This window comes from Aeromonas sp. (assembly GCF_051657805.1).
Lineage (GTDB): Bacteria > Pseudomonadota > Gammaproteobacteria > Enterobacterales > Aeromonadaceae > Aeromonas.
Genome location: NZ_JBOFLJ010000036.1, coordinates 1 through 56,207, shown reverse-complemented (window position 1 = coordinate 56,207; position 56,207 = coordinate 1). Strand labels below are relative to the sequence as shown.

Sequence of the window (56,207 nt, the reverse complement as noted above, 5' to 3'; positions counted from 1 at the left end):
AACGGTGATGAGCAGGCGGTGCGCGAGCTGCTGGCCGCGGTCGCGGGGACCCTGGGGGGCATAGTCACCATAGTGACCCTGCTCGGGGTGCTGGGCTCGGGGGTCTTGACCGCCCTGTTCGGCTGGGGCTGGTTCTGGGACTGGCTGCACGGCGGACCGGCGGCGGAGAAGTTCGAGCTGGCCAGCCTGATGCTCAAGATAACCTTCCCTTACCTCTGGTTCATCACCTTCACCGCCATGGCGGGGGCCATCCTCAACACCTTCGGCCGCTTCGCCGTCTCCTCCTTCACGCCGGTGTTTCTCAACATCACCATGATAGCGGCGGCCTGGTGGATTGCCCCTCTGATGGAGCGCCCGGAGATCTCCCTGGCCATCGGCGTCTTCCTCGGCGGCCTGGTGCAGTTTTTGTTCCAGTACCCCTTCCTGCGCCAGATCAACATGCTGGTGTGGCCCAAATGGGGTTGGCATCACCCCGGGGTGGTGAAGATCCGCACCCTGATGATCCCGGCCCTGTTCGGTGTCTCGGTCAGCCAGATCAACCTGCTGATCAACACCATGCTCGCCTCCTTCCTGGCCACCGGCGCCATCAGCTACCTCTATTATTCGGACCGGCTGCTGGAGTTTCCCCTCGGCCTGTTTGCGGTGGCCATCAGCACGGTGATCCTGCCGGCGCTCGCCAAGAAGCATGTGGACGCGGATCCGGTGGACTTCTCCCGCACCATGGACTGGGGGGTACGCATGGTGATTCTGCTCGGCCTGCCCGCCATGGTGGGGATCGCCGTGCTGCGCGAACCCATCTTGCGGGTGCTGTTCATGCGCGGGGAGTTCGGTCTGCACGAGGTGAGCATGTCGAGCGCCAGCCTGCTGGCCTCTACTACCGGGCTGCTCTCCCTGATGCTGATCAAGGTGCTGGCCCCCGGCTACTACGCCCGCCAGGACACCAAGACCCCGGTGCGGATCGGCATCATTGCCATGGTGGCGAACATGGTGTGCAACCTCATCTTCATCTATCCCCTGGGCTACGTGGGACTGGCGCTCGCCACCGCCTGCTCCGGTACCCTGAATGCGGCCCTGCTGTTCAAGGGGCTCTATGTGCAGAACGTCTATCGCCCCTCCCGCCAGACCGGGGTGTTCTGCCTCAAGCTGCTGGCGGCGACCCTGCTGATGGGCGGCCTGCTCGCCTACCTGTCGCCGGATCTCGCCCAGTGGGGTGCCTGGAGCATGGGCAAGGCCAGCCTGGAGCTGACCCTGCTGCTCTGTGCAGGAGGCGCCGTGTACGGCGTAGTGCTGCTGGCGCTCGGCGTTCGACCAAGACACTTGAAATCGGGTCAGCAGTAAGGCTCTTCGGGTGGCTCTGCATCGGGCAGGGCCATGTCGAGGGTGGGGGGAACGGACCCCTGGCCGCTGAAATCGGGCCAGGAGGGCTGATCCTGCTGGCCGCCTGATATATAATCCGCCGATTTCCATGGCAGCAACGCACAAGGCACTGATGGAGCTTATTCGCGGTATTCACAATATCAAGCCCCGTCACCGGGGCTGTGTATTGACCATAGGCAACTTCGATGGGGTTCATCAGGGACACCATGCGGTGTTGGCCAGGTTGCAGGAGAAAGCCGCCCAGCTGGGCTTGCCCGCCTGCGTCATGCTGTTCGAACCCCAGCCCCTCGAGCTGTTTGCGGGCAGTGCCGCGCCGGCGCGCCTCAGCCGCTGGCGGGAGAAGTACGAAGCCCTCAAGGCCATGCGGATCGACCGCATGCTCTGCGTGCGTTTCACCCACCGCTTCGCCGAGCAGGCGGCCTGCACCTTCATCGAGCAACTGCTGGTGGAAAAACTCGGCGTGCACTACCTGGTGGTGGGGGATGATTTTCGCTTCGGCCGCGGGCGGGAGGGGGACTTCCACCTGCTGGAGGCGGCGGGGCGACGCTTCGGGTTCGAGGTGATCAGCACCCAGAGCTTCCAGCTGTCCCGTCAGCGGGTCAGCAGCACCCTGGTGCGCGAGGCCCTCGCGGCCGGCCGCATGGCGGAGGTGGAGCTGATGCTGGGACGTCCCTACGCCATCAGCGGCCGGGTGGCCCACGGTGACAAGCTGGGGCGCACCATAGGATTTCCCACTGCCAATCTCGCCCTGAAACGGCAGGTGATCCCGGTCGGTGGCGTGTTCGCGGTGGAAGTGTTATGTTCCGGCAAGACCTTCCCCGGTGTCGCCAATGTGGGTGTACGGCCGACCTTGAGCGGTACACAAGCCAGATTGGAAGTACATCTATTTGATTTTTCTGGTGATCTATATGGTCAGCAGGTCAAGGTGCTGCTTCGCCACAAGCTGCGCGAAGAGCAGAAATTTGACTCTTTCACCGCCTTGAAAGAGCAGATCGAACGAGATGCCCTGGCGGCCCGAGCCTGGTTCGGGCTGCCATCATTCAATTTACCCAGCACTCTTTTAGAAAAGAAGGGAACCCAGGACTGATGAGCGACTATAAACACACCCTGAATCTGCCGGAAACCGAGTTTCCGATGCGTGGCGATCTGGCCAAGCGTGAACCCAACATGCTCAAGCGTTGGTACGATCAGGATCTTTACGGCGCCATTCGCCGCGCCAAAGCGGGCAAGCCTTCTTTCATTCTGCATGACGGCCCCCCCTATGCGAACGGCAGCATTCACATCGGTCACTCGGTCAACAAGATCCTCAAAGACATCATCATCAAGTCCAAGGGCATGTCGGGCTTCGACTCCCCCTATGTGCCGGGTTGGGATTGCCACGGTCTGCCCATCGAGCTGAAGGTAGAAGGCATGGTCGGCAAGCCGGGGGAGAAGGTCTCCGCCGCCGAGTTCCGCGCCGAGTGCCGCAAATACGCCAAGACCCAGATCGAGGCGCAGAAGACCGACTTCATCCGCCTGGGTGTGCTGGGTGACTGGGAACACCCCTACCTGACCATGGACTTTGGCACCGAAGCCAACATCATCCGCTCCATGGCCAAGATCGTCGAGAACGGCCATCTGCACAAGGGCTCCAAGCCGGTACACTGGTGTACCGACTGTGGCTCCGCCCTGGCCGAGGCCGAGGTGGAGTACTACGACAAGAACTCCCCCTCCATCGACGTACGCTTCAAGGCCGTCGATGAGGCTGTGGTCGCTGCCAAGTTCGACTGCCCGGAGGGTCACACCGGCCGTGGTCCGCTCTCTGCCGTGATCTGGACCACCACTCCCTGGACCCTGCCGGCCAACCGCGCCATCGCCATGCATGCGGACCTGGACTATGCCTTGGTACAGGTGGAAGGTGACAACCCCGAGCGCCTGATCCTGGCCGCCGAGCTGGTCAAGGACGTGATGGACCGCGCCGGTATCGAGCAGTATCACAACCTGGGTTATGCCAAGGGGCACTCCCTGGATCTGCTGCGCTTCAACCACCCCTTCTATCACTACGATGTGCCCGTGGTGCTGGGTGATCACGTCACCCTGGACGCCGGTACCGGTATCGTCCACACCGCCCCTGGCCACGGTCAGGAAGACTTCGTGGTTGGTCAGAAATACGGTCTGGAAGTGGCAAACCCGGTTGGCAGCAACGGCGTCTACCTGCCGGATACCGAGCTGTTCGCCGGCCAGCATGTATTCAAGGCCAACACCGCCGTGGTGGACGTGCTGACCGAGCGCGGCGCCCTGCTGCATCATCAGGTGTTCAACCACTCCTACCCGCACTGCTGGCGTCACAAGACCCCGATCATCTTCCGTGCCACTCCCCAGTGGTTCATCAGCATGGAGCAGAACGGTCTGCGCAAGCGCGCCCTGGAAGAGATCGAGCGCATCGAGACCCAGGGCATTGCCGAGCACGGCCAGAGCGGCTGGGTGCCGGCATGGGGCAAGAATCGCATCCAGGCCATGGTCGAGAACCGTCCGGACTGGTGCATCTCCCGTCAGCGGACCTGGGGCGTGCCCATCTCCCTGTTCGTCCATAAAGAGACCCAGCAACTGCACCCGGAATCCGTCCGCCTGATGGAAGAAGTGGCCAAGCTGGTTGAACAGAAAGGCATTCAGGCCTGGTGGGATCTGGACAAGGCCGATCTGCTGGGTGCCGACGCCGACACCTACGACAAGGTGCCGGACACCCTGGACGTCTGGTTCGACTCCGGCTCCACCCACTCCTCCGTGGTGGATGCCCGTCCCGAGTTCAACGGCAACCCGGCCGACATGTATCTGGAAGGTTCTGACCAGCACCGTGGCTGGTTCATGTCGTCGCTCATGATCGGCGTCGCGATGAAGGACAAGGCTCCGTACAACCAGGTACTGACCCACGGCTTCACCGTGGATGGCCAGGGCCGCAAGATGTCCAAGTCCATCGGCAACGTGGTCAGCCCCCAGGATGTGATGAACAAGCTGGGTGCCGACATCCTGCGCCTCTGGGTCGCGAGCACCGACTACACCGGCGAGATGACGGTCTCCGACGAGATCCTCAAGCGCTCTGCCGATGCCTATCGCCGGATCCGCAACACCGCCCGCTTCCTGCTGGCGAACCTGAACGGTTTCAACCCGGCCACCGACATGGTCGCCCCCGCTGACATGGTGGTGGTGGATCGCTGGGCCGTGGGTCGTGCCAAGGCCGTACAGGCCGAGATCGTGACCGCGTTCGACGAGTACAACTTCCACGGCGTGACCCAGAAGCTGATGCAGTTCTGCTCCATCGAGATGGGCTCCTTCTATCTGGACGTCATCAAGGACCGTCAGTACACCGCCAAGGCCGACAGCCTGGCCCGTCGCTCCTGCCAGACCGCCCTGTACCACATCGCCGAGGCCATGGTGCGCTGGATGGCGCCCATCATGAGCTTCACCGCGGACGAGATCTGGGCCCTGCTGCCGGGCGATCGCACCGAGTTCGTGTTCACCGAGGAGTGGTATGACGGCCTGTTCGGGCTGGAAGCGGGCGAGCAGATGAGCGATGCCTTCTGGGCCGAGATCCTGACCGTTCGTGGGGAAGTGAACAAGGCGCTGGAAGCGGCTCGCGGCGAGAAGCGCATCGGCGGCTCCCTGCAGGCCGAACTGACCCTGTTCGCCAAGCCGGAACTGGCTGCCCGCCTGAACGCCCTGGCCGATGAGCTGCGCTTCGTGCTGCTCACCTCCAAGGCCAAGGTGGTGGTGGCCGACGCCGCACCGGCAGGCGCCGTCGCGACCGAGCGCGACGACCTCTGGCTAAGCGTGGCCCAGTCTGCCGCCGCCAAGTGCGACCGCTGCTGGCACCATGTGGAAGACGTGGGCACCATCGCTGGTCACGAAGAGATCTGTGGCCGTTGCGTCACCAACGTCGAGGGTGACGGCGAAACGCGTCAATTTGCCTGATGAACATGACTCAAGACACTCAAAAAACCGGCCTGCGTTGGCTGTGGCTGGCGGTGCTGGCCTTCGTACTGGACCAGGGGAGCAAGCTCGCCGTGGTCAAGTTGTTGCCGTTTGGTTATCCGGGGGTGGAGATCACCCCCTTCTTCAACCTGGTACACGTCTACAACAAGGGGGCGGCGTTCAGCTTCCTGGCGGATCAGGGGGGCTGGCAGCGCTGGTTCTTCGCGGTGCTGGCGTTTGCCATCTGCGGCCTGCTGATCCACTGGCTGCGCAAGCAGTCGGTGACCCAGCGCTGGAGCGGCATAGCCTACTCCCTCATCATCGGCGGGGCGCTCGGCAACGTGTTCGATCGCCTGGTGCTGGGCCATGTGGTCGATTTTCTCGACTTCTACTGGCAGCGTGCCCACTGGCCGGCATTCAACCTGGCGGACAGCTTCATCTTCATCGGCGCCGCCATGATAGTGTTGGACGGTTTTCGCAGTGAGAAGAAAAAGGAAGAGGCCGCATGAGCCAACCCATCGGCGTTGACAGCAGCGTGCTGTTCCACTTCTCCATCAAGCTGGAAGACGGCTCGGTGGCCGACAGCACTGCGCTGCACGGCAAACCGGCCCGCCTGCGGATGGGGGATGGCAGCCTGACCGACAGCTTCGAGCAGTGCCTGCTCGGGTTGCAGCAGGGGGAGGCCAAGAGCTTCACTTTGGCACCGGAGCAGGCGTTTGGCCTCTCCAACCCCGACAACATCTACCATCTGGACAGGGCCAAATTCGGCGCCGATATGGAGCCCAAGGTCGGCACCATCATGATCTTCGATCAGCCCAACGGCGGCGAGCTGCCTGGCATCATCCGGGCGGTGGAAGGCATGTCGGTGACCGTCGATTTCAACCATCCCCTGGCGGGTCACACCGTGACCTTCGAGGTGGAGATCCTGGGTGTGGATGATGAGGAGAAAGTTCACTGATGGACATTCTGCTGGCTAACCCACGCGGTTTCTGCGCCGGTGTCGATCGCGCGATCAGCATCGTCGAGAGCGCCCTGGAGAAGTTCGGTGCCCCCATCTATGTGCGTCACGAGGTGGTGCACAACCGCTACGTGGTGAACAAGCTGAAAGAGGCGGGGGCCGTCTTCGTCGAGGAGCTGGACGAGGTGCCGGACGACAGCATCGTCATCTTCTCCGCCCACGGCGTCGCCAAGACGGTGCGCGAGATGGCCAAGTCCCGCGCCCTCAAGGTGTTCGATGCAACCTGCCCCCTGGTGACCAAGGTGCACATGGAGGTCCATCGCGCCAGTCGCAAGGGCTCCGAGGCCGTGCTCATCGGCCACGCCGGTCACCCCGAGGTGATCGGCACCATGGGTCAGTACGAGAACCCCGAGGGGGGCATGTATCTGGTGGAGACGCCGGAAGACGTGGCCAAACTTCGGGTGAAGAACCCGGACGACCTCTGCTTCGTCACCCAGACCACCCTCAGCGTGGATGAGACCTCGGACGTCATCGACGCCTTGCGCCAGCACTTCCCCAAGATCCAGGGGCCGCGCAAGGATGACATCTGCTACGCCACCCAGAACCGCCAGGACGCGGTGCGGGAGATGGCGGGGCTGGTGGACGCCATGCTGGTGGTGGGTTCGCGCAACTCCTCCAACTCCAATCGCCTGCGGGAGCTGGCCGAGAAGGTGGGGGCTCGCGCCTATCTGATCGACGACGCCACTATGATCGAATCGGACTGGCTGGACGGCGTGGAACGCATCGGGGTAACGGCCGGGGCGTCAGCCCCCGACATCCTGGTGCAGAACGTCATCACCCGTCTGCGGGAGCTGGGGGGCAAGATAGTGACCGAACACCCCGGCCGCGAAGAGAACGTGGTGTTCGAGGTGCCGCCCGAGCTGAGGATTCTCTGATTGACATGCCGGCCCAGCGCCGGCATTTTTGTGACTGACGTCTCGTTTTAGAGATATAAAGACAGTAAATATTCTCATTTGGATGCCTTGCTGACATTAACAATACCAGCAACTCTGATTAAACTTTCTTCATCATCTCACCAATACCGCCCCCAACCATGGATGGAATCGAAGGAGGGTTTGGCTGGTGCACAACAGGATGTTTGCGCCTCTCGGCTTCACGCTCATCGAGCTGATGGTCACCGTAGCACTCTTGTCTATCCTGCTCATGCTGGGAGTCCCTTCCTTTAACTCCTTGATCAAAAGCATGAACCTGACGACCCAGGCGAATCAGTTCGTGGCATCAGTCCAACTGGCGCGCAGCGAGGCGGTTCGACGCAACCGGAATGTGCTGCTGTCGGCTCAGGCCGGAAATGCCGCTCTCCACTGGGAGAGGGGATGGCAGGTGTGGATCGACAGTAATGGCAACGGCAGCCTGGATGCAGGGGAGCTGATCCGCCAGTTTGACTCGCTCGATGGGAATACCCTGAGCAGCGACACGGCAGTGTTGCGCTTTACCAACACTGGCTTTCTCGACGGTCGTACCCCTCAGGGACATATCTTCAGCCTGACGCCAACCTCCTGCTCGGGGGAGATGGCGCGGGATATAAGCATCAATGGAACCGGCCATCCGTCGGTTGAGGAGTCTGCATGCCTGTGAGGCGCGAGACCGGTTTTTCGTTGCTGGAGGTGATGATCGCCGTGCTGGTGCTGTCGGTCGGCATCCTCGGCATGGCAACACTCCAGTTGCAGGCTCTCAAGAGCAACCAGTCCGCCCTGAGCAGTACCGAAGCCACCCAGTATGCAAACCTGATCGGCGATCTGATGCGGGCCAATCGCAGCGCCGCCCTGGCTGGCCAGTACGATATTGCACTGGGCGAGCGGGCATCGGGGGCGACGGCCGCCGTGGCGGATCTTCAATACTGGAAACAGACGCTCGGCTCCCTGCCGCAGGGGGATGGCGCCGTGGTCGTCAGCCAGGGGCGGGCCACCATCAGCGTGCAATGGCAGGGAGGGCGTCAGGCGGGCGAACCCGCACGGCGTGTCCTCGTCGTGAGGACTGAGCTGTGAACGGCCCCTCAAGACGCTATCAGGCCGGGGTCGGCCTGGTCGAGGTGATGATAGCCCTGCTGCTCTCCCTGTTCACCGTGGGAGTGATCATCCAGGTATTCCTCGGCAATCACCGTACCTTCCTGATCACCGAAGCGGTTGCCAGGGCACAGGAGGAGAGCCGCTTTGCCCTCAACCTGTTGCAAAAAGAGCTGCGCCAGGCCGGGTATCTGGGGTGTATCAGCAAGCAGGGGGTCACCATCACCAGCACCCTGAGCGCCACGACGACCCCCTACGACTTCAGTATCCGGATCCGTGGCTATGACAATCTGGGCAGTACCCTGCCTTCCGCCATTTCGGGTCTGTTCGGGGCGAGCGAACCCAAACCGCGCAGCGGCAGCGATCTGCTGCTGATCCAGAGCCCGGTCGGCAACGGTGTTCCCGTGATACGCAACAACAGCGCCGCCCAGTTGTTTGCCCAGCTCCTGTCGACCAAGGCCAACTACTGCGCCCCCAACAAGCCGGCTTACAGCGATTTTTGTGAGGGGGACATCGTCATGGTATCCGACTGCCAGAAGGCAAGGGTCTTCCAGATCACCAATGTGCAGGCCGCCGGGGGGGAGCTCAACGTCAACCACTCCAACAGCAACAGCTATGTGCCCGGGAATTCGGTGAGCTCCTGGGGGGGAAGCAGTGCACCGGCCGAGGAGCGGTTCGGACCGGGTTCGCTGCTTCACCGCCTGGAAACGCGACTCTACTACATAGCGCGCCCAGCGGCCGATAGCCCCTGGACCCTCTATCGCAAGAATGGCAGCGCAGCAGGCGTTCCCGTCGTGGACGGGATCACCGATCTACAGCTCACCTACGGCGAGGATCGCAATCGGGATCGTGCTGCCGACACCTATGTCGCCGCAGGTTCCGTGAACAACTGGGACAATGTGATGAGTATCGGGATCGCGTTATTGCTGCGCAGCAGCCAGGGCGGAGTGCTCTCCTCACCCCAGTCGGTCAGCTTCGCCGGTGGAACCTTCCAGAGCCCGGACAACCACTGGTATTGGGCCACCGAGACCACGGTGGCGTTGCGCAACCGGATCCCCTAGGAGGCATGATGAGGCAAAGAGGCATGGTGCTCATTCTGAGCCTCATTTTCCTGGCGGTGGTGAGCCTGTTGGCGATGGCCGCCATGCGTGGCGGCGTGCTGCAGGAGAAAATGGCAGGGAATTATCAGGAGAGCCTGCAGGCATTCCAGGCCGCCGAGGCGGCATTGCGGGGGGCCGAGCGCTATATCGAAGGAGGGACGGCAGGGCCCTTCAACAACAGCGGCGGGCTCTATGAGTTGGTGGATTCGGCCGTGGATCCGCTGGCATCGGCCACCTCGTGGCGCAGCCACAACATCGGTGGTCAGGGGCACTCGCCCGAGTACTTTATCGAACGCCTGCCATATACCCAGAGCAGAACTGAAAATCTGGCTGCGGACGAGCCCCAGGGCGAACGCCGCCTCTATCGCATTACGGCCAGGGGATTCGGCCTGTCCAATGAGAGTTTCGTGCTGTTGCAGTCAACCTACAGTCGTTAGGAGGGGGAGCAAGGATGCGTACATCATCGTGGATGCTGCTGGGGTTGCTGCCGCTCACGGCGCAGGGGGCGCTCGATATCGCCCAGACTCCTCTCTATCTGGGCACCCGTGCCGAGCCCAATATCATGTTCACGCTGGACAACTCGAGTTCGATGCTCTCCGAGGTCATGCCGGAAGAGCTGGTCCCCTCCAGCCTCAGTATTTTCTTCATCTATCCCAGAGCCGACGAGGTTTATGGCACTTATGACTGGAGCAACAGCACGGTCACGTTCACCGCCACGAATGATCTCAACGCCTACAGCCGTTCGAGTCAGAACAACAAGCTCTACTACAACCCCCTGTTGACCTATCGTCCCTGGGCCAATGCGGATGGCACTCTGATGGCGAATGCCAGCACCAGCTGCGCGCCGCACAATCCGACCAACACCACGGCGGGCTGTCGCGACCTGACCAAAAATAACAAGCAGCGGGCCGACTACTACACGAATTTTTCCTCCGGTTACAACAGGAACGCCGAGGAGACATTCTGGCCGGCCGTCTATTTCTCCTACAAGGGAAGCGGTGACCTGAAGAAGGCGGGCAGCTATACCCGGGTCGAGATCAAGTCTGGCAGTACCTATGACAGCCGGCCGAATCGCAGCGATTGCAAGACCGCCCCCGTCTGTACCTATGCGGAGGAGATCCAGAATTTCGCAAACTGGTATACCTATTACCGCTCCAGAATACTGGCTGCCCGGGCCGGGGTAGGGCGGGCCTTCGCCAGTCAGGGGAATACCCTCAGGGTGGGGTTCACCACCATCAATAGTGGCAGCACCATGCTGCGCAGCGTGGCGCCATTTAGCGGCACTCAGCGTACCGGGTTCTTCACGGATCTCTATAATGGCAAATTCAACGGCATAAATTACACCCCGCTGCGAACCAGTCTCCAGGATGTGGGCAACTACTTCTCCCGAACAGACAACAACGGCCCTTGGGCAACCAGCGCAGGCAGCACGGCGGCGCACCTGACCTGTCGCCAGAGTTACAACATCCTGATGACGGACGGGTACTGGAGTGAGGGCCGCTCTTACAACCCGAGTCCGGCGGTCGGCGATGTGGACAAGGATGGGACCGCCGACACCTTGGCCGACGTGGCCCTCAATTACTGGAAGACGGATCTGCGCACGGATCTGGCCAACAAGGTGCCGACCAGCACGGCGGATCCTGCGAATTGGCAGCACCTGGTCAACTTCACGGTAGGACTGGGCGTCAATGGCACGCTCAACCCTGCCAACGGGGTACCGAGCACTTGGCCTGATCCCTATGATTCCGATGCGAAGAAGGTGGATGATCTGTGGCATGCGGCAGTCAACAGCAAGGGGGGCTTCTTCAGTGCCGCAGACCCAGATACCTTTGCCACCGCCCTCAGCAACACCCTGGCCCAGATCGCCTCACGCACCAGCTCGGCCAGTTCGGTGACGGCCAACGCGAGCCGCCTTGACAGCAATACCCACATCTATCAGGCCCGTTACAACAGTGGGGACTGGTCCGGTCAGCTCATCGCCATCCCGCTCGATGATAGCGGGGCTCTGGAGAGTCAGACTTGGGATGCCGCCGCCGTCATGCCGGCTCCTGCTGCTCGCCGGATCTTCACCTTGCAGGGGGGGGCCGGTATCAACTTCACCTGGAGCGACTTCAATGCAACGAACAAGGCATTGTTCGCCATCAGTGGAGACACCCTGGGTGAGGCCAGGGTGAACTACCTGCGTGGCGATCGCAGTCGTGAACAGGGGCGCGGAGGGACCTTCAGGGATCGCAGCTCGGTATTGGGAGACATCATCAACTCGGATCCCGTTTATGTGGGACGCCAGGATTACGGCTATGGTTCAGCAGGTGGTTTGACCCAGACCGAACGGGAGCGTTATGCCGCCTTCCTGAGCTCGACTCTGGTGACCGGACGTCCACCCATGCTCTATGTCGGGGCGAATGACGGCATGTTGCATGGATTCAGGGCCAGCGACGGTGTCGAGACCATGGCTTATGTGCCCGCATCCCTGCTCGGGGATTTGGCACCCTTGACCCAGCTGGGTTATGCCCATCGCTACTATGTGGATGGTTCACCCAGAGTAGGTGATGCCTATCTGAATGGCGGCTGGAAGACGGTGCTGCTGGGCAGCACGGGGGCCGGCGGCAAGACCGTGTTTGCCCTCAACGTGACCAACCCCGCGGATATGGCAGCCAGCAATGTGATGTGGGAGTTCAACAGCAGTAGCAATGCCGAGATGGGAGTAGCCCTCTCTGTGCCGACTCTGGGGAGGGTCAAGGCCGGTGACAAGTGGGTTGCTCTGGTGGCCAACGGCTACAACAGCCAGAGTCAGGTCGCCAGGCTGTTTGTTATCGACTTGGCGGATGGCAGTCTCATCAAGGAGCTGAGTACCGGTGTCGGTTCGAGTTCGGCTCCAAATGGCCTGTCTAGCCCACTGCCGGTAGATGTGGATGGAGACAAGCTGATCGACTACGTCTATGCGGGGGATCTGCAGGGCAACCTGTGGAAATTTGATCTGACCGCCACTAACAGCAATCAATGGAAGTCGGCGCTTACTACTGGGAATGGCAATAACCTGACCGCGGCACCCTTGTATCAGGCTTGTGATGGCACCTGCTCCGCCACGACTCGCCAGCCCATCACGATCCGGCCACTGGCGCTGCGTCACCCCAATGGGGGGGTCATGATCCTGTTTGGCACGGGGAGCTATTTTACCAACGATGACAAGAGCCTGCCGAGCACGCCTCGGGTTGATGCCGTATACGGGATCTGGGATGCCAATGGCCAGACCACGACCATCACGGCCAATCAGCTGCAGAGTCAGTCGATCACCAGTGAGTTGGCGGCCAATGGTACCACTCGAAAGTTCAATGTGCGGGTGGTCTCCAACAGCACTGTGGATTACAGCGCACGCAAGGGGTGGTCTCTTCGGTTGATCTCGCCGGGCATTGCCAAGGGGGTGGGGGAGCGTCAGGTGGCGGAGATGTTGTATCGCCACAAGCGATTGATCTTCAACACCCTCATCCCATCATCCGATGCCTGTGACTTTGGTGGGCGCTCCTGGTTGATGGAGATCGATCCCTTCTCGGGGGCCCGTCTCAGTTATTCGGTATTCGATGTCAACGGCGATAATGCCATCAACGATGACGATTATGTCGATGTGCCCGATGGCAATGGGGGGACCACCAAGGTGCCCGCCAGTGGCAAGCAGTTTGATGAGCTGACGACGACCCCGAGCGTGGTGGAGGATGGTGAGGTGGAGCGCAAGTACATGAGTGGCTCCAGTGGCAATGTGTCGGTGACCCTTGAGGAAGGGGCTGGTGATCAAGGGGGAAGACAATCTTGGATTCAGCTGGACTGAGTAAGGAAGGGGGTTTTTCCCTGCTTGAACTGATGATAGTGGTGGTGGTGGTGGCGATCCTCTCTGCGGTCGCGTATCCCAGCTACCAGAGTCATATCACGGCGTCACGCCGGGCCGAGGCGAAAGCCGCTTTAGTTGAAGCGGCCCAATACATGGAGCGGGAATTCACGCTGACGGGGGGCTATGGCTCGGCCAATCTTGTGTCGGCTGGACTGAGTACCTTGCCGCGAGACGGTGGCTCGACCTATTACCAGTTGGCCGTGAATGCCAGTGGCGCGGCCTTCACCCTGACGGCCACCCCTACTGGGGGCATGGGGGGTGATGAGTGTGGCATCCTGATGCTGGATCAGTTCGGGCGACAAAGTGTTTCAGGAGCCTCTGATACTGCTGCGGACTGTTGGTAATTTATTTCCAGCATTCGGAGGGCGTTTTTTCATCAGCCTTGTTGATGGTCAGAACGGTACAGCCGGTATCACCACCCTGCCCCCCTTTGGCGGTAGCGATCAGGGTGTAAACGGTGGCGCTGGCTCCTGAGATGGTGAAATTGTAGTAATCGCTGCTGGGGCTGCCGACTTGGGATAGCGTGTTGCTGTAACTGGCGTTGGATACCCGAAACTCTTCTTGTTTGAGCTGCATACTGAGCAATCCCTTGAATGCCTCGGCGCGGCGGGATTTATGCAATCCATCGGTAAAGCTTGGATAGGCGATAGCCGCCAGGATGGCGACAACGGCTACCACGATCATCAGTTCTAGGAGAGTAATACCAGATTGTTTGGTTCTCATGGGCTGCAAGCCTCTGGAAACGGGTTGATACTATAGGATAGTACCGACAATGTGCCTTACCGACACGAGCAAAAAGAAAGGAGTCTTGAGCCAAATGGTGCGCACAGATGGACATTATTCCGGTTTCACATTGATCGAGTTGCTCATCGCGCTGACGGTGATCGCCTTGTTGCTGGCCGTGGCTGTCCCCAGCTACCACTCACTGCGGCAGGAGCAGATGGTCAGGGCTGCGACTCAAGCTATCTATACGGATGTCATGCTGCTCAAGTCAGAGGCGGTCAAGCGCAACAGGTCGCTGGATCTTCTCCTCTTCAACAGCGGGACGAGCAACTGGTGCTATCGTGTTCATATCGATGGTAGCTGCGCTAGCTGTGCTGACACCTGTTCCAGCATCGAGGGGAGAAAGGGTGCCGACGCCAGCGATTATCCCGGCATCAGCTTGGTGGTGAGCTACAGCGAGTCGGCAACCAATATCAGACCCCTCAATATATCTCCCCGCCGAGGTTCTCTGACGGCAGGCAATATCGCCATCTCATCAGGAAACTACGCCATGCAGGTTGTGACCAATAGTGTCGGTCGAGTGCGGACCTGTGCCGTCAGCAATGTGAGCGGGGTGCCGACATGTTGAAGAAACATGCGGGCTTCAGCCTGGTGGAGCTGATGGTCGCCATGGTAGCGGGTTTGCTGTTGGTTGCAGCGGTGACGACGCTTTTTGCGACCATTCTCAGAGCAAATAGTACGGCCATGAAGGTGAGTCGGCTCAATCAGGAGATGCAAGCCATCACCGACATGATGGCTCGTGATATAGAACGTGCCGGCTATGATGCCAGTGCGGCCACCGCCACCCGACTGGTTTCGGGGGCAGCGCCTTCCCCTTTCTATTTCGACGCAAGCAGCGATTTGCTGGATGAGACTGCGACGGGCTCCAAGATTTATCGCTGCATCAGAATCCGTTATGACGACAATGCAAATGGGGTGCTCAACAACAGTGCCTCCAGCGGTCTTGAAACTCGCCTGTATAGTTACAGCACTGCCAGCAAAGGGGTCAAGTTGGCGACTGATGCGAGTGCGGTTTGCGATAGCGGAAGCCTCATTTCTACCGACAACACCATAGAGATTACTCAGCTTACCTATAGCTTGCTCGCGAGTAGCCAGGTGAGTGGCGCCAGGGCCATCCAGCTCAATATATCAGGGCAATACAAGGACAATACTGCGCTGACCTTGAATCTGCAGCGCGACATCAAGCTGCGCAACAATGGGTACTGACATGAGAACCCAGACTGGTTTCACTACCTTCACGGTTACCCTGATCCTGGTGCTGATCCTGCTGGCGGTTTCCCTGCTGGTCGGCAAACTGCTGGTGGCCGATCGACGGGTCACTCTGAACGAAACGCTCTATCGGCAGGTGATGGCCCTGGCAGAGCAGGGCCTTTCCTATGGTTTTGGCCGAGTATCCGGTGAGGGCTCTTCTTGCCCTTCATCTCCTGCTTGGTCAGGGAGTTCATGGTCTCCATCAGGGGCTGGTGGGTCCTATACCCTGACGGTGGAATGTGTTACCCCATTCCCTGTGGTGGTCGGGGGGACAGCACTCATCGCCCCGGTGCGTATCCGCTCTGTGGCCAATCTGGATAACAGTCAGGCCCAAGCCGTGGTGGAGGCGCAATATGTTCAGGGCAGTGTCCTGGCTGGAACTCCCGCCGCCCCCCTGACCGTTGCCGGTGGCATGGCCGTCGGCGGGAATTTTACCGTGGTGGCTAATCCCAATGGGGGAGGGCTGGGAGTGCCGCTCTCCATCTGGACCAATGACTATGTAGATCTCAATAACGGCTCGGGCCAGACCTGTAATCAGGGGGATTACTCCGGCAGTTGCAGTGCCAACATCAGTCAGGCGGGCAATAAGCAATCGGATATCAAAGACAGTGATCCCGCTTTTCCGAGCGATCTGGTCTGGTATCTGTTCAATGAGAACAATGACGCAGCTGGCTGGTCGAACATAGAGTCCAAGGCCAATCAGATCGTCAATAACTGCAACGGGCTGGGGCCAACGACGACGGGGCTCATCATCGTCAAGGGTGATTGCAGCCCCGGGGCCAATATCGGCTCTCAAGCTGCCCCCGTCGTGCTTATCATCAAGGATGGCAGCCTGACCATCAATGGCAACCGCCAGCTATATGGGTTGGTATTTGCATACTCTTCCAACCCTGCTACCGCAACCACGGATATCAAGCTCACCGGTGGGGCTATTGTCAACGGGGCGCTGGCAGCGAACTTCAAGCTGGGTCAGTCCAATGGCACCTACGATGCTAAATATGATGAGGCAGTATTGAGCAACATCAAGACTGGTGCCGCCTTCCAGACCCTTAAGCAGGTGCCGGGTAGCTGGCGCGACTGGTAGAGGATGAAAAAGATGAAATGGCAAAAGGGATTTGGCCTGCTCGAGATTCTGGTGACTCTGGTCGTACTGGGGGTGGGTGTAGCCGGTCTGGTGATACTTTCCAAGTCGACGCTGACGGCTTCCCAGGATGGGCGGCGCTATGAAATAGCCATGCGCCTCGCCGAGTCCAAAATAGATGAGTTTCAAAATTTCAACGGCCTGGTAACGGCGACTGCGCCGCTCACGACTTATAACGCCATCGCTAGCGGCAATGCGACCAAGAGCCAATCTGGCGACAGTTATACCTTGGCTTGGACGGTGACCAATCAATATTGGAACGGGGCTACCTCTGCATGGCAGAACATGGCCCCGGCAGGGTATTTGCTCAACTATCCGGGGCGAAAACAGATCGATACGACGGTCAGCTGGACCAACAGTGAAGGTGGAACGGCTTCCGTGGCGCTCACTGGCTATGTTTCTCCCATGGAATCGCTGACGGCCAAGCAGTTGAATGGCGGGTTGGATACAACGCGTGAAGGGCCGAAGATAAGTTATACCCCAGGGGTGGCACCAGATGTCATCTCCATCGATCTTGGCAACGGGAGCAAGCAGGAGACCAGCAAGCCTTCTCCAACCGTGGTGGCCAAGAACAATGTGGTTGGTAAGGAGGTCCAATTTGAAACTGTGACCTACAAGCCGGCCGTACAGGGGAATACCCAGCAGATCCAGCAAGATATGACCTCGGTCAGTTGCGGCTGCAGTTATGGCTCAACTCTCAGTGCCTATCTGCCCGGTCAGGCATACAGCACCACCTCCAATCAGCTGTACTGGAACATTGGTGCACTGCAGAGCAAACAAACCGGGACCGTCAGTGGCAACAACCAGCCCGCGCTCTGTACCAGTTGTTGCAAGGATCATTTTGATGGATCTGGGGGGAGTTTCACCAGCTACTATGCGCCACTTAATACCGGCCGCCAGCGTTACAACAGTTCTCTCAGTCTGGCCGGCAGCGGGAGCTATATCGATGCCTGCCGTTTCGTTCGACTGGATGGATACTATCGCCCTCTGCCGGATTGGAATCTGGTAAAGGTCATCGTCACCACTTCGGATTTCCTGGCCAAGTCGGCGAATCAGGTCAGCTACCAGAATTACATCCAGTATGTGGTCAAGACCTATATTGACTGGCAGAAACAGACTCTGAACTGGACATCAAACCCGACGGCGACAGCGCCGACGATCAGCGATTTTCCGACCTGGCTTCAAACGCCTGCTAATGTCGCAGCTGGCGGGGATAACAGCACGGGGATCACGGTGAGCACGGGGACGCGCCAGCTGATTGCCCGCGGTATCTACATCGATATCCTGAACCCGACCTACCTGACCGGGATCGATACCAGCGTGACCGGTTATCTGGCCAGGGTACCATTTCAGGATATTAACCTGACCATGCTGGCGGAGTGGTCCATGACCCCGCTCAGCGGTCAGCTGACGGGGGCCGTGACTGACTACGCCACCGTCAGCAATGAACCGGTCGATACCATAGTCGATCTCAATAACTATTATTTCGGCAGCTACAGCCGAGGTTATCTGGCGACCAAAAAATCCACCAAGGATGCCAGCCAGAATCTGCAGGAGGTGAAAGTAAAGGCCACCGTCTATCAGGGCAACTCGGGGATCACCGCAACCCTTATCTCTCCGAGGGATCAGAGTCTGGCGCTTGGTACTGAACTGGTCGTCAAGATAGATACCGGCGCGGTGACACAGCCCCCGCTGACGGTGACGGGCAAGATCCAGTGCCTGGAGAAAACCAAGAACAATGACCCAACCCCCACCTCCTGCAAGAAGAATGTCTTCAATAACCTGTCGATGAGTACCTCGACTACTGGTGCAAGTTGCCAGATAGACAAGCCGAGCAGTGATAACCAGACGGCCATATACACCTGTACGGCGGCGCAGAACAGCACCCTGGTGGTGAGTTTCTCCTACTCGGGCAACACCACCTTCCTACTCAAGCCCAGCTCTTTGAGCATCCCCATGACGCCACCGGCCAGCGGTCAGGTCATCAGCGGCCCCTGCACCCTGCTGGTGGACAACGGTGTCACCAATGCAGCAAACCTGACCTGCTCTCCTTAGAGAAGGTCCGCGGGGTCAAGGCGCTGGCACAGCCAGCGCCTTTTCTTTATCATTCCCCATCATTTTCGAATTCAAGACGCATCGCCATGGCAAAAGCCCTCTCTCTGATGCTTGCCCAGTTAAATCTGACGGTAGGCGCCATCGAAGACAACTGTGACAAGGTGCTGGCCGCGGCCGCCGAGGCGGACGCCCAGGGGGCCGACCTGCTGGTCTGCTCCGAGCTGGCGCTGACCGGTTATCCGCCGGAGGACTTGCTGCTGCGGGCCGACCTGATGATCCGGGTCGAGGCTTCGCTGGCTCGCATCTCTGCCTGGGCTGGTCAGTGCGCGATCCTGGTGGGGCACCCCTGGCGTGAGGGGACGGCGCTCTACAATGCCGCCTCTCTCTTCGAGCAGGGCAGGCTGGCGGCCCGCTACTTCAAGCAGGATCTGCCGAACTACGGGGTGTTCGACGAGAAGCGCTACTTCACCGCAGGCTCAGAGACTTGCGTGGTCCCCTTCCGTGGTCATCGGCTGGGCTTGCTCATCTGTGAAGATCTGTGGCAACCGGGTCCGGCCATGGCAGCCAAGGCCGCCGGTGCCGAGCTGCTGCTTACCATCAACGCCTCCCCTTATGACAGGGAGAAGCCCTGGATCCGCCGCGAGCTGATAGAGGAGCGCTGCGACCAGACCGGTCTGCCGCTCGTCTACCTCAATCAGGTGTGCGGTCAGGATGAGCTGATCTTCGACGGCTGCTCCAAGGTGTTCAACGGCCAGGGCGAGTTGACCCACAAGCTGGCTCCCTTTGCCGAGGAGCTGGCGCTGGTACGCTTCGAGCAGGGTCAGCCGGTGAAGGAGAAAGAACCCGCCGCTTCCCTCGAGCCCCTTGCCGAGGTCTATCAGGCGCTGGTGCTGGCGGTGCGCGACTATGTCACCAAGAACGGTTTCCAGGGCGCCGTGCTGGGCCTCTCCGGCGGTATCGACTCCGCCCTGACCCTGGCCATCGCCGCCGATGCCATCGGCACCGACAAGGTGCAGGCGGTGATGATGCCGTTCCGCTACACCGCCCAGATGAGTGTGGAGGATGCCAAGGAGCAGGCCGAGCGGATGGGAGTGGAGTTCGACATCATCTCCATCGAACCCATGTTCGAGGGCTTCATGACCCAGCTTGCCCCCTTGTTCGAGGGTACGACCAGAGACACCACGGAAGAGAACCTGCAGGCCCGCTGCCGCGGCGTACTGCTGATGGCGCTCTCCAACAAGCGCCGCCGCATCGTGTTGACCACGGGCAACAAGAGCGAGATGGCGGTGGGTTATGCGACTCTGTACGGCGACATGGCTGGCGGTTTCGATGTGCTGAAAGACGTCCCCAAGACGCTCGTCTTCAAGCTGTGCGAATATCGCAACACGGTCGATTACGTGATCCCGCAGCGGGTCATCGACCGTCCCCCCTCGGCAGAGCTGGCACCAGATCAGGTGGATCAGGACAGCCTGCCTCCTTATGACATCCTGGATGCCATCCTCAAGCGTTATGTGGAGGAGGATGCCTCGGTCGCCGAGCTGGTGGCGGAAGGCTTCGAGGAGGCTGTGGTGCGCAAGGTGATCCGGCTGGTGGATCTCAACGAATACAAGCGCCGTCAGGCGGCCGTCGGGCCCCGCATCACGGCCCGCAACTTTGGTAAGGATCGCCGTTACCCCATCACATCCGGGTTTGGCAAACAGAACTGGTAAGGAGTCACCATGAAGAAGATTGAAGCCATCATCAAACCATTCAAGCTGGACGATGTGCGTGAAGCCCTGGCCGAGATCGGCATCAATGGCATGACGGTGTCCGAAGTCAAAGGCTTCGGCCGCCAGAAGGGTCACACCGAACTCTATCGTGGTGCCGAGTACATGGTGGATTTCCTGCCCAAGGTCAAAGTGGAACTGGTGGTGCAGGACGAGGATCTCGACGCCTGTCTGGAAGCCATCCAGAACACGGCCCGTACCGGCAAGATAGGTGATGGCAAGATCTTCGTCTGCGAAGTGGAACGTGTCATTCGTATTCGTACCGGTGAAGAGAACGAAGACGCTATTTGATGTTGGGTTTGTCTCAGAAGTTTGACATGCGCGAAGCGGCTCTCCCGTTGATGGGGAAGCGCTTCGTGGTGGCGATGGGCCTGCTGATGGGCTTGACCGCCTGCAGCACCACGCCGCCAGCCCAGCCGGAGAACCTGTGCCAGATCTTTCGGGAGAAGCCGGACTGGCACAAGGCGGCGCTCAGGATGAACGAGCGCTGGGGCACACCGGTGCAGGTGGTCATGGCCATGATGTATCAGGAGTCCTCCTTCGTACACGATGCCCAGCCGCCGATGCAGTATTTCCTCTTCATCCCGACGGGTCGCGCGAGCTCCGCCTACGGCTATGCCCAGGTGAAGGATGAGACCTGGGATGACTACCAGAGGGAGACCGGCAACGGCTGGAGCGATCGGGATGATTTCGCCGACGCCATCGATTTTATGGGCTGGTACACTAACAAGGCCCAGCGGCTGAACGGCACCTCCAAGTGGGATGCCTACGGCCAGTATCTCAATTACCATGAAGGCTGGGGTGGCTACCGGCGTGGCAGCTACCGCAGCAAGGGGTGGCTGATGAAGGTCTCCCGCAAGGTGGAGGCCCGCGCCCAGCGCTACGGCGCCCAGTATCGACAATGCAAGGATCAGCTTCCCAGCGGGGGCTGGTTCTCGTAACCAAATCAGGAGTCAGAAATGCCGTTATTGGACAGTTTTACCGTCGACCATACCCGCATGGAGGCCCCGGCAGTGCGGGTCGCCAAGACCATGCAGACCCCGCACAAGGACACCATCACGGTGTTCGACCTGCGTTTCTGCGTGCCGAACCAGGAGATCCTCTCCGAGCGCGGCATCCATACCCTCGAGCACCTGTTCGCTGGCTTTATGCGGGATCACCTCAATGGCAACGGCGTCGAGATCATCGACATCTCCCCCATGGGCTGCCGTACCGGCTTCTACATGAGCCTGATCGGTGCACCGGATGAGGCCCGGGTGGGCGCCGCCTGGAAAGCCGCCATGAGCGACGTGCTGACCGTGCAGGAACAGGGCAAGATCCCCGAACTGAACGAATACCAGTGCGGTACCTATGCCATGCACTCCCTGGAGGAGGCCCATGCCATCGCCCGCCAGGTGCTGGAGCGCGGCATCGGCGTCAACCACAACGACGAACTGGCCCTGCCGGAAGAGAAGCTCAAGAGCCTCTGAGATCGAATGTGCTTGTGAAATGAAGAAGGCCGGTCATCTTGACCGGCCTTCTTGCCATTGGGCGCTCAGGCGGGGAGCGGCATCACCCGGTTGCGGCCCAGCGCCTTGGCCTTGTAGAGCAGCTTGTCGGTGCGCTCGATCAGCGCATCCGCCGTCTCCTGGCCGCTGTGTTCGCCCACGCCGAAGGAGGCGGTGATGTGATCGATGCGCCTGCCGGACTTGCGATCCAGGATGGACATCTTCTCGATGGCCCGGCGCAGGCTCTCCGCCATCTGGCGGGTCAGCGCCAGGGAGCGGCGCGGTGCCAGCAGGGCAAACTCCTCGCCGCCGAGGCGGTAGGCGGTGATCCCTTCCTTGCTCGCCTCCTTCAGCCGCTTGCCGAAGATACGCAGCACCTGATCCCCCAGCAGATGGCCATATTCGTCGTTGAAGTTCTTGAAACGATCGATGTCGACCATGATCAAGGAGAAGGGCTGACGGCTGCGGATCAGACTGTCCACCTCCAGATCGAAGGCGCGTCGATTGAGCAGGCTGGTGAGGGCGTCTTCGGTGGCCAGCTTGCGGGTCTCGCTCAACGCCTCCTTCAGCTCCTTGATCTCCTTCTCGGCGCTGCTGAGCTGATTGCGAAAATGCAGGGTGGAGAGGCGTACGTCCCTGGACTCGCGCACCAGCTCCCGCAGTATGGCCATGGTGTCATCCAGGCTGATCCCCTCATCGTCGATGAGGCTGAGCTTGTCGAAACTCTTGTCCAGCATGGCCTGGAACTGGCCGGTGTCGACCAGGGCATCCTGCATGGAGTGGCTGAGCTCATTGGCCATGGCGGCCAGGTTGAGTTTCATGGTCTCCATCTGCTGCTCATCCTGGGTGGCGAGATGCTGATGGTAGAGGCGTTCACAGGTGGTGAGGGAGAAGGTGCCCTGCTGCTTGATCGCCTGATCGACGGCGCTGTTGAGCTCGGGCATGTCCCCTGAGACGTAGTTGTACCAGAGATGGTAATTATTCGGGGTGGTGGGAATTTGATACTTGATCATCAGGGGAACCGCCTGCTTCAAATAGGCGGCAGATTGGGCAAACGAATCCTTGCTCATGAGTTCCGAGTCTCACATACCTGCAAACTGCGGTCAGTATGACAGAGAGATTGGCCAAAAGGCAGTCGATGGATGCCATTAGCTCCCCCCTTCGATATAATGTCTGCGTTATTCCTTATTCAAAGGCCTGCTTATGTCTCAAAAAGATCCTTTCCTCCAACGCGAGGCCGAAAAATACGAAAACCCCATCGCCAGCCGCGAGATGCTGCTGGAGCTCATCAAGGGCCATGAGAAACCCATGTCCCGGGAAGAGCTGGCCAAGGTCCTCAAGCTGACCGACGAAGAGCCGTTGGAAGCCTTGCGCCGTCGTCTGCGCGCCATGGAGCGTGACGGACAGCTGGTCTTCACTCGCAACCAATGTTACGCCCTGCCGGATCGTCTGAATCTGGTGAAAGGTTATGTGCTCGGCCACAAGGACGGTTTCGGTTTTCTGCGCCCGGAAGGTGGTGGAGCGGATCTCTTCCTGAACAACCGCGAGATGCAGCGCCTGATGCACGGTGACTACGCCCTGGTGCAGCCCACCGAGATCGATCGCAAGGGCCGCCAGGAGGCGCGTCTGGTGCGTCTGCTCAAGTCCCGCGAGGCAGACATCGTCGGCCGCTACTTCGTCGAGAACGGCGTGGGTTTCGTGGTGCCGGATGACAGCCGGATCGGCCAGGACATCATCATCCCGGAAGGGGAGAACAAGGGGGCCCGCCAGAGCCAGGTCGTCGTCGTGCGCATCAACCAGCGCGCCAGCGCCCGCTTCAACGCGGTCGGCACCGTGCTGGAAGTGCTGGGGGAGAACATGGCCCCCGGCATGGAGATCGAGATAGCCCTGCGTACCCACGGCATTCCCCATACCTGGCCGGAAGAAGTGACCAAGGAGATCGCGGGGCTGGGCGAGCAGGTGCCGGAGAAGGCCAAAGAGGGCCGCATCGACCTGCGCGCCCTGCCGCTCATCACCATAGACGGTGAAGATGCCCGCGACTTCGATGACGCCGTGTTCTGTGAGGCCAAGCGTGGCGGCGGCTGGCGTCTCTGGGTGGCCATCGCCGACGTCTCCGCCTACGTGCGTCCCGGTACGGCGCTGGATGCCGAGGCCTATCAGCGCGGCAACTCAGTCTACTTCCCCGAGTTCGTGGTGCCCATGCTGCCTGAGGTGCTCTCCAACGGCCTCTGTTCCCTGAACCCGCAGGTGGATCGTCTGTGCATGGTGTGCGAGATGACCATCTCCGCCGCCGGCCGCATGTCCGGCTACAAGTTCTACGAGGCCGTGATGAACTCCCACGCCCGCATGACCTACACCAAGGTAGCGGGGATCCTGGATGGCGAGCCCAAGCTGCGTCAGCAGTACGAGCCGCTGATCGGCCACATCGAGGAGCTCAACAACCTCTACAAGGCCCTCAAGCACGCCCGTCACCAGCGCGGCGCCGTGGAGTTCGAGAGCGAGGAGACCCGCTTCATCTTCAACGCCCAGCGCAAGATCGACCGTATCGTGCCGCTGGTGCGCAACGATGCCCACAAGATCATCGAAGAGTGCATGATCCAGGCGAACGTGGCGGCCGCCCGCTACATCGAGAAGAACGAAGCCGCCGCCCTGTTCCGGACCCACGATCGTCCGGGTGAGGAGCGCCTGACTGGCTTCCGCGACTTCCTGGCCGAGCTGGGCCTGGAGCTCAAGGGGGGCCTCGAGCCCGAGCCGAAGGACTTCGCCGAGCTGGCCGCCAAGTTTGAAGGGCGCCCGGATGCGGAGCTGCTCTCCACCATGTTGCTGCGCTCCATGCGCCAGGCCGTCTATCAGGCCGACAACATAGGTCACTTCGGTCTGGCCCTGAAGTCTTACGCCCACTTCACCTCGCCGATCCGTCGCTATCCGGACCTCATCCTGCACCGCGCGATCAAATACCAGACCGCCAAGGAGCAGCAGGGCAACCTGCGCCACAAGTGGACGCCGAGCGGTGGTTATCACTACCAGCTGGACGAAGTGGATCCCATGGGCGAGCACTGCTCCATGACGGAGCGCCGTGCCGACGACGCCACCCGGGACGTGGCCGACTGGCTCAAATGTGAGTACATGCTGGATCACGTGGGTGACGAGTTCGACGGCGTCATCGCCAGCGTCACCGGTTTCGGCTTCTTCGTGCGCCTCGCCGAGATCCACATCGATGGCCTGGTGCACGTCAGCACCCTCACCAACGACTACTACCAGTTCGACCCGTTGCACCAGCAGCTGATCGGCGAGAACTTCCGCCGCCGCTACCGCCTGGGTGACAAGGTCCGGGTCAAGGTGATGGGCGTGAACCTGGACGATCGCAAGATCGACTTCGTGATGGTGGAAGAACCCCTCAAGGCCACCGGCAAGAACGCCAAGGAGATGGCGCACAAGCAGGCCGAGATCAAGAAAGAGAAGGCCAAGAGCGCCCAGCGTCACGAGAAACGCAAGGAGAGCAAGGATGGCGTCAAGGCCGACAAGGGCGGCCGCGCCAAACCCAGCAACAGACGACCGGGCAAGAAGGCCCGCGACAAGGCCAAGAGCACTAAATGAGTACTGAACTGATCTACGGCATCCACGCTGTCTCCGCACTGCTCGAGCGTACCCCGGAGCGTTTCATCGAGGTGTGGGCCCTCAAGGGCCGCGATGACGACCGGCTGCAGCCCTTGCTGGACGAGCTGGAAGCCCTCGGCCTCAAGGTGCAGAGCGTGAACCGCAAGACGCTCGACGACAAGGCGGAAGGCAACAATCATCAGGGCATCATGGCCAAGGTGATAGAGGCGCCCAAGCTGGCCGAGCACGACCTGGCCAGCCTGCTGGACGGTTTGGCCGAGCAAAAGGCCCAGCCCTTCCTGCTGGTACTGGACGGGGTGACCGACCCGCACAATCTCGGCGCCTGCCTGCGCAGCGCCGATGCGGCAGGGGTCCATGCAGTCATAGTGCCGCGGGACAAGGCCACCGGCCTCACGTCGGTGGTGCGCAAGGTCGCCTGTGGCGCCGCCGAGGTGGTGCCCCTCATCCAGGTCACCAACCTGGCCCGCAGCCTGCGGGAGCTGCAGGATCGCGGGGTCTGGATCGTCGGTACCGCTGGCGAGGCGGATCACGACGTGTTCCAGGCCAAACTCACCGGCCCCATGGCGCTGGTGATGGGGGCCGAGGGCAAGGGCATGCGCCGCCTCACTCGCGAGCATTGCGACGAGCTGGTGAGCATCCCCATGGCCGGGGCCGTCTCCAGCCTCAACGTCTCGGTGGCGACCGGCGTCTGCCTGTTCGAAGCCGTGCGTCAGCGCCGCGGCTGAGCCAGATGGACAGACCCCAGTTCAGTCTGGAGAGGGTCATGAATGAGCAGGAGGCCGAGCGCCTCCTCTCTTTTGCCCGCTCGCTGACGCTTGCCCCCAAATCCTGCCTCTGGCATGCGGGGGAGAGCCCGGATCTGCTGGTCAGGGTGGAGCAGGGATTGTTGCGGGCCAAGGTGGTGCTGGCGGACGGCCGCGAGTACATCAAGGAGTTCTATTGGGAGGGGGACGAGTTCATCGACTTCCACCATCAGCTCTCGGGGGAACCCGCCCGCTACAGCGTGGAGGCGCTGGAGCCCTGCCGCTTGCAGCTCTTCTCCCTGTCCTCCCTGCGCACGCTCTCCTGCTGGCCGGACTGGTATCACCACCTGCTGGCGGTGCAGTTGAGGATCAAAGAAGAAAAAGAGCTGTTGCTGCTGACCGAGAGCCCACAGGCCCGCTACCAGCACTTCTTGCAGAGCTTCCCAGCCCTGAATGCCAGGGTGCCGGATCACCAGATAGCCGCTTACCTCGGCATCAGCCCCATCAGCCTCAGCCGCATTCGCAAGCGGCTCAAGGATCTTAACCAAGGTTAATGCCGACGCTGGCCCGGCCGTTTATGCTGGCGAGCCGGATCGTTAAGGAGTTGTCGATGAACTGGAGTCTCAAGCCCTGGTGTGAACTCACCACGGACGAACTGTATGAACTGCTTGCCCTGCGCGCCGAGGTGTTCGTGGTAGAGCAGACTTGCCCCTTCCAGGATCTGGACGGGCTGGATCGCCGTGACGGCGTGCTGCACCTGCTTGGTTATGAGGAGGGGCATCTGGCGGCCTATGCCCGCATCATGGCCCCCGGCATAGGGGACGAGCAGGGCAGCGCCATCGGCCGGGTCGTCACCTCGCCGCGCTCTCGCGGGGATGGCCTGGGTCACCGCCTGCTGGCCGAGGCCGTCAGAGGCTGTGAGCACCACTGGCCGGCCCACTCCATCTGGCTAGGCGCCCAGGCTCATCTGCAGGGCTTCTATGGCCGACACGGCTTTGTGGCAGAAGGAGAGGGTTATATCGAAGACGACATTCCTCATATGGGGATGCGCAAAGCACCCTGAGCCGATATCAAGTACAGGGCGCCTTCATGAGATGGCTCCCACATCGGTGCGCCACAAACGGGTATGATGCCAGCCCCGAACCGACTGGAGCCCTGTCGTGACCCCTTTCATCTTCGCGGCCATACTGCTGGCCGCCCTGTTGCACGCGCTCTGGAACGCGCTGGCCAAGCGCCAGGCCGCGGGCCGGGTCAGCGTGCTGCTGGTCTCCCTCTGTTCCGGGTTGTTCTGTCTGCCCTTCCTGCCCCTGGTGGGGCTGCCCGCATCGGCCGAATATCTCTGGCTCGCACTCTCCATCTTGCTGCACAGCGGCTACTGCCTGTTCCTCGGCCGCGCCTATCGGTTGGGGGAATTTGGCCAGGTCTATCCGCTGGCCCGAGGCAGTGCGCCCCTGCTGACGCTGCTGCTAGGGGCTTTGCTGTTGGGGGAGTGGCCTGGGCCGTCTGCGACCATGGGGGCCCTGATGCTGGTAAGCGGGGTGCTACTGATGGCCTGGCGCGGTGGCATCAGGCTGGCGCCGGCGGCGCTGGTCGCCGTGCTGATCACGGCGATGTTCACCGCCGCCTATACCCTGTCCGATGGCATGGGGGCCCGCTCGGCCGGTGAGCCCATACGCTACACCCTCTGGCTGTTCACCCTGACGGCCCTGCTGATGCCGTTGCTGATGCGCTGGCAGAGCCGGACCTCCTTGCGCAGCCTGAGCCGGGCGGACTGGTACTCGGGGGCGATAGGCGGGGCTTTGTCACTGCTTGCCTACGGCATCGTCATCTGGGCCATGACTCAGGCCCCCATCGGATTGGTGGCGGCCCTGCGCGAGAGCAGCGTGCTGTTTGCGGTGCTGCTCTCCGGGCTCTGGTTGGGGGAGAGGTTGGGACGGATCAGGGTGGTGGCCGCTCTGGTGATCCTCGGCGGTATCCTGCTGATCCGCCTCGGCTGACCAGATAGGCCCGCGCTCTTTAAGGGGAAACCCGGCTCAGCAGGATAAAGCCTTCCTCACAGGGGCTGAGCTGCACGCTGACCCGGCCCAGCTCGCTTAGGCTGCCGACATGGGTGCCGCCACAGGGGATGGTCAGCTCTTGACCCTCCAGGGTGCAGTGCCAGTAGCGGGAGTCGATGATGGCCTCGCCGGTGCGGGAGCGGCGGATCTCGCCGCCGCTGGCGAGCCAGGCGGCCAGCTGGGCGTTGACCCTCTGCTCGATGAGGGGCAGCTCCGCCAGCAGGGCTTCGCCGTTCACTCCCTTCTTGCGCAGGCTCTTGCCGATGCGGTACTGCTCCCGGGAGCCCAGAGGCTCGACCCGGGAAGACTGGATGGCGAGGCGGTCGAAATCCGGTTGGCCCAGGGCATCCCGCTCACTCACCTCCTTGCGCCAGTAAGGCATCAGCACCCGGTTCAGGGCCAGGGCTATCAGGTGGCAGCCGCTGTGACCCAGGCTCAGGGTATGGCGGGCCTTCGCATCCACCCTCAGCTCGACCATGCTGCCGACGGCCAGCTCATGTCTGCCTGCCAGCGGATGCACCACCACGAAGGCCCAGCCTTCGGCGCCGCGTTTGACCGGGATATCGAGATCTACGAACAACTCTCCCTCCGGGCTGATGACCCCCATACGGCAGGGGTCCACATCAGCCTCACCGCCATCCCAGCAAACGGTGCCCGTGTCTCCCGGTTGATCGGGCCAGAGGTGGCTCTGGGGATGAAAGGGGGTGAGGTCGGTCACCAGCAGGGTCGGCTCGCCGGCCTGGCAATAGACCACCTTGGCCTGCTCCTGGTGATGGCCCAGCACGAAGCTGGTGCGGCTATGTTCCATGAATGGCTCCTGCGCACTGCATATGAAGAAAGCCGCAGCATACGCCAAAGTGCAGACGGGCTCATTAACCCGCGTTAATAAGCCCGTCTGGAAGTGCCATATTGGACGCTAGATCATGGAGACCAGCAGATAGGCGTTGAGGCCTATCACCAGGGCGACGATGAGCCGCCCCAGCGCCTGGGTCACCGGGTGGTTGCGATGCTGGCCCATCAGGGCGCGGTCCCCGGTCAGGATCAGCAGGGGGATGAGGGCCAGCGCGATGCCGAAGCTCAGGATCACCTGGCTCAGCACCAGGATCTCGGTGGTATTGAGCCCCATGGCGATCACCACGAAGGCGGGGGCCATGGTGATGGCCCGGCGCAGCCAGAGCGGGATGCTGAAGCGCACGAAGCCTTGCATCACCACCTGACCGGCGAGGGTCCCCACTACGGTGGAGGAGATGCCGGAGGCCACCAGGGAGAGGCCGAACAGGGTCGCCGCTGCAGGGCCGAGCAGAGGGGTCAGGGTCTGGTAGGCGGTCTCCAGCTCGGCCACCTGCTGGTTGCTGGTGCCGTGGAAGGCGGCCGCCGCCATGGCCATCATGGCCAGGTTGACGAAGCCGGCTATGGTCATGGCAATGGCCACATCCACCTTGGTGGTGTGCAGGCGCTGGGCGACCGTGCCCTGATCATGAGTGTGCTGGGTCAGCGCCGAGTGCAGGTAGATGACGTGGGGCATGACGGTCGCCCCCAGCACCCCGGCCACGAGGTAAACCGCGTCGCTGTTGGGCAGGCCCGGGAAGAGGGCTCCCTCCAGCAGGCTCGGCAGGTGAGGGCGGGAGAACACCAGCTCGACGATATAGGCGGCGGCCACGAACAGCAGCAGGCCGCCCACCGCGAACTCCAGCGGCTTCTGGCCGCGGCTCTGCAGCATGAGGATACCCCAGGTGACCACAGCTGTGATGCAGGCCCCCTCCAGCAGGGTGACCCCGAGCAGCAGCTTGAAGCCGACGGAGGCGCCGATGAACTCGGCGAGATCCGTGGCCATGGCGATGATCTCAGCCTGCACCCAGTAGGCCCAGACTGCGGGCTTGGGCAACTTGTCGCGGATGTGCTCCGCCAGGTTCTTGCCGGTGACGATGCCGAGCTTGGCGGACAGCGTCTGCACCAGCATGGCCATCAGGTTTGCCCAGACCACCACCCACAGCAGTTGATAGCCGAAGGTGGAGCCCGCCTGGATATTGGTGGCGAAGTTGCCCGGATCTATGTAGCCGATGGCGGCGATGAAGGCCGGCCCCAGCAGGGTCAGCTTGAATTTGCGGGCCGGGATGGCCGTACTCAGCGCGGGTTGCATGCATCACCCTCCAGAATGTCCTGAAGATAGTATGGATCTAAATGATAATTGTTATCAATTGAAGTTTTGCATCAGATCCATCGATAAAAACAAATGTCGACGCCGGTTGCAGTGGGAGAGGCGATTTCGTACAATACGCCGCCCTAGAAAGCAGCGTCAAAACACCACTATGTTCCTTGCCTCCGAGGTCTGGCTGCACCTGGGCAGAGGCTGAATTAATCCGTAAGGAGCTAAAATGCGTCATTACGAAATCGTCTTCATGGTTCACCCGGACCAGAGCGAGCAAGTACCTGGCATGATCGAGCGTTACACCGGCGCCATCACCACCTCCGGTGGTACCATTCATCGCCTGGAAGATTGGGGCCGTCGTCAACTGGCTTACCCGATCGACAAGCTGCACAAGGCTCACTATGTTCTGATGAACGTAGAAGCCGAGCAGGCCGTTATCGATGAGCTGGAAACCAACTTCCGCTTCAACGATGCCGTTATCCGCAACATGATCATGCGCACCAAGCACGCCGTGACTGAAGTTTCTCCGATGGCTAAGGCCAAGGAAGAGCGCTTCACCCGTCGTGACGACGAGCGCCGCGAAGATGCTGTTGAAGCGTCTTCCGAAGAGTAATTCTTAAGATCATTCCATAGAGGATAAAGGCCATGGCACGTTATTTCCGTCGTCGTAAGTTCTGCCGCTTCACCGCCGAGAACGTTACCGAGATCGACTACAAAGATATCGTTACTCTGAAAAACTACGTCACTGAATCTGGCAAGATCGTACCGAGCCGTATCACCGGTACCCGCGCCAAGTATCAGCGTCAGCTGGCACGCGCCATCAAGCGTGCTCGTTACCTGGCTCTGCTGCCGTACACCGATCTGCACAACAAGTAAGAATCGGTCCGGCGCTTACGCCTAACTCAACTTTCATAGAGGAAAGGTAATGCAAGTTATCCTGCTCGATAAGATCGCCAAACTGGGCGGTCTGGGTGACCAAGTTTCTGTTAAAGCTGGTTATGCCCGTAACTACCTGATCCCGCAAGGCAAAGCCGTTATGGCTACCAAGGCCAACATCGAGACCTTCGATGCTCGCCGTGCTGAACTGGAAGCCAAACTGGCTGCCGGTAAAGCTGCCGCTGAAGAGCGCGCTGCCAAGCTGGGTGAACTGGCTGCCGTTGTCATCGCCTCCAAGTCTGGCGACGAAGGCAAGCTGTTCGGTTCCATCGGTACCCGTGACGTGGCTGAAGCCATCACTGCTGCCGGCGTAGCCGTTGCCAAGAGCGAAGTCCGTATGGGCAACGTTCTGCGTAACACCGGCGAGTACGAAGTTGTTGTTCAGCTGCACGCTGACGTCAAGGCAACCGTACAGATCCAGGTTGTTGCTCTGTAATAGCGTCTCGCTTTGCAGAAAAAACCCGCGCAACTGCGCGGGTTTTTTTCTTTTTGAATCAAGAGGGGATCAAGGGGTAGAGTGGAGCTCTGTTCCTATGACGGAGATCCCTATGGCAGCCTGGGTCGAAGGTCGGGTCATCGAGCGCATCGAATGGACGCCTACCCTGTTTTCCCTGCGTGTAGCGGCAGAGCTTGCCCCTTACAAGGCAGGACAATTTACCAAGCTGGCCCTGCAACGGGGCGAGCAACGGGTCCAGCGGGCCTACTCTTTCGTCAATCCTCCCACGACTCCCTATCACGAATTCTATCTGGTGAAGATCCCGGACGGGGAGCTGACGCCCTCCCTCGGCGCCCTCCAGCCCGGCGATAGCCTGCTGGTGCAGTCCCAGGCCACCGGTTTCCTGACTCTGGACGAACTGCCCGCCGGACGGGATCTCTGGCTGCTCTCCACCGGCACCGCCATCGGCCCCTTCCTCGCCATGCTGGCGGAGGGTGAGGCCTTCCGGCGCTTCGAGAATCTGGTGCTGGTGCACGGGGTGCGTAAGGGGGAGGAGCTCACCTATCAGGCCCTGATCACCAGCCTGGTCGAGCAGCATGGGCCCCGTTTCCGCTATGTCCCCTTCGTCAGCCGTGAGGCCTGGCCGGGGGCCATGGAAGGGCGGATCCCGGCGGCCATCGATGCGGGCAGCCTGCAGGAGCGGGTGGGGATGGCGTTTTCGGCCGAGCACAGCCAGGTGATGATCTGCGGCAATCCCGCCATGGTCAAAGAGACCCAGCAATCCTTGCTGGCGCTGGGGCTGGCCAAGAATCTGCGGCGCGCTCCCGGCAACATCAGCATGGAGAATTACTGGTAGGGGAGGCGGCGTTCAGCGCTACTCCTTGACGGTTTGACGATCCCTCTCATCTGACAACGTCTTTTCAGATGGCGCTTTATTCTGCCGCTGGGCGCCCGATTGGGCGTCTTGCGAGGATGTCCCCGGCTTGTCGACATCGCCATGGGCATGAGGTGCATCAAAGGCCGCGCCACTGTTGAGCAAGCGGGAGAGCAGGTGGGAAACTGAGTTGCGCATGGTGACCTCTCTGGTAGCAGGGTGCCCAAGTGTATGGGCTTCAACCTGAACCAAAGCGGAACGATACCCGCCGATGGATCTCACCAACTTGGTAGCGAATTGGCGGCTATCCAGCGCGAATGGGTCGGCTTCTTCGAGAGTTATCAGGATCTCTCAAACAATTCAATGGATTGGCCGGTTTTTCCCAGGCGACTTTCGGCTGGCGCCCCGGCGCTGGAGTGCCCCAAGAACCGGGCAGGCCAAAGAGGAAAGGATCGTGTCCCTGTCGAGAGCGGAGAGCGAAGAGAGGGGGCCGCCATGCCAGATGGCAGGATGCGGCCCTCAGAGGATCACTTGTTCTTGCCCTTCCCGTTGCCGTTCCCCTTCTCCTTGTATTTGACGTTGTCATCGCCATCCCAGTTGTTCTTGTCGTGACCCTTGCCGGGGTTGTTGCCGCTGTGGATGCTGCGGTTGTAGTGGTCGCGGTATTTGCCGTCCATGTTGTCGCAGTTGAGCTGAATGCGGCTGTTGCGGGTGCTGACGCTCAGGCAGTTGTCCTGCCACCACTGATACTCTTTTTCGTCCCAGTCCAGGTTCACCTTGACGTTGTCCGTGGAGATCCTGATGCCGTCGTCGTTCTGGTGAGGGGGGGCCGCCGACGCGGCGCCATGGACAAACAACAGGCTGAGCAGCAGGGGAGTGAGAGTGCGCATGATGACCTCGATGACAGTGAAATGGGGATCAGTGTATCCGCTCCTAGCTTAATCACGGCGGAACGGTGGTGCCAGTGCCGCTCGGCCCGGGGGCTGAGGGGTGGCAATTTGTCCAATTCGGTCGGGTTCTGCCCATCCGAATGCGGATATGCAGGAAATCCGGGGATCCGCCTTCATTCTGCGGGCCGGCTGACTATAATCGGCAGCCAACTTTTCCTCTGCACCGCATCTTCCGCCATCATGACGACACAAGCCTCCGACGCGCTGCGCTACCCCAAGGGGTGGTTCGCGCTCAGCACCGTTTACTCCTTCACCGGCCTGGCCATCCTGGCCTCCATCGTCTTCTCCCTGCTGCTGTTTCTCTCCATCGATGACAACCCGCTGATGAAGTGGCTGTTTGGTGGGCTCGCCATCATCTTCGAGCTGGGCAAGTTCTACGTCTGGTATGAGTACGGGGAGTGCAAGGCGCGCCGGGATCTCGGCGGTGCCTTCTGGTCATTGCTGTTCTACAGCGTGCTGGCGGCCATCTCCATCGGCGGCAGTATTGGCGGCATCAACAGCGCCACCAACACCATATTGAGCCAGCAGGCGCGCCACGAGCGGGAGATAGCCCGTTTCGACGAGCAGATCGCCAGCATAGAGCGGCAGATCCAGCTCAACGAGGAGGCGGCCCGCAAGTACATCGAGATGGCGCGCATCTCCAGCGGCGTCAGCGGCCTGCAGCAGGCCAACACCAGGCTCAGGCTGAAGCAGGATGAGCTTCGCCAGGAGCGGGATGCCAAGCCCCTCAACGAGCAATCTTCCATGCTGGGGCTGATGAACAGCCTGGCGGACGGGGTGGGCATGAGTATCAGCCAGGTGCAGTTCCTGCTGGTCTGCTTCCTCTCCATCCTGCTCGATGCCTTTGGTGCCTACTTCGTCAGCCTGATCGGGGAGGAGAACCGCTTCCGCCGACTGTGGCAGCGGCAACAGCAACAGAGGGCGGCAGAGACGACCCCTATGGCCCCCGTGGAGCCCCAGGTGATCGCCAAGCCGGCCCCCGAGCCCGCCCTGGTCGCCAGGGTACGCAGCCTGCTGGAGAGCGGTGAGGCCAGGTGCAGCAAGCGCAAGGTGGCCGAGGCGCTGGCCCTGCCGCTGGAGGAGGTGGACAGGGTGTTCCAGCATCTGCTGGCAGAAGGGGTGCTGGGGCAGGGCAGCAATCGCCACTATCACCTCAACATGCAGGCGGGCTGAGTGCGTAGCCGGTGCCTTGTCGCCGGGAGGCCATCATCAATCTGGATAAACGGAGGCCACCTCAGGGTGGCTTCCTCGTTGCCGGGCTGGGCTAGTGCGTCAGCACCATCATCAGGCTGAGGAAGGCGGCCAGTCCGCCACCCAGGCCGATGATCCAGTAAAACCCCTTGGCCCCCTGCTTGAGCGGGATCCGGAAGTAGAGCAGGAAGGCCCACCACCCCAGTGCCAGCAACAGAGGAATAAGAAACATTCGAGCCATATGGTCCTCGCTGTTATTCTGTGAGTCCTTGATCAATCAACAGGATGGATTGTGCAATGACGCAGCTACAGATTACCGCATTCGGTGCCCCCTCGGTACTCAAGCTCAAGCCTTCGCAGGACAAGATCCCCGCCGAGGGAGAGGTGCGGGTGCGCATCTGTTACGCCGGTGTCAATCCCATCGATGCCAAGACCCGGGCCGGACTCGGCTGGGCGGCAGCCCAGAACAAGGACAAGCTGCCCTGGACCCCGGGCTATGACGTGGCGGGGGTGGTCGAGAAGCTGGGCCCCGGCGTCACCTCCCTCAAGGAAGGGGAGCCGGTGTGCGGCATGGTGGGTTTCCCGCTGGCGGGAGGCGCCTATGCCGAGAGCATGGTGGTGAGCGAGCGCGAGCTGGTGAAACTCGACGGAGTCAGCCTCAAGCAGGGGGCGGCGCTGCCGCTGGCGGGCCTCACCGCCTGGCAGGGGCTGTTCGAGCACGGTGGCCTCAAGCGTGGTCAGCGGGTGCTGATCCTGGCGGGCGCCGGTGGCGTGGGTCATCTGGCGGTGCAGTTCGCCAGCGCCTACGGCGCCGAGGTGGTGGTCACCGCCAGCAAGGACAATCACGGCTTCCTGCACGGCATCGGCGCCGATCTCATGGTGGATTACCATGACGTCGACTGGGTGGCCCAGGTCGGCCAGGTGGATCTGGTGCTGGATCTGATGGGAGGCGAGAGCGGCAAGGCGGCGCTCGCCTGCGTCAAGCCGGGTGGCCAGCTGGTGACGGTGCCAACCATCACGGCCCAGCTCATCAAGGATGCCGGTGTCGAGCAGGGGATCAAGGTGAGCGGCATGCTGGTGCATCCCGACAGCAAGCAACTGGCCCAGATGCTGATCCTGCTGCGTCAGGGGGATGCCCACATCACCCTGGCGGGCGAGTACGCGCTGGCGGAGGGGGCCCTGGCCCATCAGGCCATCGAGGCGGGTCATACCCGTGGCAAGCTGGTGCTGCGCATGCCCGCCGCCGCGCACTATCCCGCATAAGGAAGCCCGCATGATAGAGTCCCTGGAAACCGGGCTGGGCTGGCTGTTTCTGAGCGCTTTCACCTCGGCGACCCTGCTGCCCGGCAGCTCGGAAGTGCTGCTCGGGGTGATGGCCAATCAGGGCCAATGGAGCATGGCCAGCCTGTTGTTCTGGGCGACCTTCGGCAACACCCTGGGCTCCATGACCACCTGGTGGCTCGGCTGGCTCGCCACCTTCAAGAAGAAACCGGAAGATTTTCAAGGCCGTGGGGAACAAAAGGCGCTCGGTTGGCTCAAACTCCATGGTCACTGGTGTCTGCTGCTTGCCTGGACGCCGGTGATAGGCGATGGTCTCTGCCTGCTGGCCGGTTGGCTGCGCCTCTCGTTCTGGCGCTCTCTCGTTCTCATTGGGCTCGGCAAATTGTTTCGTTATGCCCTGGTGTTTCTGCTGGCCAAGCAGATCTTCTAGTCTTTTTCGTTCAGTCACGAGGTAACCGTGAAGCAACTCATCCCATTAAGCCTTCTCATGGGCTTCGTCCTGCCGGCGCTGGCCGCCCCGACCCTCATATCGGAGCAGGTCAAGCAGGAGGGCAAGCTCGGCATTCCCTACCAGATGTACAAGCTGGACAACGGCCTGACCGTGATCCTGGCACCGGACAAATCCGATCCCCTGGTACACCTCGACGTCACCTATCACGTGGGCTCGTCCCGCGAGACGGTGGGCAAGTCCGGCTTCGCCCACTTCTTCGAGCACATGATGTTCCAGGGTTCCAAGCACGTGGGTGACCAGGAACACATGCGGATCATCAACGAGGCCGGTGGTGACATGAACGGCACCACCAACAAGGACAGAACCAACTACTACGAAACCGTGCCGGCCAACCAGCTGGAGAAGGTGCTCTGGCTGGAGGCGGACCGCATGGGCTTCCTGCTCGATGCGGTGAGCCAGAAGAAGTTCGAGATCCAGCGGGCCACCGTCAAGAACGAGCGGGCCCAGCGCATCGACAACCAGCCCTATGGCCTGGTGAGCGAGAAGGTGGGGGAAGCCCTCTACCCGCGCACCCATCCCTACTCCTGGCAGCCCATCGGCTATGTGGAGGACCTGGACCGGGTCGGCGTGGATGATCTCAAGCAGTTCTTCCTGCGCTGGTACGGACCGAACAACGCGACCCTGACCCTGGGGGGGGATTTCGACAGCAAGCAGGCGCTGGCCTGGATAGAGCAGTATTTCGGCCCCATTCCCCGCGGCCCGGACGTGGCCGAGCCGACCCCCGAGCCTGCCACCCTGCCAGAGACCCGCTACGTCACCCTGGAAGACAAGGTGCACCTGCCGCTGCTCTACATCAGCTACCCGACCGTGGCCCTCGGCGACCCCAGGGAGCCGGCGCTGGACATCTTCGCCGACGTGCTCGGCGGCTCCGCCAGCTCCATGCTCTACCAGTCCCTGGTCAAGACCGGCAAGGCCATCGAGGTAGGGGCCGGTCACTCCTGTGAGGAGCTGGCCTGTACCCTGACGGTCTACGCCTACCCGAACCCGGCGGTGGATGGCAGCCTCAAGACCCTCAAGGGGGAGGTGGACAAGGTGATCGCCGACTTCGCCAGCCGGGGGGTCAAGCCTGCGGATCTGGAGAAGGCCATCAGCAGCTACCGCTCCGCCGCCATCTGGGGGCTGGACAGCATAGAGGGCAAGGTGAGCCAGCTCGCCATGGGTCAGGTGCTGGCTCAGGATCCCAACTATGTGTTCAAGAACCTGGATGCCATCGCCGAGGTCAAGGCGTCTGACGTCAAGGCTGCCTACGACAAGTTCATCGCGGGCAAACCCGCCGTGGTGCTGAGCGTGGTGCCCAAGGGCAAGACGGACTGGCAGGCCGCCGCCCCGAACTTCACCCCGGCCAAGCGGGAACTGCCGGATTACAGCCAGCACGGGGAGCCCCTGGCCCTGCGTCCGGTGAAGGACAACTTCGATCGGAGCGTGCAACCCAAGGCGGGGGACGCGGTCAGCGTCAAGGTGCCGGCCATCTGGCACGGCAAGCTGGACAAGGGCATCGAGATCATCGGCACCCAGAGTGACGAGATCCCGGCCGTCTCCATCATGATCGCCCTGCCGGGCGGCATCCGTGCCGAGGGCAAGGGGGAGCTGGGGCTCGCCAGCCTCACCGCCGCCATGCTGGAGCAGGGCACGGTGCGCCTCTCCGAGGCCGAGCTCAGCGACGAGTTGCAGAAACTCGGCGCCAGCATCAGCGTCTCTACCGCCCAGTACAACAACCTCATCACCATCAGCAGCCTGACGGACAAGCTGCCCCAGACCCTGGCGCTGGTGCGCGAGGTGTTCGAGCGTCCCGGCATGCGGGAGGCGGACTTCGAGCGACTCAAGGCCCAGATGCTGCAAGGCATGAAGCAGAGCGAACAGCAGCCGGAGTGGCTGGCAGGTCAGGCGTTTCGCGAGCTGGTGTACGGCAAGCAGAGCCGCCTCGGCCAACCGACCAACGGGGTGCTGGCCGATGTGGAGAAGCTGACCCTGGCGGACGTGAAGCGCTTCTATCAGACCTACTACAACCCGACCAATGCCAAGGTGGTGGTGACCGGCGATGTGACCCAGCCGCAGATCGAGTCCGAACTCGGCTTCCTGACCCAGTGGAAGGGGGCCGCGCCCAAGCTGGGGGATCTCAAGCCTCAGGGTGAGCAGGCCAAACCCGGCATCTATCTGGTGGACAAGCCGGGGGCGCCCCAATCGGTGATCCGCATCGGCCGCCGCGCCATGCCGTTCGACACCACGGGGGATTACTTCATCGCGAACCTGATGAACTTCAACCTGGGGGGCAACTTCAACAGCCGCATCAACCTCAACCTGAGGGAAGACAAGGGCTACACCTATGGGGCCAGCTCGGGCTTCTCCGCCAATCGCGAGGCTGGTGTCTTTGCCACCGGCGCCAACGTGCGCACCGATGCGACCGTGGATGCGATCCGCCAGTTCCTGAAGGAGATGGATGGCTATCGCAAGAGCGGCCCGACCCCGGTGGAGCTGGCCTACATGCGCAGCGCCGTCTCCCAGCAGGATGCCCTCTCCTACGAGACCCTGGGCCAGAAGGCGGGCTTCCTGCTGCAGATGATCATGTATGACCTGAAGCCGGACTATGTGCAGGCCCAGAACCAGCTGATCAAAACGGTGTCACCCGAGACGTTGAAGGCCAGTGCGGACCGTTGGCTGGACCCGGCCGACATGGTGATAGTGGTGGTGGGAGACAAGCAAAAGCTTGAAAAACCGCTTGCGGAGCTTCATCTTCCCATCTATCCACTGCAACTGCCCTGACAGGCAGTGCAAAATAATGAGCGCCGCCCCGGCGGGGCGGCCACACATGAGCCGTGAATATGACTACTACTAGCTTGTCGCTCACCGAGTTGTTGGCAGCCCTTGGCGCCCCGGAGCGGGTCACCGCCCTCAAGGGGATCCGCCGCGGGATAGAACGTGAATGCCTGCGCATCACCCCGGAAGGCACCCTGTCCCAGACCGATCACCCGAAGAGTCTGGGGTCGGCCCTGACCCATGGCAACATCACCACCGACTACTCGGAGAGCCTGCTGGAGTTCATCACCCCGGCCACCGACTCCATCGAGAGCCTGATCGAGCAGCTCGGCGACATCCATCGCCACACCATTCATCACCTCGGTGACGAGCGGATCTGGCCCCTCTCCATGCCCTGCTTCGTCGGGGACGAGGAGAGCATCCGGCTGGCCCAGTACGGCAGCTCCAACATCGGCCGGATGAAGACCCTCTACCGGCAGGGGCTGAAGAACCGCTACGGCAGCCTGATGCAGGTCATCGCCGGGGTGCACTTCAACTTCTCCATGCCGGACAGCTTCTGGTGCGAGTGGCAGGATCTGGTGGGGGAGGGTTGCTGCAGCCAGCGCTTCATCTCCGACAAATACATGGGGCTGATCCGCAACGTCTACCGCTTCGGCTGGCTGGTGCCCTATCTGTTCGGCGCCTCGCCGGCTATCTGCGACTCCTTCCTGAAGGGGCGCAAGAGCAGCCTGCCGTTCCAGAAGACCGGCAAGGGCACCCTCTACCTGCCCTATGCCACCGCCCTGCGCCTGTCCGATCTCGGTTACACCAACAGCGCACAGGCGGGGCTCAAGATCAGCCACGACAACCTGCCCGCCTATGTGAGCAGTCTGCGCCGCGCCATCCACACCCATGATCCCGAGTTCGCCAAGATAGGGGTCAAGGTGAATGGCGAGTACCGTCAGCTCAACGATAACGTGCTGCAGCTGGAGAACGAGTTGTATGCCCCTATTCGTCCCAAGCGCACCCCGCGCAGCGGCGAGAAGCCGTCAGACGCGCTGGAGCAGCGTGGCATCGAATACATAGAGCTGCGCACCGTGGACGTGAATCCCTTCACCCCGTTCGGCATCGAGGTGGATCAGATCCGCTTCTTCGACCTGTTCCTGGTCTGGTGCCTGCTGCGCCCGTCCCCCGTGCTGACCGACGAGGAGGTGGCGCGCAATCGCCGCAACCAGAACAAGGTGGTGCTGGAGGGGCGTCGTCCCGGCCTCGAGCTGGAAGACGAGCAGGGCAACCCCATCGGCCTCAAGGAGTTCGGGCTCAAGCTGTTCGGCGAACTGGAACAGGTGGCCGAGCTGCTGGATCGCTGCTGCGGTCGCAACCGCTACCGCGAGACCTTAGGCATGCACCGGGAGAAGCTGCTCGACCCCGAGCTCACCTACTCCGCCCGCCTGCTCAAGCAGCTGCTGGAGAGCGGTCAGGACAACGGCTGCTTCGGCGACGAGCTGGCGAGCCGTTATCGCGAGCAGATGCTGGCCGGTGAGCTGGAATACTGGGACGAGGCCTATTTCGCCGGAGAGGCGCGGGATTCCCTCGCCAAGCAGCGGGAGCGGGAGCGCGGTGACAGCCTGTCGTTCGACGACTTCCTTGCCGATTACTTCGGTACCCGTCAGGCCACGGTCTGACACTCAGCCTTGATGAAAGCCGCTCCCTTAAGCGGCTTTTTTTATGGTTTTTTGTTCAGTGCGGCGCGATGTGAGATCACCAGCCGTTCCAGCTGTGCCAGCAGGTAGTCGCGATAACCCTGGCCAAACAGTTTGCCGGGCTCCAGGGAGGCGATCAGCGTCTGCCGGCGCTGGCTCTGCAACAGGGGGAGGCGGCGCACATGGGTATCTATCCAGACGAGGGCGCCTGACGGGGCCTGCATCAGGTTGCCGAGGTGCAGATCCCGGTGGTAATAGCCCTGTCTGGCCAGCTGGAAGATGTCCCTGGCCAGCTGACGCAGCAGGGCGAGCCGGCTCGCCTCGTCGGCGCGCTGGAAATAGGCGTCACCAGCCTGGTGATCCTGCAGGTACTGTACGGCAAGGAAGGAGCCGAGGGGATTGAGGGGGTTGAGGGCGAGACCGGCCGCCTTGCAGGGTACCACGTTGAGACCGGCCTGGCGGATCAGGCGGTTGCTGCGCCACTCCCGGAAGGCATCGATATGGCCGACCAGCCGCTTGCTGAGCAGATCCCGGCACAGCCAGCGCAGGCTCCAGCGGGGATACTTATCGGCGACCAGCTTGCAGAGGCTGTTGCTGGAGTCGTGGTGCCAGAACAGGCTGCTGCCCTGCTGTTCGAAGCGCCGGGTCTGGCTGGTCTGGGCCAGGGTCCAGGTCGGTAGCTTGAGATCGTCGTTTACCAGCAGATAGTAGTGTTTTCTTCCGTTAAAATGCAGGGATGTCAGTGTCATAGCGCTGTTTTTAATATAGCTGACGGTGATTAATTGTCTCCCTCGAAAGCTGATGGAACCTGAATGGGGTGCCGGAAAAAGAAAACGGCCCCGCAGGGCCGTTGATGCATATGGGTCGACGACGGGATCAGAGGATTAGGCCGCCGAAGAAGAAGCCCAGGGCCACTGCCATGGCGATGGTAGCCACACCCGGGATGAAGAAGGGGTGGTTGAACACCGCCTTGCCGATGCGAGTGGAGCCGGTGTCATCCATCTCGACTGCCGCCAGCAGGGTCGGGTAGGTTGGCAGCACGAACAGGGCGCTTACCGCGGCGAAGGAGGCGATGGCGGCCAGCGGGCTGACGCCCAGGGCCAGGGCGGCAGGCATCAGTGCCTTGGTGGTGGCACCCTGGGAGTAGAGCAGCATGGAGGAGAAGAACAGCACCACGGCCAGCAGCCAGCTGTACTGGTTCAGCAGGTCGCCGGCGAAGGCCTGGATCTCGACCATGTTGCCCTTCACGAAGACGTTACCCAGCCAGGCCACACCCAGCACGCAGATACAGGCAGACATGCCGGACTTGAAGGTCGGCATGTTGGTGACCTGGGAGGCATCCAGCTTGCACAGCAGCACCATCAGGGTGGCGGCGGAGAGCATGATACCCATGATGGCGCCGTCGCGGGGGATGGGCGGGTTGGCGATCAGGCCCACGTTGCCGGAGATAGCGGTGGCATAGGCCATGACGGCGACGATGGCGGCGACGAAGATGCCGACGGAGAGCTTGGCGTAAGGCTTGAGCTCAATCTGGTTGGTGCCGCGCAACTTGATCAGACCCTTGGCCTTGCGCTCCAGATAAACTTCGTCCTGCTCCAGCGGCTTGCCCAGCATGTTGGCCACGAAGGCGCCCAGAATACAGGCGATGAAGCTGGACGGGATGCAGATGGCCAGCAGGGTCAGGTAGTCGACACCGAGCGGCTCAAGCATGCCGGAGAAGGCTACCACGGCCGCCGAGATGGGGGAGGCGGTGATGGCAATCTGGGAGGCGACGACCGCGATGGAGAGCGGACGGGACGGGCGAATGCCCTGCTCCTTGGCCACTTCGGCGATCACTGGCAGGGTAGAGAAGGCGGTGTGACCGGTACCGGCCAGCATGGTCATCAGGTAGGTGACGACCGGGGCGGCAAAGGTGATGTGCTTGGGGTTCTTGCGCAGGGCTTTCTCGGCCAGGGAGACTAGGTAATCCATGCCGCCGGCCAGCTGCATACAGGCGATGGCGCAGATCACGGACGCGATGATCATGATCACGTCCCAGGGCAGATAGGTCACCAGCTGATCACCCGGGATGGGCATGCCCAGACCCCAGGTCAGTACCAGCACCCCCAGACCACCGGCAAAGCCGATGCCGATGCTGCCGATCCGGGCCCCCAGATAGATAGCGGCGAGCACGACGAGTAACTCGATTCCAATCATAGCGAACACTCCAATTTCCAGTTTTTTTAGGTTTTTATATGGCAGGAAAGCCAATTCCCGATGGGGCTGTGGAAGACCAATCGGGAACTGACTCTATGGGCCGGGAATACCCCGGCCCATGGATCCGCTTATACGGCTTCGCGAGTGTAGCGCTTGGCCTTGTATTGCGGGTTCATCAGGTTCTCGATGGAAAGGATCTCATCCAGCTGCTCGGCGGTCAGCAGGCCGCGCTCCAGCACGACTTCACGGACGTTCTTGCCGGTCTGTGCACAGATCTTGCCGACGATGTCCCCTTCGTGGTGACCGATGAAGGGGTTCAGGTAGGTCACGATGCCGATGGAGTTCAGCACGTGGTTCATGCAGATTTCCGGGTTGGCGGTGATCCCTTCCACGCACTTGACGCGCAGGGCGACACAGGCTTTCTCCATCAGGCTCAGGGATTCGAACATGGCCTGACCAATCACAGGTTCCATGACGTTCAGCTGCAACTGACCCGCTTCGGCAGCGAAGGTGATGGTGACGTCGTTGCCGAATACCTTGAAGCAGGACTGGTTGACCACTTCCGGGATGACCGGGTTGACCTTGGCCGGCATGATGGAGGAGCCCGCCTGCATTTCCGGCAGGTTGATCTCCTTCAGGGCAGTGCGCGGACCGGAGGAGAGCAGACGCAGATCGTTACAGATCTTGGACAGCTTCATGGCCAGACGCTTGATGGCGCCGTGCAGCATCACATAGGCGCCGCAGTCGGAGGTCGCTTCGATGAGGTCCTCTGCCGGCACATAGGCGCGACCGGTGATCTCGGCCAGGCGCTTGATGGCCAGGGCGGAGTACTCGGGCGGGGTGTTCAGGCCGGTACCGATGGCGGTGGCGCCCAGGTTCACTTCCAGCAGCAGTTCCTGGCAGCGCTTGATGGACTTGATCTCTTCACGCAGGGTGACGGCGAAGGCGTGGAACTCCTGACCCAGGGTCATGGGCACCGCATCCTGCAACTGGGTACGACCCATTTTCAGGATGTTCTTGAACTCTTGAGCCTTGGCGTCGAAGGCGGCGATCAGACCTTCCAGGGCGAACAGGGTGGTGTCTGTGCTGTTGACCACGGCGACGCGGAAACCTGTGGGGTAGGCATCGTTGGTGGACTGGCACTTGTTGACGTGGTCATTGGGGTTGATGACGTCGTAGCGGCCCTTGGCCAGGCCCATGATCTCGAGGGCGATGTTGGCCAGCACCTCGTTGGTGTTCATGTTGACGGAGGTACCGGCGCCGCCCTGGTAAACGTCGACCGGGAACTGGTCGAAGCACTTGCCGGTGTTCAGCATGAGGTCGCAGGCTTCGACGATCTTGTCGGCGATTTCGGGACGAATGGTGCCGAGTTCACCGTTGGCCAGCGCGGCGGCCTTCTTGGTCAGCACCATGCCACGGACAAATTCGGGAACGTCAGAAATCTTCTGGGTGCTGATCTTGAAGTTCTCGACGGCGCGCAGGGTGTGCACACCGTAATAGAGATCGTTGGAAACTTCTTTGGTGCCCAGCAGGTCTTCTTCAATGCGGACGTTCTTGATGTCGCTCATTGTAATGCCTCAGAAATCAGATAAATGGAAAAATCCTCACCGAGTGGTCGCGACTTCCTTCACGCACGGTTCATCCTGAAGCACCACACATCGAGTGGGGCGGTTGGGAGCCAGATGCCCCCGGGTAAACATTGATGTAGATATTACCTCAATCGAGGTATCTGATATTAGACCTGGATCACTAAATTTGAGGCGACCCTAAATATCTTGTGGTCATTAAACAGATACTGCAATTGTGCGATTTACTGTGACAGAACAACCACTTCAATCCCAGTTATTCAATAAGATATTTGTCTGAATCCCGATCCCTATCACTCATCAGACTTGAAAAATGAACGGGAAGCCCCATTTTAGTTGTCAGAACCAACAGAGCCGTGGCCTGGCGCCGAGATCGCGCCCCAGATGGTGCCACCTCTGGTTCATCTATTTCACCCGCACCGAGGTTTTTATGGGCAAGTTGTTACTGTTATTGGTTGGCCTGGTCGTGCTGGAGCTCACCGTGATGATCGAGGTGGGGGCCGTGATCGGTGCCTTGCCGACCGTGGGCCTGCTGATCCTGACCGCCGTGCTGGGCTCCTCCCTGGTGCGCAGCGAGGGAATCAAGACCCTGTTCAGTGCCCAGCAGAAGATGCAACAAGGGGAGATGCCGGGCCGTGAGGTGATGGGCGGCATCATGCTGGCGCTGGCCGGTCTGCTGCTGATCATCCCGGGCTTCGTGACCGACTTCTTCGGGATCCTGCTGCTGCAACCCTGGCTTCGCAACAAGCTGGCCGACAAGCTGGTGGGCAGCAGTCAGTTCCGGATGCAGATGGGGGGCTTCCAAGCGCAGCAACCGCCGTTTGGAGCAGATTCGATCGATGGAAGGCGGGATAATCGCGGTGGCACCACCATCGAAGGTGAATTCGAACGCAAAGAGTAATAGCCAGACTGTGCCATCAGGGTTTGCCCTGATGGCACAGTCCTTCAAACCGGCGGTGGGCATAAACCCACGCCAATAGACCTGCCGCCAGGTTTGCCACCAGTATCCCCAGATAGACCCCCTGCTCCCCCCCCCATTTTGATCCCAGCCAGGCCCCTGGCAGCAAGAAGACAAACAACCTCAGCCCGTTGAACAGGAAGGAAACCGTGGAGGCCCGTACGCCGTTGAGGGCGGACGCCAGCAGCATCACTATGCCCTGGAAGCCGTAGCCGATGGGCACCAGGTGCAGGTAGAGCACTATGAGCCGCACCACCTGGGGTTGATCGCTGAACAGGGTGGCAATGAAGGGGGCCAGCCACCAGACGAGGCCATAGACGACCAGTTGGAACAGCAGGGCGAAGCGCATGCAGATGAGCAGCGCCGCCCTGGCTCGCGCCGGATTGCCGGCCCCGCAGTTTTGCGAGACGAAGGGGGCCAGCACCGAGGAGAGTGCCATCATCACGATCAGCAGCAGGGCCTCCACCCTCGACGCGGCGCCGTAGGCGGCCACCACCTCGGTGCCGAGGCTGGCGAAGATGATCATCAGCACGGCGTTGGCCAGGGGATTGAGCATGTTGGTGAAGGAGGCGGGCACCGCCACGTGCAGCAGGGCGCGCCAGTGGGCCAGCAGGCGCGGGCGCGGGGAGAGGCGCCATGACAGCAGCCGTTCCCGCTTGCGCAATATATGCAGGCTGACCAGGGTCGCCATCAGCCAGGAGAGAGAGGTGGCGATGGCGGCACCGCGGATGCCCCACTCGGGGAAGGGGCCTATGCCGAAGATGAGCAGGGGATCCAGCACCCCGTTGACCAGGCCGGCCACCGCCATCACCAGGCTCGGGGTCTTGGTGTCGCCGGTGGCCCGGATGGCGGCATTGCCCACCATAGGCAGGGCCAGCAGGGGCACGGTCAGATACCAGATGAGCATGTAGTCGTGGATCAGCGAGATGAGATTGGCACTGGCCCCCAGCAGGCTGAACAATGGGGTGATGGTCAGGGCGCCGAGTAGAGAGAGCAGGGTGACCAGCAGGACGGCGAGGAACAGGCAGTCCGTGGTGATGCGGGCCGCTTCGTCATGACGCCCCTGACCCAGGGTATGACCGAGCAGGGCGGACAGACCGGCCCCCAGCCCCATGGTCAACGAGGTGACCACGAAGGTGACCGGGAAGGTAAAGCTGATGGCGGCGAGCGCCTCCGTGCCCAGCAGACCGATGAAGAAGGTGTCGACCAGGTTGAAGGCCAGGATGGCGATGATGCCGAGTATCATGGGACCCGTCATGCGCAGCAGCACGGCAGGCATGGGGGCGGTCAGCATGGGATTGGGTCGGCTCAAGGGATCGTCTCTGTTGCTGCAGGGCCAGCACGCCGGCCGCGTCCATTCACCGTCCTGGTTCGGGTCGCTCGTCCATCAAAGATGTTCATAGTACGTGAAAAAATTTTTTTTGTATTTGCCCTTGAAGGGCTACCCAATTCGCCCCAGATCAGGGACATAACAAATTTGGCCGAGTGCGGCCATTCCTCAAGCAACACAGAGACTCATTTTGGGAGAGTTATCGATGAAAATTCGTCCACTGCACGACCGCGTCATCATCAAGCGCATCGAAGCTGAAGCCAAATCCGCTGGCGGCATCGTCTTGACTGGCACGGCGGCCCAGAAGTCCACCCGTGGTGAAGTTCTTGCCGTGGGGACTGGCCGAATTCTGGATAATGGCGATGTCAAAGCTCTGGCCGTCAAGGTCGGTGACAAGGTGATTTTCAACGAAGGCTACGGCGTCAAGACCGAGAAGCTGGATGGCCAGGACGTGCTGATCCTGTCCGAGACCGACATCCTGGCGATTGTCGAAGAGTAATACTCCCCTTTTCCCCGAATTGATTTAAGGACTCAAGAACATGGCAGCTAAAGAAGTTAAGTTTGGTAACGACGCTCGTATCAAGATGCTGGAAGGTGTGAACATTCTGGCTGATGCAGTAAAAGTCACCCTGGGCCCGAAAGGCCGCAACGTGGTACTGGACAAGTCCTTCGGTGCCCCGACCATCACCAAGGATGGCGTCTCCGTTGCGCGCGAAATCGAGCTGGAAGACAAGTTCCAGAACATGGGCGCCCAGATGGTCAAGGAAGTCGCTTCCAAGGCCAACGACGCCGCCGGTGACGGTACCACTACCGCAACCGTACTGGCACAAGCCATCGTCAACGAAGGCCTGAAGGCCGTTGCCGCCGGCATGAACCCGATGGACCTGAAGCGCGGTATCGACAAGGCCGTGGTGGCTGCCGTCGCCGAGCTGCAGGCCCTGTCCACTCCTTGCGCCGACAGCAATGCCATCGCCCAGGTGGGTACCATCTCCGCAAACTCCGACGAGAAAGTAGGCAAGCTGATTGCCGAGGCCATGGACAAGGTGGGCCGTGACGGCGTCATCACCGTCGAAGACGGTCAGGGCCTGGAAGACGAGCTGGCTGTCGTTGAAGGCATGCAGTTCGACCGTGGCTATCTGTCCCCCTACTTCGTCAACAAGCCGGAAACCGGCTCCGTCGAGCTGGATGATCCCTTCATCCTGCTGGTGGACAAGAAGGTCTCCAACATCCGCGAAATGCTGCCGGTGCTGGAAGGCGTGGCCAAGGCTGGCAAGCCGCTGATCATCGTCGCCGAAGACGTGGAAGGCGAAGCGCTGGCGACTCTGGTGGTCAACACCATGCGTGGCATCGTGAAGGTTGCCGCCGTCAAGGCACCGGGCTTCGGTGACCGTCGCAAGGCCATGCTGCAGGATATCGCCATCCTGACCGGCGGTACCGTGATCTCCGAAGAGGTGGGCATGGAGCTGGAGAAGGCGACCCTGGAAGATCTGGGCCGTGCCAAGCGCATCGTCATCACCAAAGAGAACACCACCATCATCGATGGCGTGGGTGATGCTGCCCTGATCGAGAGCCGTGTGGCTCAGATCCGTCAGCAGATCGAAGAGACCTCTTCCGATTACGACCGTGAGAAGCTGCAAGAGCGCGTGGCCAAGCTGGCCGGCGGTGTTGCCGTCATCAAGGTTGGCGCTGCCACCGAAGTGGAAATGAAAGAGAAGAAGGCCCGTGTCGACGATGCCCTGCACGCGACCCGCGCCGCCGTGGAAGAAGGCGTGGTTGCCGGTGGTGGTGTGGCGCTGGTACGCGCTGCCGCCAAGCTGGCCAACCTGCGTGGTGACAACGAAGACCAGAACGTGGGTATCAAGGTCGCCCTGCGCGCCATGGAAGCCCCGCTGCGTCAGATCGTCATCAACGCCGGCGAAGAAGCCTCCGTCATCGCCAACGCGGTGAAGAACGGTGAAGGTAACTTCGGTTACAACGCCTACACCGAACAGTACGGTGACATGCTGGCCATGGGTATCCTGGATCCGACCAAGGTAACCCGTTCTGCCCTGCAGTTCGCCTCTTCCATCGCCGGCCTGATGATCACCACTGAGTGCATGGTCACCGAGCTGCCGAAGAAAGATGCACCGGCCATGCCTGATATGGGTGGCATGGGCGGCATGGGTATGATGTAATCACTCCATTGTTATCAAACGGCTCGCATTTGCGAGCCGTTTTTTTTAGTACTACTAAACTGGATTTATTGATAGTGAAATCAGCTGAGGTGAAGATGCGTAATTTAGGTTTGATTCCATTACTGTTTTCCTTGTGCTTGCCAGCCATGGTGTTGGCGGCCCCGACCGGCCCCGTGATCCTCAAGGTAACGGGGGATGTGGAGCCCGTCGATCCGAGCAATGAGGAGGTGGCCTTCGATCTGGCCATGATCCAGGCCCTGCCGCAGCATGAAATCCTGACCAGCAACCCCTGGGTGGACAAGCCGCATAAATACGTGGGGCCCAAGCTGGCGGACGTGATGACGGCGGTGGGGGCCAAGGGCAAGAGCATCACGCTCACCGCCCTGAACAGTTTCCAGATCAGGGTCAACTGGGATAAGGTCAAGCAGTATGATCCCATCCTAGCTTGGCAGGACGATGGGATGACCATGCGGGTACGTGACAAGGGGCCCCTGTGGTTTATTCTGCCATTGGATCAGCACCCGGAGATCAGACGGTCAGAATTCACCGACATGATGATCTGGCAGTTGACTTCGATCGATATTCAGCAGTAATGACGGTGGCTTGCGGGAGTTCAGGGTGAAAGCGAAGACCAGGGCCTGGCCCTTACTCGGCGTTCTCTATCTATCCATCTTGCTGTTCACGGGAAGCACTCTGTACTGCCTGGTGCAGATACAGAATGCGACCCGGGTGATGGAAAAGTACACCTATGATGTCTCCTGGGCCCTGATGCAGCTGCAACTCGAGCTGGGTCGCTTCCTCAATGCGGTTGAGATTTACCACTATGGGGGCATAGATCACGATGCCCTGCTGCTGCGCTACGACATCCTCTGGAGCCGGACCCCCATATTGCTGAGCGGTCAGTTGCGCAAGAGTCTGGGAGACAATCAAAAGACCCTGCGCCTAGTCCAATTGACCGAGAGCAACATTCGGGAAATCGAGCCTAAACTGGTGGATTTGAAGCCGGGTACGCCGGATTATCAGCAGATCCTGATGCGGATCGCCCCCTTGCAGGAGCCTCTTTCTTACTCCCTCGCCTCCGTCATGCAGAACAACATCAATGTCTATTCGGGCAATGACAAGCGCTTCGGCCAGTTGCGCAATGCGCTGTTGTTCATGGTGTCCGGTCTGGTGATCTCGGTCATTCTGCTCAGTGGCTTGCTGATACGTGAAGCCAGGCGGCACTTCAGGATGGCCCGGATCGACCCGTTGACCGGCCTCGCCAACCGGCTGGCACTGCTGGAGAAGATGGAGTCCTACGTCAGCCGGGATACGCCATTCGGCCTGGTGCTGGTGGATATCAACGATTTCCGGGACATCAACAGCAAGTTCGGCTACAGCACTGGGGACATCCTGTTGCAGGAACTGGCGAAGCGTTTGAGCGCCCTGTGCGAGAACGGAGAGTGGATCGCCCGCCTCGGGGGGGATCAACTGGCCATGCTGCAGCGGGAGGGGAGCGATCTGCGGCAGGTGAGGGAACTGGTGGCGAGAATACTCTATGCCCTCAAGCAGGACATTCTCATCGACAACTACCCCTTCCGGCTGGAGGTTGGCATAGGCATCGCCTTCTTCCCCATGGACAGCAATCAGACCCAGGAGCTGCTCAGCCGGGCGGAGCAGGCGTTGTTCCACAGCCGCAAGACCCACGTGCCTTACGTCATCTACGATAACTCCCTGCTCAATGAGACCGCCAGGCGCAAGCACTTGGCCTCAGACATGGTGATGGCCCTTGAGCACAACGCCCTCGAGCTCTACTACCAGCCCATCGTCAATCTGGAGAGCGGTCGCTGCGAGGCGGTGGAGGCCCTGCTGCGCTGGCGTCATCCCGAGCTCGGCTTCATCCCGCCCAACGAGGTGATCCAGGTGGCGGAAGAGTTCCAGCTAGCGGAGAAACTCGGCAGCTGGATCCTCAATACCGCCTGCGAGCAGTTGCACAAGTGGCAGCACCTGGGGCTGGTCGACCTGCAGATGTGTGTCAACATCTCTCCCGGCATGTATCAGCGCAACCTGTTGAAACTGGTGGCCAAGGCTCTGATGGACCACCACATCCCCGCCGCCAGCCTGGTGCTTGAGGTGACCGAAGACACCACCATGCGGGAGGTGAAGAACTCCCTGCAACTGATGCAGGACCTCAATCAACAGGGGGTCCAGCTGGCGCTGGATGACTTCGGCACCGGTTACTCCTCCCTCAGCTATCTGCAGAAGCTGCCGGTGAGCAAGGTGAAGATAGACAGATCCTTCATACAGGGCATAGACACCTCGGTGGAGGCGGCCGAGCTGGTCGCCAATATCTGCCGGATGGGCTCCATGCTGGGCAAGAAGCTGGTGTGCGAGGGGATAGAGAGCCAGGGTCAGCTCGACGTGCTGCGCGCGCTGACCGACATCCACCTCTACGGGCAAGGCTATCTGTTCAGCCGGCCGGAGCAGGCGGCGAAGGCCTATCAGACCCTGCTAGAGATGGAGGAGCGCTGGTTGGCCAGACGGATACCGGACAAGGCATGTCTCATCTGATGGTCAATGCCTCATGTTTTGGGAATCGGGGCCGATAGTGCTTAGGCAGGAGGTACACAATGGACATTTCTAGCACTGCATCCTCGTCATATGGTTCTGCCTTGATGGTGGCCAGTCTGGCGAAAAAACAGCAACTTCAGGATGGGGAAACCGCCCTGAAACTGCTGCAGACGGCCGCCCAGCCAGCCCAGGCACCGACTCCGTCGGCGACGGGGTCACTGGGAAACAACATCAATATCCACGTCTGATCCTGATAAAAAAGCCCCCATCCATGGATGGGGGCTTTTCTTATTCAACATCGATCCGATTCAGCACGAGAAGGGGGCGGGGGCCTCGAAGCTCATGCGCTCACCGCTGCGGGGGTGGGTGATGGTCAGGCTGGCCGCATGCAGGTAAAGATGCGGCGCGGCAGCCAGCGCCTCGGGATGGGCATAGAGGTTGTCCCCGAGGATGGGGTGACCCAGTTCCAGCATGTGTACCCGCAGCTGATGGGAGCGGCCCGTGATGGGGGTCAGCTTGATCAGGCTGTTGCCGTTCTCCACCTTGAGTTTCTCCCACAGGGTCAGGGCGTGACGCCCCTCCTCGAAATCCACCTTCTGTCTGGGACGATTGGGCCAGTCCACGCACAGCGGCAGATCGACCTGACCCGAGTCCGCTTCAGGCTCCCCCCACACCCAGGCGAGGTAGTGCTTCTCGGTCTCCCGTTCGCGGAACTGGCGGCTCAGCTCCCGATGGGAATTCGGGGTGAGGGGGATGACGATCACGCCGGTGGTGGACATGTCGAGTCGATGGGCCGCCGCCGCCTTGGGGTGTTGCTGCTTGACCCTGTGCAGGACGCTGTCTTCATTCTCGGGGCCGCGCCCGGGCACGCTGAGCAGGCCGGTGGGCTTGTTGACCACCATGATGTCCCTGTCCTTGAACAGGATATCGAGCCAGGGTTCCAGAGGCGGTGAGTATTCAAATGTAGCGTCTTGCATCTTTCATCCAGGGGACAGACCCCATCAGTGACTGAGTTATGGGTGACCACGATAAATAAGGTGCATGGCAGCCGGCTATGCACCTTTACTACCTTGTCAGTTATGGGTGACCACGATAAAGCGGATGGCATCCAGCTTGAGTTGGGTCTGATCGATCAGGTGGTGCAATTCTGCCTGCAGATTGCGCAGATAATCCAGCTCGCTGTCGCGCACGTTCGGATTGACCGCCTTGAGCGCCTCCAGCCTGTCCAGATCCTGCTGCAGGGTCTGCGCCATTTGTGCCCGCGCCTTGTCGACTATGCCCGCCTTCAGCTCTTCGGCGATGACTTGCCCCTTGCCGATGAGACCGTGGATCACCGGCTGGGACGCCGTCACCAGCTTGCTGCCGAGGTGGCGATTGACCGGGGTCAGCTGGCGGTTGAAGGCATCGAACGCCACCTTCTCACCGAGGTTCTGACCATTCTTGTCCATCAACAAGCGGATCGGAGTCGGCGGCATGAAGCGATAGAGCTGGGGATGGGCGGCAGACTCGGCCACGAAGATCAGCTCAAGCAGGATGGAGCCGACCGGCAGCGCCTTGTTCTTGAGCAGGGCAACCGAGGTCGCGCCTATCTCCGACCCCAGGATCAGGTCTATCCCCCCCCGCATGATGGGATGCTCCCAGGAGAGCAGCGCCATGTCGTCCCGCGCCAGGGCGGTGGAACGATCGAAGGTGATGGTCATGCCATCCTGAGGCAGGCCCGGGAAGCTCGGCATCAGCATGTGATCCCCCGGTGTCAGCACCAGCGCATTCTCTCCCCTGTCGTCCTGATTGACGCCGATCTCGTCGAACATCTTGAGGGCGAAGGAGATCATGCCGGTATCGTCATCCTCGGCAGCCAGCTTGTCGACCAGCTGTTGGGCGGCGGCTCCTCCGCTGGAGTGGATCTCCAGCAGGCGATCGCGGCCCTGCTCCAGCCTGGCCTTGAGCGGCTCGTGCAGCTCTCGGGTCTTGGTCAGCAAGGCATCCAGGGTTTCCTGGTTCTCCTCGTTGGCGGCCAGCAGCTCGAACAGCTCGTCGCGCACCGTTTCGAAGATGGGACGGGCGGTGGGGCAGGTCTGCTCGAAGGCATCCAGGCCGTCGTGATACCAGCAGAGCAGTGCCCGCTGGGCGGTGCCGGTCAGGTAGGGGACGTGGATCTCGACGGTGTTCTGCTGGCCGATGCGGTCCAGGCGACCGATGCGCTGTTCCAGCAGGTCCGGGTTGAGGGGCAGATCGAACAGCACCAGGTGGCTGGCAAACTGGAAGTTGCGCCCCTCCGAGCCAATCTCGGAGCAGAGCAGTATCTGGGCGCCGCTCTCCTCTTGGGCGAAATAGGCGGAGGCCTTGTCCCGCTCCAGGATGGACATGCCCTCGTGGAATACGGTGCCACGTATCCCCTCGCGGGTGCGCAGCGCCTCCTCCAGCGCCAGGGCGGTGGCGGCCTCGGAGCAGATCACCAGCACCTTCTGCTGGCGGGCACCGAGCAGCAGCTCCAGCAGCCAGTCGACGCGCGGGTCAAACTGGGTCCAACTGGCGTTATCTCCCTCGAACTGCTGGAAGATCTTCTCCGGATAGAGGTAGCGCAAGGCGCGGGTCTGCAGATCGCCACCGTTGCCCCCCATCATGCCCATCACCTTGATGGCGGTCTTGTACTGCTCCGGCAGCGGCATGGGGTAGACGTTGAGGTGACGTTCGGGGAAGCCCTGAATGTTCGCGCGGCTGTTGCGGAACAGTACCCGGCCGGTGCCATGCTGATCCAGCAGCTTGCCGACCGCCTGCTGACGAGCGGCGGCATCGGCCAGATCCAGCCCATCGAGCTGGCTGGCGAGGATCTGCTTGGCCTCGTCGCTCAAGGCCTCGCCGGCCAGCAGCTCCTGGGCTGCGCTGGCAACCTGGCCATAGGCCTGCTCCTCGGCGAGGAAGGCCTCGTAGTCGTAGAAACGCTCGGGGTCGAGCAGGCGCAGACGGGCGAAGTGGCTCTGGTGACCGAGCTGATCCGGGGTCGCGGTCAGCAGCAGCACGCCGGGGACCTGTTCGGCCAGGGCCTCGACCATCTCGTAGGCGCGGCTCGGGGCCTCCTCGCTCCATTCCAGATGATGGGCCTCGTCGACGACCAGCAGATCCCACTCGGCTTCCAGCACCTGCTCGAAGCGGCGACGCTTCTTGCGCAGGAAGTCGAGGCTGCAGATGACCAGTTGCTCCGTCTCGAACGGATTCTCGGCATCGGCGAAGGCCTCGATGCAGCGCTCCTCGTCGAACAGGGAGAAGTGCAGGTTGAAGCGGCGCATCATCTCGACCAGCCACTGGTGCTGCAAGGTTTCCGGCAGCAGGATCAGCACGCGCTGGGCACGGCCGGACAGCAGCTGCTGATGGATGACCATGCCCGCTTCTATGGTCTTGCCCAGACCCACCTCGTCGGCCAGCAGCACACGGGGGGCGTAACGATGACCCACTTCATGGGCAATATAGAGCTGATGGGGGATCAGGCTGACCTTGCCGCCCGCCAGACCCCGGGTCGGGTTACGGCGGCGCTGATGCTGGTTGATCAGGGCTTCGTAGCGCAGGGTGAAGCGGGACATGCGGTCGATCTGACCGGCGAACAGACGATCCTGCGGCTTGTTGAATTTGATGAAGTTGCTGAGAAACACTTCCTTGAGGACGACGGGTTCTTCATTGTCGGTACGCACGCCGACATATATAAGCAGCCCGTCCTTCTCCTGCACCTCTTCGACCAACATGGTCCAGTCTTCATGACTGACTATCTGATCGCCCACATTGAAGCTGACCCGGGTGACCGGCGCTTCTTCTTTGGCATACATGCGGTTCTCACCGGTAGCCGGAAACATCAGGGTAACCATGCGTCCTTCTACAGCAACGACAGTTCCCAATCCCAGATCCGTCTCTGTATCACTAATCCAACGCTGGCCAAGTGCAAAAGGCATTAAACTCTCCAAAGCCCAAGAGTGTGAAATCGCAAAGGGGCGCTATGTTACCCGAAGGCGGGACCCCGATCATCATGGTTATGACATCGGGAAAAGCCAATTCGATGCAAGTTTGATCTGCCGACATCCGTCACTTGCCCAGAGCAATAAAAGACGCACATCTGAGGCCCATTCTGGGCACCAAGAGAGCAGTTTGTCTGATTAATGAGCGAACGAACTGCAGGTGTCATCTTTTTGCAATAATCCCCTTGCCAGAAAGTTTCAGCTCCCTATAATGCGCCTCCATCGACAGGGCAAGCGGCAACGCAATCAAGCCAGTCGGTGCCTCGAAAAGCCTTTTAAAATAAGGCTTGACTCGAGAAGGCGGTTGAGTAGAATGCCACTCCCGCAGCAGCCAAAAGCTGCGTCGCTCTTTAACAATTTGAATCAAGCAATCTGTGTGGGCACTCACAGCATCGAGCATCAAAAACAATTTTTG

At 61.0% G+C, this 56,207-nt stretch carries 54 protein-coding genes (1 of these 54 running past the window's edge); 40 read left to right on the top strand and 14 right to left on the bottom strand.

Annotated elements, in window-relative coordinates; genetic code table 11:
* The 12 genes from murJ to ACRCYW_RS13820 all read left to right on the top strand — a co-directional run.
* Positions 1 to 1,338, top strand: partial view of a murein biosynthesis integral membrane protein MurJ gene (murJ, locus tag ACRCYW_RS13875; RefSeq protein ID WP_438550659.1) — the 3' portion only. 225 nt of this gene lie to the left of the window's left edge; the window shows 1,338 of its 1,563 coding nt (coding positions 226-1,563); its start codon lies off the left edge, out of view; it ends in the stop codon at positions 1,336 to 1,338.
* A 151-nt stretch (positions 1,339 to 1,489) separates the two neighbouring features.
* Positions 1,490 to 2,464, top strand: coding sequence for a bifunctional riboflavin kinase/FAD synthetase (gene ribF / locus ACRCYW_RS13870; protein ID WP_438550763.1), 975 nt, complete (start codon positions 1,490 to 1,492; stop codon positions 2,462 to 2,464).
* Positions 2,464 to 5,325: an isoleucine--tRNA ligase gene (gene ileS / locus ACRCYW_RS13865; protein WP_438550658.1), complete on the top strand. Its 2,862-nt coding sequence runs from the start codon at positions 2,464 to 2,466 to the stop codon at positions 5,323 to 5,325. Before ribF ends, ileS begins: the two co-directional genes overlap by 1 nt.
* Positions 5,325 to 5,834 carry a signal peptidase II gene (lspA, locus tag ACRCYW_RS13860; RefSeq protein WP_349919657.1) on the top strand — a complete coding sequence of 170 codons (510 nt, stop codon included), beginning with the start codon at positions 5,325 to 5,327 and terminating at the stop codon, positions 5,832 to 5,834. Before ileS ends, lspA begins: the two co-directional genes overlap by 1 nt.
* Entirely contained in the window at positions 5,831 to 6,283 is a 453-nt protein-coding gene (fkpB, locus tag ACRCYW_RS13855) for an FKBP-type peptidyl-prolyl cis-trans isomerase (protein WP_438550657.1), read from the top strand. The genes lspA and fkpB overlap by 4 nt, the downstream gene beginning before the upstream one ends.
* Positions 6,283 to 7,218 carry a 4-hydroxy-3-methylbut-2-enyl diphosphate reductase gene (ispH, locus tag ACRCYW_RS13850; protein ID WP_438550656.1) on the top strand — a complete coding sequence of 312 codons (936 nt, stop codon included), beginning with the start codon at positions 6,283 to 6,285 and terminating at the stop codon, positions 7,216 to 7,218. Before fkpB ends, ispH begins: the two co-directional genes overlap by 1 nt.
* 187 nt (positions 7,219 to 7,405) lie before the next feature.
* Positions 7,406 to 7,918, top strand: a complete 513-nt coding sequence (locus tag ACRCYW_RS13845; RefSeq protein ID WP_438550655.1) for a GspH/FimT family pseudopilin — start codon at positions 7,406 to 7,408, stop codon at positions 7,916 to 7,918.
* Positions 7,909 to 8,328 carry a type IV pilus modification protein PilV gene (gene pilV / locus ACRCYW_RS13840; protein WP_438550654.1) on the top strand — a complete coding sequence of 140 codons (420 nt, stop codon included), beginning with the start codon at positions 7,909 to 7,911 and terminating at the stop codon, positions 8,326 to 8,328. Before ACRCYW_RS13845 ends, pilV begins: the two co-directional genes overlap by 10 nt.
* Positions 8,325 to 9,407 (top strand): PilW family protein, encoded by a 1,083-nt coding sequence (locus ACRCYW_RS13835; protein ID WP_438550653.1) that lies wholly within the window; start codon positions 8,325 to 8,327, stop codon positions 9,405 to 9,407. Before pilV ends, ACRCYW_RS13835 begins: the two co-directional genes overlap by 4 nt.
* Before the next feature lie 23 nt (positions 9,408 to 9,430).
* On the top strand, positions 9,431 to 9,883 hold the full coding sequence (locus tag ACRCYW_RS13830) for a pilus assembly PilX family protein (RefSeq protein ID WP_438550652.1): 453 nt from the start codon (positions 9,431 to 9,433) through the stop codon (positions 9,881 to 9,883).
* A 14-nt stretch (positions 9,884 to 9,897) separates the two neighbouring features.
* The gene (locus tag ACRCYW_RS13825) at positions 9,898 to 13,269 is read left to right on the top strand and encodes a pilus assembly protein (protein WP_438550651.1); all 3,372 of its coding nucleotides are present in this window, start codon (positions 9,898 to 9,900) and stop codon (positions 13,267 to 13,269) included.
* Positions 13,251 to 13,673, top strand: a complete 423-nt coding sequence (locus ACRCYW_RS13820) for a type IV pilin protein (protein WP_438550650.1) — start codon at positions 13,251 to 13,253, stop codon at positions 13,671 to 13,673. Before ACRCYW_RS13825 ends, ACRCYW_RS13820 begins: the two co-directional genes overlap by 19 nt.
* 1 nt (position 13,674) lies before the next feature.
* Here ACRCYW_RS13820 and ACRCYW_RS13815 read toward each other — a convergent pair whose 3' ends face one another.
* On the bottom strand, positions 13,675 to 14,052 hold the full coding sequence (locus ACRCYW_RS13815; protein WP_438550649.1) for a type IV pilin protein: 378 nt from the start codon (positions 14,050 to 14,052) through the stop codon (positions 13,675 to 13,677).
* A gap of 94 nt (positions 14,053 to 14,146) precedes the next feature.
* Between ACRCYW_RS13815 and ACRCYW_RS13810 the strand changes: the two genes are divergently transcribed.
* The 8 genes from ACRCYW_RS13810 (at position 14,147) to luxS (ending at position 21,794) form a co-directional block, all read left to right on the top strand.
* The gene (locus ACRCYW_RS13810) at positions 14,147 to 14,680 is read left to right on the top strand and encodes a GspH/FimT family pseudopilin (protein ID WP_438550762.1); all 534 of its coding nucleotides are present in this window, start codon (positions 14,147 to 14,149) and stop codon (positions 14,678 to 14,680) included.
* On the top strand, positions 14,674 to 15,318 hold the full coding sequence (locus tag ACRCYW_RS13805) for a PilW family protein (RefSeq protein ID WP_438550648.1): 645 nt from the start codon (positions 14,674 to 14,676) through the stop codon (positions 15,316 to 15,318). The genes ACRCYW_RS13810 and ACRCYW_RS13805 overlap by 7 nt, the downstream gene beginning before the upstream one ends.
* 1 nt (position 15,319) lies before the next feature.
* Complete coding sequence (locus tag ACRCYW_RS13800) at positions 15,320 to 16,447, top strand: hypothetical protein (RefSeq protein WP_438550647.1); 1,128 nt, start codon at positions 15,320 to 15,322, stop codon at positions 16,445 to 16,447.
* A 12-nt stretch (positions 16,448 to 16,459) separates the two neighbouring features.
* A complete protein-coding gene (locus tag ACRCYW_RS13795) occupies positions 16,460 to 18,559 on the top strand; it encodes a prepilin-type N-terminal cleavage/methylation domain-containing protein (protein WP_438550646.1) in 2,100 nt (699 codons plus the stop codon).
* An 86-nt stretch (positions 18,560 to 18,645) separates the two neighbouring features.
* Entirely contained in the window at positions 18,646 to 20,268 is a 1,623-nt protein-coding gene (locus ACRCYW_RS13790) for an NAD+ synthase (RefSeq protein ID WP_438550645.1), read from the top strand.
* Between the two features lie 9 nt (positions 20,269 to 20,277).
* A complete protein-coding gene (gene glnB, locus ACRCYW_RS13785) occupies positions 20,278 to 20,616 on the top strand; it encodes a nitrogen regulatory protein P-II (protein ID WP_005308848.1) in 339 nt (112 codons plus the stop codon).
* A 26-nt stretch (positions 20,617 to 20,642) separates the two neighbouring features.
* Positions 20,643 to 21,266 (top strand): transglycosylase SLT domain-containing protein, encoded by a 624-nt coding sequence (locus tag ACRCYW_RS13780; RefSeq protein ID WP_438550644.1) that lies wholly within the window; start codon positions 20,643 to 20,645, stop codon positions 21,264 to 21,266.
* 18 nt (positions 21,267 to 21,284) lie between these two features.
* Positions 21,285 to 21,794, top strand: coding sequence for an S-ribosylhomocysteine lyase (gene luxS, locus ACRCYW_RS13775; protein ID WP_438550643.1), 510 nt, complete (start codon positions 21,285 to 21,287; stop codon positions 21,792 to 21,794).
* A 65-nt stretch (positions 21,795 to 21,859) separates the two neighbouring features.
* Here the strand turns inward: luxS and ACRCYW_RS13770 are convergent, their stop codons facing one another.
* Positions 21,860 to 22,882, bottom strand: a complete 1,023-nt coding sequence (locus ACRCYW_RS13770) for a GGDEF domain-containing protein (protein ID WP_438550642.1) — start codon at positions 22,880 to 22,882, stop codon at positions 21,860 to 21,862.
* Positions 22,883 to 23,015: 133 nt separating this feature from the next.
* Here ACRCYW_RS13770 and rnr point away from each other — a divergent pair, with 133 nt between their 5' ends.
* The 5 genes from rnr (at position 23,016) to ACRCYW_RS13745 (ending at position 28,170) form a co-directional block, all read left to right on the top strand.
* The gene (gene rnr, locus ACRCYW_RS13765) at positions 23,016 to 25,409 is read left to right on the top strand and encodes a ribonuclease R (RefSeq protein ID WP_438550641.1); all 2,394 of its coding nucleotides are present in this window, start codon (positions 23,016 to 23,018) and stop codon (positions 25,407 to 25,409) included.
* Complete coding sequence (rlmB, locus tag ACRCYW_RS13760) at positions 25,406 to 26,155, top strand: 23S rRNA (guanosine(2251)-2'-O)-methyltransferase RlmB (RefSeq protein ID WP_438550640.1); 750 nt, start codon at positions 25,406 to 25,408, stop codon at positions 26,153 to 26,155. The genes rnr and rlmB overlap by 4 nt, the downstream gene beginning before the upstream one ends.
* A gap of 5 nt (positions 26,156 to 26,160) precedes the next feature.
* The gene (locus ACRCYW_RS13755) at positions 26,161 to 26,727 is read left to right on the top strand and encodes a Crp/Fnr family transcriptional regulator (RefSeq protein WP_438550639.1); all 567 of its coding nucleotides are present in this window, start codon (positions 26,161 to 26,163) and stop codon (positions 26,725 to 26,727) included.
* Between the two features lie 56 nt (positions 26,728 to 26,783).
* A complete protein-coding gene (locus ACRCYW_RS13750) occupies positions 26,784 to 27,236 on the top strand; it encodes a GNAT family N-acetyltransferase (protein WP_438550638.1) in 453 nt (150 codons plus the stop codon).
* 97 nt (positions 27,237 to 27,333) lie between these two features.
* Complete coding sequence (locus ACRCYW_RS13745; RefSeq protein WP_438550637.1) at positions 27,334 to 28,170, top strand: EamA family transporter; 837 nt, start codon at positions 27,334 to 27,336, stop codon at positions 28,168 to 28,170.
* A 19-nt stretch (positions 28,171 to 28,189) separates the two neighbouring features.
* Here the strand turns inward: ACRCYW_RS13745 and ACRCYW_RS13740 are convergent, their stop codons facing one another.
* Together ACRCYW_RS13740 and ACRCYW_RS13735 are read right to left on the bottom strand one after the other, a co-directional pair.
* Complete coding sequence (locus ACRCYW_RS13740) at positions 28,190 to 29,038, bottom strand: hypothetical protein (RefSeq protein ID WP_438550636.1); 849 nt, start codon at positions 29,036 to 29,038, stop codon at positions 28,190 to 28,192.
* Between the two features lie 108 nt (positions 29,039 to 29,146).
* Positions 29,147 to 30,370: an Nramp family divalent metal transporter gene (locus ACRCYW_RS13735; RefSeq protein ID WP_438550635.1), complete on the bottom strand. Its 1,224-nt coding sequence runs from the start codon at positions 30,368 to 30,370 to the stop codon at positions 29,147 to 29,149.
* 235 nt (positions 30,371 to 30,605) lie between these two features.
* On the opposite strand from ACRCYW_RS13735, the gene rpsF reads away from it, so the two are divergent.
* From rpsF to ACRCYW_RS13715, 4 genes are all read left to right on the top strand, one after another.
* Positions 30,606 to 30,992: a 30S ribosomal protein S6 gene (gene rpsF, locus ACRCYW_RS13730; RefSeq protein WP_349919633.1), complete on the top strand. Its 387-nt coding sequence runs from the start codon at positions 30,606 to 30,608 to the stop codon at positions 30,990 to 30,992.
* 32 nt (positions 30,993 to 31,024) lie between these two features.
* Complete coding sequence (gene rpsR / locus ACRCYW_RS13725; RefSeq protein WP_005313392.1) at positions 31,025 to 31,255, top strand: 30S ribosomal protein S18; 231 nt, start codon at positions 31,025 to 31,027, stop codon at positions 31,253 to 31,255.
* A 49-nt stretch (positions 31,256 to 31,304) separates the two neighbouring features.
* Complete coding sequence (gene rplI, locus ACRCYW_RS13720; RefSeq protein WP_349919632.1) at positions 31,305 to 31,751, top strand: 50S ribosomal protein L9; 447 nt, start codon at positions 31,305 to 31,307, stop codon at positions 31,749 to 31,751.
* 112 nt (positions 31,752 to 31,863) lie between these two features.
* Positions 31,864 to 32,607 (top strand): ferredoxin--NADP reductase, encoded by a 744-nt coding sequence (locus ACRCYW_RS13715; protein ID WP_438550634.1) that lies wholly within the window; start codon positions 31,864 to 31,866, stop codon positions 32,605 to 32,607.
* Positions 32,608 to 32,625: 18 nt separating this feature from the next.
* Here ACRCYW_RS13715 and ACRCYW_RS13710 read toward each other — a convergent pair whose 3' ends face one another.
* Both ACRCYW_RS13710 and ACRCYW_RS13705 read right to left on the bottom strand, forming a co-directional pair.
* Positions 32,626 to 32,823, bottom strand: coding sequence for a hypothetical protein (locus ACRCYW_RS13710; protein WP_438550633.1), 198 nt, complete (start codon positions 32,821 to 32,823; stop codon positions 32,626 to 32,628).
* 329 nt (positions 32,824 to 33,152) lie between these two features.
* The gene (locus tag ACRCYW_RS13705; RefSeq protein ID WP_438550632.1) at positions 33,153 to 33,515 is read right to left on the bottom strand and encodes a hypothetical protein; all 363 of its coding nucleotides are present in this window, start codon (positions 33,513 to 33,515) and stop codon (positions 33,153 to 33,155) included.
* Positions 33,516 to 33,755: 240 nt separating this feature from the next.
* On the opposite strand from ACRCYW_RS13705, the gene ACRCYW_RS13700 reads away from it, so the two are divergent.
* A complete protein-coding gene (locus tag ACRCYW_RS13700; protein ID WP_438550631.1) occupies positions 33,756 to 34,748 on the top strand; it encodes a Preprotein translocase subunit SecY in 993 nt (330 codons plus the stop codon).
* A gap of 91 nt (positions 34,749 to 34,839) precedes the next feature.
* Here the strand turns inward: ACRCYW_RS13700 and ACRCYW_RS13695 are convergent, their stop codons facing one another.
* Positions 34,840 to 35,007: a hypothetical protein gene (locus ACRCYW_RS13695; RefSeq protein WP_197918577.1), complete on the bottom strand. Its 168-nt coding sequence runs from the start codon at positions 35,005 to 35,007 to the stop codon at positions 34,840 to 34,842.
* A gap of 56 nt (positions 35,008 to 35,063) precedes the next feature.
* On the opposite strand from ACRCYW_RS13695, the gene ACRCYW_RS13690 reads away from it, so the two are divergent.
* The 4 genes from ACRCYW_RS13690 to gshA are packed head-to-tail and all read left to right on the top strand — an operon-like array spanning position 35,064 to position 40,976.
* Positions 35,064 to 36,029, top strand: coding sequence for an NADP-dependent oxidoreductase (locus tag ACRCYW_RS13690; protein WP_438550630.1), 966 nt, complete (start codon positions 35,064 to 35,066; stop codon positions 36,027 to 36,029).
* A gap of 10 nt (positions 36,030 to 36,039) precedes the next feature.
* On the top strand, positions 36,040 to 36,477 hold the full coding sequence (locus ACRCYW_RS13685) for a YqaA family protein (protein WP_438550629.1): 438 nt from the start codon (positions 36,040 to 36,042) through the stop codon (positions 36,475 to 36,477).
* 27 nt (positions 36,478 to 36,504) lie between these two features.
* Positions 36,505 to 39,318 carry a M16 family metallopeptidase gene (locus tag ACRCYW_RS13680; protein WP_438550628.1) on the top strand — a complete coding sequence of 938 codons (2,814 nt, stop codon included), beginning with the start codon at positions 36,505 to 36,507 and terminating at the stop codon, positions 39,316 to 39,318.
* A 59-nt stretch (positions 39,319 to 39,377) separates the two neighbouring features.
* Positions 39,378 to 40,976 carry a glutamate--cysteine ligase gene (gene gshA / locus ACRCYW_RS13675; RefSeq protein WP_438550627.1) on the top strand — a complete coding sequence of 533 codons (1,599 nt, stop codon included), beginning with the start codon at positions 39,378 to 39,380 and terminating at the stop codon, positions 40,974 to 40,976.
* Between the two features lie 41 nt (positions 40,977 to 41,017).
* Here the strand turns inward: gshA and ACRCYW_RS13670 are convergent, their stop codons facing one another.
* The 3 genes from ACRCYW_RS13670 to aspA all read right to left on the bottom strand — a co-directional run bounded on the left by ACRCYW_RS13670 (position 41,018) and on the right by aspA (position 44,758).
* On the bottom strand, positions 41,018 to 41,743 hold the full coding sequence (locus tag ACRCYW_RS13670) for a lipopolysaccharide kinase InaA family protein (protein WP_438550626.1): 726 nt from the start codon (positions 41,741 to 41,743) through the stop codon (positions 41,018 to 41,020).
* Between the two features lie 127 nt (positions 41,744 to 41,870).
* Positions 41,871 to 43,190, bottom strand: a complete 1,320-nt coding sequence (locus ACRCYW_RS13665; RefSeq protein WP_438550625.1) for an anaerobic C4-dicarboxylate transporter — start codon at positions 43,188 to 43,190, stop codon at positions 41,871 to 41,873.
* Between the two features lie 128 nt (positions 43,191 to 43,318).
* Positions 43,319 to 44,758: an aspartate ammonia-lyase gene (gene aspA / locus ACRCYW_RS13660; RefSeq protein WP_438550624.1), complete on the bottom strand. Its 1,440-nt coding sequence runs from the start codon at positions 44,756 to 44,758 to the stop codon at positions 43,319 to 43,321.
* A gap of 448 nt (positions 44,759 to 45,206) precedes the next feature.
* Between aspA and ACRCYW_RS13655 the strand changes: the two genes are divergently transcribed.
* A complete protein-coding gene (locus ACRCYW_RS13655) occupies positions 45,207 to 45,677 on the top strand; it encodes an FxsA family protein (protein WP_438550623.1) in 471 nt (156 codons plus the stop codon).
* 16 nt (positions 45,678 to 45,693) lie between these two features.
* Here ACRCYW_RS13655 and ACRCYW_RS13650 read toward each other — a convergent pair whose 3' ends face one another.
* Entirely contained in the window at positions 45,694 to 47,028 is a 1,335-nt protein-coding gene (locus tag ACRCYW_RS13650; protein ID WP_438550761.1) for an MATE family efflux transporter, read from the bottom strand.
* Positions 47,029 to 47,269: 241 nt separating this feature from the next.
* Between ACRCYW_RS13650 and ACRCYW_RS13645 the strand changes: the two genes are divergently transcribed.
* The 5 genes from ACRCYW_RS13645 (at position 47,270) to ACRCYW_RS13625 (ending at position 52,036) form a co-directional block, all read left to right on the top strand.
* The gene (locus ACRCYW_RS13645; protein ID WP_005309514.1) at positions 47,270 to 47,563 is read left to right on the top strand and encodes a co-chaperone GroES; all 294 of its coding nucleotides are present in this window, start codon (positions 47,270 to 47,272) and stop codon (positions 47,561 to 47,563) included.
* A 40-nt stretch (positions 47,564 to 47,603) separates the two neighbouring features.
* Complete coding sequence (gene groL, locus ACRCYW_RS13640; RefSeq protein WP_438550622.1) at positions 47,604 to 49,238, top strand: chaperonin GroEL; 1,635 nt, start codon at positions 47,604 to 47,606, stop codon at positions 49,236 to 49,238.
* Positions 49,239 to 49,333: 95 nt separating this feature from the next.
* Positions 49,334 to 49,831: a molybdopterin-binding oxidoreductase gene (locus tag ACRCYW_RS13635; protein WP_438550621.1), complete on the top strand. Its 498-nt coding sequence runs from the start codon at positions 49,334 to 49,336 to the stop codon at positions 49,829 to 49,831.
* A 25-nt stretch (positions 49,832 to 49,856) separates the two neighbouring features.
* The gene (locus ACRCYW_RS13630; protein WP_438550620.1) at positions 49,857 to 51,788 is read left to right on the top strand and encodes a putative bifunctional diguanylate cyclase/phosphodiesterase; all 1,932 of its coding nucleotides are present in this window, start codon (positions 49,857 to 49,859) and stop codon (positions 51,786 to 51,788) included.
* Positions 51,789 to 51,847: 59 nt separating this feature from the next.
* A complete protein-coding gene (locus tag ACRCYW_RS13625; protein ID WP_438550619.1) occupies positions 51,848 to 52,036 on the top strand; it encodes a hypothetical protein in 189 nt (62 codons plus the stop codon).
* A gap of 60 nt (positions 52,037 to 52,096) precedes the next feature.
* Here ACRCYW_RS13625 and rluA read toward each other — a convergent pair whose 3' ends face one another.
* The 3 genes from rluA to ACRCYW_RS13610 form a co-directional block, all read right to left on the bottom strand.
* The gene (gene rluA, locus ACRCYW_RS13620; protein ID WP_438550618.1) at positions 52,097 to 52,765 is read right to left on the bottom strand and encodes a bifunctional tRNA pseudouridine(32) synthase/23S rRNA pseudouridine(746) synthase RluA; all 669 of its coding nucleotides are present in this window, start codon (positions 52,763 to 52,765) and stop codon (positions 52,097 to 52,099) included.
* Positions 52,766 to 52,861: 96 nt separating this feature from the next.
* Positions 52,862 to 55,729 carry an RNA polymerase-associated protein RapA gene (gene rapA / locus ACRCYW_RS13615; RefSeq protein ID WP_438550617.1) on the bottom strand — a complete coding sequence of 956 codons (2,868 nt, stop codon included), beginning with the start codon at positions 55,727 to 55,729 and terminating at the stop codon, positions 52,862 to 52,864.
* A gap of 226 nt (positions 55,730 to 55,955) precedes the next feature.
* Positions 55,956 to 56,207, bottom strand: a 252-nt coding sequence (locus ACRCYW_RS13610) for a hypothetical protein (RefSeq protein ID WP_438550616.1), incomplete at its 5' end; no start/stop codon positions are given.

Excerpts from the sequence above, each read along its gene's own strand:
- ACRCYW_RS13740 (WP_438550636.1), bottom strand. The coding sequence starts at position 29,038 with ATGGAACATAGCCGCACCAGCTTCGTGCTGGGCCATCACCAGGAGCAG.
- ribF (WP_438550763.1), top strand. The coding sequence starts at position 1,490 with ATGGAGCTTATTCGCGGTATTCACAATATCAAGCCCCGTCACCGGGGC.
- ACRCYW_RS13710 (WP_438550633.1), bottom strand. The coding sequence starts at position 32,823 with ATGCGCAACTCAGTTTCCCACCTGCTCTCCCGCTTGCTCAACAGTGGC.
- lspA (WP_349919657.1), top strand. The coding sequence starts at position 5,325 with ATGAACATGACTCAAGACACTCAAAAAACCGGCCTGCGTTGGCTGTGG.
- rplI (WP_349919632.1), top strand. The coding sequence starts at position 31,305 with ATGCAAGTTATCCTGCTCGATAAGATCGCCAAACTGGGCGGTCTGGGT.
- ACRCYW_RS13815 (WP_438550649.1), bottom strand. The coding sequence starts at position 14,052 with ATGAGAACCAAACAATCTGGTATTACTCTCCTAGAACTGATGATCGTG.
- luxS (WP_438550643.1), top strand. The coding sequence starts at position 21,285 with ATGCCGTTATTGGACAGTTTTACCGTCGACCATACCCGCATGGAGGCC.
- rlmB (WP_438550640.1), top strand. The coding sequence starts at position 25,406 with ATGAGTACTGAACTGATCTACGGCATCCACGCTGTCTCCGCACTGCTC.
- ACRCYW_RS13685 (WP_438550629.1), top strand. The coding sequence starts at position 36,040 with ATGATAGAGTCCCTGGAAACCGGGCTGGGCTGGCTGTTTCTGAGCGCT.
- ACRCYW_RS13625 (WP_438550619.1), top strand. The coding sequence starts at position 51,848 with ATGGACATTTCTAGCACTGCATCCTCGTCATATGGTTCTGCCTTGATG.
- ACRCYW_RS13700 (WP_438550631.1), top strand. The coding sequence starts at position 33,756 with ATGACGACACAAGCCTCCGACGCGCTGCGCTACCCCAAGGGGTGGTTC.
- ACRCYW_RS13800 (WP_438550647.1), top strand. The coding sequence starts at position 15,320 with ATGAGAACCCAGACTGGTTTCACTACCTTCACGGTTACCCTGATCCTG.
- ACRCYW_RS13830 (WP_438550652.1), top strand. The coding sequence starts at position 9,431 with ATGGTGCTCATTCTGAGCCTCATTTTCCTGGCGGTGGTGAGCCTGTTG.
- aspA (WP_438550624.1), bottom strand. The coding sequence starts at position 44,758 with ATGAGCGACATCAAGAACGTCCGCATTGAAGAAGACCTGCTGGGCACC.
- ACRCYW_RS13810 (WP_438550762.1), top strand. The coding sequence starts at position 14,147 with ATGGTGCGCACAGATGGACATTATTCCGGTTTCACATTGATCGAGTTG.
- ACRCYW_RS13750 (WP_438550638.1), top strand. The coding sequence starts at position 26,784 with ATGAACTGGAGTCTCAAGCCCTGGTGTGAACTCACCACGGACGAACTG.
- rluA (WP_438550618.1), bottom strand. The coding sequence starts at position 52,765 with ATGCAAGACGCTACATTTGAATACTCACCGCCTCTGGAACCCTGGCTC.
- pilV (WP_438550654.1), top strand. The coding sequence starts at position 7,909 with ATGCCTGTGAGGCGCGAGACCGGTTTTTCGTTGCTGGAGGTGATGATC.
- ACRCYW_RS13780 (WP_438550644.1), top strand. The coding sequence starts at position 20,643 with ATGCGCGAAGCGGCTCTCCCGTTGATGGGGAAGCGCTTCGTGGTGGCG.
- rnr (WP_438550641.1), top strand. The coding sequence starts at position 23,016 with ATGTCTCAAAAAGATCCTTTCCTCCAACGCGAGGCCGAAAAATACGAA.
- rpsF (WP_349919633.1), top strand. The coding sequence starts at position 30,606 with ATGCGTCATTACGAAATCGTCTTCATGGTTCACCCGGACCAGAGCGAG.
- ACRCYW_RS13690 (WP_438550630.1), top strand. The coding sequence starts at position 35,064 with ATGACGCAGCTACAGATTACCGCATTCGGTGCCCCCTCGGTACTCAAG.
- ACRCYW_RS13650 (WP_438550761.1), bottom strand. The coding sequence starts at position 47,028 with ATGCTGACCGCCCCCATGCCTGCCGTGCTGCTGCGCATGACGGGTCCC.
- rapA (WP_438550617.1), bottom strand. The coding sequence starts at position 55,729 with ATGCCTTTTGCACTTGGCCAGCGTTGGATTAGTGATACAGAGACGGAT.
- rpsR (WP_005313392.1), top strand. The coding sequence starts at position 31,025 with ATGGCACGTTATTTCCGTCGTCGTAAGTTCTGCCGCTTCACCGCCGAG.
- ACRCYW_RS13805 (WP_438550648.1), top strand. The coding sequence starts at position 14,674 with ATGTTGAAGAAACATGCGGGCTTCAGCCTGGTGGAGCTGATGGTCGCC.
- ACRCYW_RS13795 (WP_438550646.1), top strand. The coding sequence starts at position 16,460 with ATGAAATGGCAAAAGGGATTTGGCCTGCTCGAGATTCTGGTGACTCTG.
- ACRCYW_RS13705 (WP_438550632.1), bottom strand. The coding sequence starts at position 33,515 with ATGCGCACTCTCACTCCCCTGCTGCTCAGCCTGTTGTTTGTCCATGGC.
- ileS (WP_438550658.1), top strand. The coding sequence starts at position 2,464 with ATGAGCGACTATAAACACACCCTGAATCTGCCGGAAACCGAGTTTCCG.
- glnB (WP_005308848.1), top strand. The coding sequence starts at position 20,278 with ATGAAGAAGATTGAAGCCATCATCAAACCATTCAAGCTGGACGATGTG.
- gshA (WP_438550627.1), top strand. The coding sequence starts at position 39,378 with ATGACTACTACTAGCTTGTCGCTCACCGAGTTGTTGGCAGCCCTTGGC.
- ACRCYW_RS13665 (WP_438550625.1), bottom strand. The coding sequence starts at position 43,190 with ATGATTGGAATCGAGTTACTCGTCGTGCTCGCCGCTATCTATCTGGGG.
- ACRCYW_RS13635 (WP_438550621.1), top strand. The coding sequence starts at position 49,334 with ATGCGTAATTTAGGTTTGATTCCATTACTGTTTTCCTTGTGCTTGCCA.
- ACRCYW_RS13645 (WP_005309514.1), top strand. The coding sequence starts at position 47,270 with ATGAAAATTCGTCCACTGCACGACCGCGTCATCATCAAGCGCATCGAA.
- groL (WP_438550622.1), top strand. The coding sequence starts at position 47,604 with ATGGCAGCTAAAGAAGTTAAGTTTGGTAACGACGCTCGTATCAAGATG.
- ACRCYW_RS13755 (WP_438550639.1), top strand. The coding sequence starts at position 26,161 with ATGGACAGACCCCAGTTCAGTCTGGAGAGGGTCATGAATGAGCAGGAG.
- ispH (WP_438550656.1), top strand. The coding sequence starts at position 6,283 with ATGGACATTCTGCTGGCTAACCCACGCGGTTTCTGCGCCGGTGTCGAT.
- ACRCYW_RS13670 (WP_438550626.1), bottom strand. The coding sequence starts at position 41,743 with ATGACACTGACATCCCTGCATTTTAACGGAAGAAAACACTACTATCTG.
- ACRCYW_RS13735 (WP_438550635.1), bottom strand. The coding sequence starts at position 30,370 with ATGCAACCCGCGCTGAGTACGGCCATCCCGGCCCGCAAATTCAAGCTG.
- ACRCYW_RS13715 (WP_438550634.1), top strand. The coding sequence starts at position 31,864 with ATGGCAGCCTGGGTCGAAGGTCGGGTCATCGAGCGCATCGAATGGACG.
- fkpB (WP_438550657.1), top strand. The coding sequence starts at position 5,831 with ATGAGCCAACCCATCGGCGTTGACAGCAGCGTGCTGTTCCACTTCTCC.
- ACRCYW_RS13695 (WP_197918577.1), bottom strand. The coding sequence starts at position 35,007 with ATGGCTCGAATGTTTCTTATTCCTCTGTTGCTGGCACTGGGGTGGTGG.
- ACRCYW_RS13825 (WP_438550651.1), top strand. The coding sequence starts at position 9,898 with ATGCGTACATCATCGTGGATGCTGCTGGGGTTGCTGCCGCTCACGGCG.
- ACRCYW_RS13770 (WP_438550642.1), bottom strand. The coding sequence starts at position 22,882 with ATGAGCAAGGATTCGTTTGCCCAATCTGCCGCCTATTTGAAGCAGGCG.
- ACRCYW_RS13655 (WP_438550623.1), top strand. The coding sequence starts at position 45,207 with ATGGGCAAGTTGTTACTGTTATTGGTTGGCCTGGTCGTGCTGGAGCTC.
- ACRCYW_RS13790 (WP_438550645.1), top strand. The coding sequence starts at position 18,646 with ATGGCAAAAGCCCTCTCTCTGATGCTTGCCCAGTTAAATCTGACGGTA.